This is a genomic window from Pseudomonas sp. WAC2 (assembly GCF_030403525.1).
In the GTDB taxonomy this organism is placed as follows: Bacteria; Pseudomonadota; Gammaproteobacteria; order Pseudomonadales; family Pseudomonadaceae; genus Chryseomonas; species Chryseomonas luteola.
In genome coordinates this window covers 56,233-111,495 of the sequence record NZ_JAUEPD010000005.1, presented here as the reverse complement: position 1 = coordinate 111,495, position 55,263 = coordinate 56,233, and the positions used below count along the sequence as shown (strand labels likewise).

At 56.8% G+C, this 55,263-nt stretch carries 55 protein-coding genes and 2 riboswitches (2 of these 57 cut by a window edge); of the genes, 31 read left to right on the top strand and 24 right to left on the bottom strand.

The window, feature by feature from the left end; translation table 11 throughout:
• Both QWJ10_RS12325 and hemH read left to right on the top strand, forming a co-directional pair.
• Positions 1-544 carry the 3' portion of a TIGR01777 family oxidoreductase gene (locus tag QWJ10_RS12325; RefSeq protein ID WP_289926695.1) on the top strand. Its footprint begins 365 nt before the window's first position, so 544 of the gene's 909 nt are visible here — the last part of the coding sequence; its start codon lies beyond the left edge, outside the window; its stop codon occupies positions 542-544.
• A complete protein-coding gene (gene hemH / locus QWJ10_RS12320; RefSeq protein ID WP_289926693.1) occupies positions 541-1,566 on the top strand; it encodes a ferrochelatase in 1,026 nt (341 codons plus the stop codon). Before QWJ10_RS12325 ends, hemH begins: the two co-directional genes overlap by 4 nt.
• A gap of 45 nt (positions 1,567-1,611) precedes the next feature.
• On the opposite strand, the gene QWJ10_RS12315 is transcribed toward hemH, so the two are convergent.
• Both QWJ10_RS12315 and upp read right to left on the bottom strand, forming a co-directional pair.
• The gene (locus QWJ10_RS12315; protein WP_289927226.1) at positions 1,612-2,880 is read right to left on the bottom strand and encodes a uracil-xanthine permease family protein; all 1,269 of its coding nucleotides are present in this window, start codon (positions 2,878-2,880) and stop codon (positions 1,612-1,614) included.
• Positions 2,880-3,518: a uracil phosphoribosyltransferase gene (gene upp / locus QWJ10_RS12310; RefSeq protein ID WP_010795605.1), complete on the bottom strand. Its 639-nt coding sequence runs from the start codon at positions 3,516-3,518 to the stop codon at positions 2,880-2,882. The genes QWJ10_RS12315 and upp overlap by 1 nt, the downstream gene beginning before the upstream one ends.
• Before the next feature lie 175 nt (positions 3,519-3,693).
• Here upp and QWJ10_RS12305 point away from each other — a divergent pair, with 175 nt between their 5' ends.
• From QWJ10_RS12305 to QWJ10_RS12295, 3 genes are all read left to right on the top strand, one after another.
• Positions 3,694-4,251, top strand: a complete 558-nt coding sequence (locus QWJ10_RS12305; RefSeq protein WP_010795604.1) for a hypoxanthine-guanine phosphoribosyltransferase — start codon at positions 3,694-3,696, stop codon at positions 4,249-4,251.
• A 1-nt stretch (position 4,252) separates the two neighbouring features.
• Positions 4,253-4,729 (top strand): WbuC family cupin fold metalloprotein, encoded by a 477-nt coding sequence (locus tag QWJ10_RS12300; RefSeq protein ID WP_289926691.1) that lies wholly within the window; start codon positions 4,253-4,255, stop codon positions 4,727-4,729.
• Between the two features lie 90 nt (positions 4,730-4,819).
• Positions 4,820-5,107 carry a PA4642 family protein gene (locus tag QWJ10_RS12295; RefSeq protein ID WP_010795602.1) on the top strand — a complete coding sequence of 96 codons (288 nt, stop codon included), beginning with the start codon at positions 4,820-4,822 and terminating at the stop codon, positions 5,105-5,107.
• Between the two features lie 47 nt (positions 5,108-5,154).
• Here the strand turns inward: QWJ10_RS12295 and QWJ10_RS12290 are convergent, their stop codons facing one another.
• Positions 5,155-5,592, bottom strand: coding sequence for an acetyltransferase (locus tag QWJ10_RS12290; RefSeq protein WP_289926689.1), 438 nt, complete (start codon positions 5,590-5,592; stop codon positions 5,155-5,157).
• Positions 5,593-5,745: 153 nt separating this feature from the next.
• Here QWJ10_RS12290 and QWJ10_RS12285 point away from each other — a divergent pair, with 153 nt between their 5' ends.
• Positions 5,746-6,330 carry a YajG family lipoprotein gene (locus QWJ10_RS12285; RefSeq protein ID WP_010795600.1) on the top strand — a complete coding sequence of 195 codons (585 nt, stop codon included), beginning with the start codon at positions 5,746-5,748 and terminating at the stop codon, positions 6,328-6,330.
• A 50-nt stretch (positions 6,331-6,380) separates the two neighbouring features.
• On the opposite strand, the gene QWJ10_RS12280 is transcribed toward QWJ10_RS12285, so the two are convergent.
• On the bottom strand, positions 6,381-7,547 hold the full coding sequence (locus QWJ10_RS12280; protein WP_010795599.1) for a 1-acyl-sn-glycerol-3-phosphate acyltransferase: 1,167 nt from the start codon (positions 7,545-7,547) through the stop codon (positions 6,381-6,383).
• A gap of 159 nt (positions 7,548-7,706) precedes the next feature.
• Between QWJ10_RS12280 and QWJ10_RS12275 the strand changes: the two genes are divergently transcribed.
• The 4 genes from QWJ10_RS12275 to QWJ10_RS12260 all read left to right on the top strand — a co-directional run bounded on the left by QWJ10_RS12275 (position 7,707) and on the right by QWJ10_RS12260 (position 9,773).
• Entirely contained in the window at positions 7,707-7,889 is a 183-nt protein-coding gene (locus tag QWJ10_RS12275; protein WP_010795598.1) for a CPXCG motif-containing cysteine-rich protein, read from the top strand.
• A complete protein-coding gene (locus QWJ10_RS12270; protein WP_010795597.1) occupies positions 7,889-8,149 on the top strand; it encodes a DUF2007 domain-containing protein in 261 nt (86 codons plus the stop codon). The genes QWJ10_RS12275 and QWJ10_RS12270 overlap by 1 nt, the downstream gene beginning before the upstream one ends.
• A gap of 67 nt (positions 8,150-8,216) precedes the next feature.
• Positions 8,217-8,834, top strand: coding sequence for an SOS response-associated peptidase (locus QWJ10_RS12265; protein ID WP_125887435.1), 618 nt, complete (start codon positions 8,217-8,219; stop codon positions 8,832-8,834).
• 117 nt (positions 8,835-8,951) lie between these two features.
• On the top strand, positions 8,952-9,773 hold the full coding sequence (locus QWJ10_RS12260) for a M48 family metallopeptidase (protein ID WP_019364871.1): 822 nt from the start codon (positions 8,952-8,954) through the stop codon (positions 9,771-9,773).
• A gap of 72 nt (positions 9,774-9,845) precedes the next feature.
• Here QWJ10_RS12260 and QWJ10_RS12255 read toward each other — a convergent pair whose 3' ends face one another.
• The 3 genes from QWJ10_RS12255 to QWJ10_RS12245 form a co-directional block, all read right to left on the bottom strand.
• Positions 9,846-10,430, bottom strand: coding sequence for a TMEM165/GDT1 family protein (locus tag QWJ10_RS12255; protein WP_289926681.1), 585 nt, complete (start codon positions 10,428-10,430; stop codon positions 9,846-9,848).
• 37 nt (positions 10,431-10,467) lie between these two features.
• A riboswitch (yybP-ykoY riboswitch) is annotated at positions 10,468-10,613 on the bottom strand.
• Between the two features lie 56 nt (positions 10,614-10,669).
• Positions 10,670-11,665 (bottom strand): class I SAM-dependent methyltransferase, encoded by a 996-nt coding sequence (locus QWJ10_RS12250; RefSeq protein WP_125887433.1) that lies wholly within the window; start codon positions 11,663-11,665, stop codon positions 10,670-10,672.
• A gap of 28 nt (positions 11,666-11,693) precedes the next feature.
• Positions 11,694-12,659 carry a 2-hydroxyacid dehydrogenase gene (locus QWJ10_RS12245; protein ID WP_125887432.1) on the bottom strand — a complete coding sequence of 322 codons (966 nt, stop codon included), beginning with the start codon at positions 12,657-12,659 and terminating at the stop codon, positions 11,694-11,696.
• A gap of 82 nt (positions 12,660-12,741) precedes the next feature.
• Here QWJ10_RS12245 and QWJ10_RS12240 point away from each other — a divergent pair, with 82 nt between their 5' ends.
• Both QWJ10_RS12240 and QWJ10_RS12235 read left to right on the top strand, forming a co-directional pair.
• Positions 12,742-13,326: an ACP phosphodiesterase gene (locus QWJ10_RS12240; protein WP_125887431.1), complete on the top strand. Its 585-nt coding sequence runs from the start codon at positions 12,742-12,744 to the stop codon at positions 13,324-13,326.
• Positions 13,327-13,389: 63 nt separating this feature from the next.
• Positions 13,390-14,178: an MBL fold metallo-hydrolase gene (locus QWJ10_RS12235; RefSeq protein WP_289926674.1), complete on the top strand. Its 789-nt coding sequence runs from the start codon at positions 13,390-13,392 to the stop codon at positions 14,176-14,178.
• Here QWJ10_RS12235 and QWJ10_RS12230 read toward each other — a convergent pair.
• Positions 14,160-15,089: an acyltransferase gene (locus QWJ10_RS12230; protein ID WP_010795589.1), complete on the bottom strand. Its 930-nt coding sequence runs from the start codon at positions 15,087-15,089 to the stop codon at positions 14,160-14,162. The genes QWJ10_RS12235 and QWJ10_RS12230 overlap by 19 nt on opposite strands.
• Positions 15,090-15,198: 109 nt before the next feature.
• Positions 15,199-15,456 carry a DUF3565 domain-containing protein gene (locus tag QWJ10_RS12225; RefSeq protein ID WP_233432114.1) on the bottom strand — a complete coding sequence of 86 codons (258 nt, stop codon included), beginning with the start codon at positions 15,454-15,456 and terminating at the stop codon, positions 15,199-15,201.
• Positions 15,457-15,467: 11 nt separating this feature from the next.
• Between QWJ10_RS12225 and QWJ10_RS12220 the strand changes: the two genes are divergently transcribed.
• Entirely contained in the window at positions 15,468-15,953 is a 486-nt protein-coding gene (locus tag QWJ10_RS12220) for a peptidylprolyl isomerase (RefSeq protein ID WP_010795588.1), read from the top strand.
• 126 nt (positions 15,954-16,079) lie between these two features.
• Positions 16,080-16,562 (top strand): glutathione peroxidase, encoded by a 483-nt coding sequence (locus QWJ10_RS12215; protein WP_010795587.1) that lies wholly within the window; start codon positions 16,080-16,082, stop codon positions 16,560-16,562.
• A gap of 28 nt (positions 16,563-16,590) precedes the next feature.
• Here the strand turns inward: QWJ10_RS12215 and cysZ are convergent, their stop codons facing one another.
• The gene (cysZ, locus tag QWJ10_RS12210; RefSeq protein WP_019364878.1) at positions 16,591-17,361 is read right to left on the bottom strand and encodes a sulfate transporter CysZ; all 771 of its coding nucleotides are present in this window, start codon (positions 17,359-17,361) and stop codon (positions 16,591-16,593) included.
• Positions 17,362-17,597: 236 nt separating this feature from the next.
• On the opposite strand from cysZ, the gene QWJ10_RS12205 reads away from it, so the two are divergent.
• Both QWJ10_RS12205 and trxB read left to right on the top strand, forming a co-directional pair.
• Positions 17,598-18,197, top strand: a complete 600-nt coding sequence (locus QWJ10_RS12205; protein ID WP_289926664.1) for a peroxiredoxin — start codon at positions 17,598-17,600, stop codon at positions 18,195-18,197.
• Positions 18,198-18,374: 177 nt separating this feature from the next.
• A complete protein-coding gene (gene trxB, locus QWJ10_RS12200) occupies positions 18,375-19,337 on the top strand; it encodes a thioredoxin-disulfide reductase (RefSeq protein ID WP_010795584.1) in 963 nt (320 codons plus the stop codon).
• Between the two features lie 71 nt (positions 19,338-19,408).
• Here trxB and QWJ10_RS12195 read toward each other — a convergent pair whose 3' ends face one another.
• The gene (locus QWJ10_RS12195) at positions 19,409-20,812 is read right to left on the bottom strand and encodes an adenosylmethionine--8-amino-7-oxononanoate transaminase (RefSeq protein WP_289926661.1); all 1,404 of its coding nucleotides are present in this window, start codon (positions 20,810-20,812) and stop codon (positions 19,409-19,411) included.
• A 131-nt stretch (positions 20,813-20,943) separates the two neighbouring features.
• Between QWJ10_RS12195 and QWJ10_RS12190 the strand changes: the two genes are divergently transcribed.
• The 6 genes from QWJ10_RS12190 to adeC all read left to right on the top strand — a co-directional run bounded on the left by QWJ10_RS12190 (position 20,944) and on the right by adeC (position 30,170).
• A complete protein-coding gene (locus QWJ10_RS12190) occupies positions 20,944-22,542 on the top strand; it encodes a flavin monoamine oxidase family protein (RefSeq protein ID WP_289926658.1) in 1,599 nt (532 codons plus the stop codon).
• A 197-nt stretch (positions 22,543-22,739) separates the two neighbouring features.
• Positions 22,740-23,288 (top strand): cytochrome b, encoded by a 549-nt coding sequence (locus QWJ10_RS12185; protein ID WP_289927225.1) that lies wholly within the window; start codon positions 22,740-22,742, stop codon positions 23,286-23,288.
• A 30-nt stretch (positions 23,289-23,318) separates the two neighbouring features.
• Positions 23,319-23,897: a YceI family protein gene (locus QWJ10_RS12180; RefSeq protein ID WP_026003820.1), complete on the top strand. Its 579-nt coding sequence runs from the start codon at positions 23,319-23,321 to the stop codon at positions 23,895-23,897.
• Between the two features lie 383 nt (positions 23,898-24,280).
• Positions 24,281-25,495, top strand: coding sequence for an efflux RND transporter periplasmic adaptor subunit (locus QWJ10_RS12175; RefSeq protein ID WP_289926657.1), 1,215 nt, complete (start codon positions 24,281-24,283; stop codon positions 25,493-25,495).
• A gap of 14 nt (positions 25,496-25,509) precedes the next feature.
• On the top strand, positions 25,510-28,647 hold the full coding sequence (locus tag QWJ10_RS12170) for an efflux RND transporter permease subunit (protein ID WP_125887426.1): 3,138 nt from the start codon (positions 25,510-25,512) through the stop codon (positions 28,645-28,647).
• Positions 28,648-28,649: 2 nt separating this feature from the next.
• Entirely contained in the window at positions 28,650-30,170 is a 1,521-nt protein-coding gene (gene adeC / locus QWJ10_RS12165) for an AdeC/AdeK/OprM family multidrug efflux complex outer membrane factor (protein WP_289926653.1), read from the top strand.
• 89 nt (positions 30,171-30,259) lie between these two features.
• On the opposite strand, the gene QWJ10_RS12160 is transcribed toward adeC, so the two are convergent.
• From QWJ10_RS12160 to ahcY, 3 genes are all read right to left on the bottom strand, one after another.
• Complete coding sequence (locus QWJ10_RS12160; RefSeq protein ID WP_289926650.1) at positions 30,260-32,206, bottom strand: DEAD/DEAH box helicase; 1,947 nt, start codon at positions 32,204-32,206, stop codon at positions 30,260-30,262.
• Between the two features lie 147 nt (positions 32,207-32,353).
• On the bottom strand, positions 32,354-33,202 hold the full coding sequence (gene metF, locus QWJ10_RS12155; RefSeq protein WP_289926648.1) for a methylenetetrahydrofolate reductase [NAD(P)H]: 849 nt from the start codon (positions 33,200-33,202) through the stop codon (positions 32,354-32,356).
• 117 nt (positions 33,203-33,319) lie between these two features.
• Positions 33,320-34,726 carry an adenosylhomocysteinase gene (ahcY, locus tag QWJ10_RS12150; protein ID WP_010795574.1) on the bottom strand — a complete coding sequence of 469 codons (1,407 nt, stop codon included), beginning with the start codon at positions 34,724-34,726 and terminating at the stop codon, positions 33,320-33,322.
• Between the two features lie 69 nt (positions 34,727-34,795).
• Positions 34,796-34,891, bottom strand: a riboswitch (S-adenosyl-L-homocysteine riboswitch).
• A 186-nt stretch (positions 34,892-35,077) separates the two neighbouring features.
• Here ahcY and QWJ10_RS12145 point away from each other — a divergent pair.
• The 3 genes from QWJ10_RS12145 (at position 35,078) to QWJ10_RS12135 (ending at position 38,049) form a co-directional block, all read left to right on the top strand.
• Entirely contained in the window at positions 35,078-35,482 is a 405-nt protein-coding gene (locus tag QWJ10_RS12145; RefSeq protein ID WP_010795573.1) for a hotdog domain-containing protein, read from the top strand.
• A gap of 65 nt (positions 35,483-35,547) precedes the next feature.
• Positions 35,548-36,168: a TetR/AcrR family transcriptional regulator gene (locus tag QWJ10_RS12140; protein WP_289927222.1), complete on the top strand. Its 621-nt coding sequence runs from the start codon at positions 35,548-35,550 to the stop codon at positions 36,166-36,168.
• Positions 36,169-36,558: 390 nt separating this feature from the next.
• Positions 36,559-38,049, top strand: coding sequence for an NCS1 family nucleobase:cation symporter-1 (locus QWJ10_RS12135; RefSeq protein WP_289926643.1), 1,491 nt, complete (start codon positions 36,559-36,561; stop codon positions 38,047-38,049).
• Positions 38,050-38,058: 9 nt separating this feature from the next.
• On the opposite strand, the gene QWJ10_RS12130 is transcribed toward QWJ10_RS12135, so the two are convergent.
• Together QWJ10_RS12130 and QWJ10_RS12125 are read right to left on the bottom strand one after the other, a co-directional pair.
• Positions 38,059-38,541, bottom strand: a complete 483-nt coding sequence (locus QWJ10_RS12130; RefSeq protein ID WP_289926640.1) for a metallophosphoesterase family protein — start codon at positions 38,539-38,541, stop codon at positions 38,059-38,061.
• Between the two features lie 108 nt (positions 38,542-38,649).
• Complete coding sequence (locus tag QWJ10_RS12125) at positions 38,650-40,026, bottom strand: uracil-xanthine permease family protein (protein ID WP_289926639.1); 1,377 nt, start codon at positions 40,024-40,026, stop codon at positions 38,650-38,652.
• Positions 40,027-40,343: 317 nt separating this feature from the next.
• Between QWJ10_RS12125 and QWJ10_RS12120 the strand changes: the two genes are divergently transcribed.
• The gene (locus tag QWJ10_RS12120; protein ID WP_150346722.1) at positions 40,344-40,958 is read left to right on the top strand and encodes a DedA family protein; all 615 of its coding nucleotides are present in this window, start codon (positions 40,344-40,346) and stop codon (positions 40,956-40,958) included.
• Between the two features lie 29 nt (positions 40,959-40,987).
• On the opposite strand, the gene QWJ10_RS12115 is transcribed toward QWJ10_RS12120, so the two are convergent.
• From QWJ10_RS12115 to osmE, 6 genes are all read right to left on the bottom strand, one after another.
• Positions 40,988-41,557, bottom strand: coding sequence for a hypothetical protein (locus QWJ10_RS12115; RefSeq protein ID WP_289926636.1), 570 nt, complete (start codon positions 41,555-41,557; stop codon positions 40,988-40,990).
• A gap of 86 nt (positions 41,558-41,643) precedes the next feature.
• Entirely contained in the window at positions 41,644-44,295 is a 2,652-nt protein-coding gene (locus tag QWJ10_RS12110; protein ID WP_289927219.1) for an EAL domain-containing protein, read from the bottom strand.
• 343 nt (positions 44,296-44,638) lie between these two features.
• Positions 44,639-46,477 (bottom strand): dihydroxy-acid dehydratase, encoded by a 1,839-nt coding sequence (gene ilvD, locus QWJ10_RS12105; protein WP_019364894.1) that lies wholly within the window; start codon positions 46,475-46,477, stop codon positions 44,639-44,641.
• Between the two features lie 350 nt (positions 46,478-46,827).
• Positions 46,828-48,114 carry a GDSL-type esterase/lipase family protein gene (locus QWJ10_RS12100; protein ID WP_289926631.1) on the bottom strand — a complete coding sequence of 429 codons (1,287 nt, stop codon included), beginning with the start codon at positions 48,112-48,114 and terminating at the stop codon, positions 46,828-46,830.
• A gap of 13 nt (positions 48,115-48,127) precedes the next feature.
• Positions 48,128-48,877, bottom strand: coding sequence for a Mut7-C RNAse domain-containing protein (locus QWJ10_RS12095; RefSeq protein ID WP_125887416.1), 750 nt, complete (start codon positions 48,875-48,877; stop codon positions 48,128-48,130).
• A 70-nt stretch (positions 48,878-48,947) separates the two neighbouring features.
• Positions 48,948-49,280, bottom strand: a complete 333-nt coding sequence (gene osmE, locus QWJ10_RS12090; protein ID WP_010795560.1) for an osmotically-inducible lipoprotein OsmE — start codon at positions 49,278-49,280, stop codon at positions 48,948-48,950.
• Between the two features lie 180 nt (positions 49,281-49,460).
• On the opposite strand from osmE, the gene QWJ10_RS12085 reads away from it, so the two are divergent.
• From QWJ10_RS12085 to QWJ10_RS12075, 3 genes are all read left to right on the top strand, one after another.
• Entirely contained in the window at positions 49,461-50,345 is an 885-nt protein-coding gene (locus tag QWJ10_RS12085; protein WP_289926627.1) for a triacylglycerol lipase, read from the top strand.
• A 317-nt stretch (positions 50,346-50,662) separates the two neighbouring features.
• Complete coding sequence (locus QWJ10_RS12080) at positions 50,663-51,874, top strand: N-acetylmuramoyl-L-alanine amidase (RefSeq protein ID WP_289926623.1); 1,212 nt, start codon at positions 50,663-50,665, stop codon at positions 51,872-51,874.
• Positions 51,875-51,966: 92 nt separating this feature from the next.
• A complete protein-coding gene (locus QWJ10_RS12075) occupies positions 51,967-52,233 on the top strand; it encodes a PAAR domain-containing protein (RefSeq protein ID WP_010795556.1) in 267 nt (88 codons plus the stop codon).
• A 9-nt stretch (positions 52,234-52,242) separates the two neighbouring features.
• Here the strand turns inward: QWJ10_RS12075 and QWJ10_RS12070 are convergent, their stop codons facing one another.
• On the bottom strand, positions 52,243-52,698 hold the full coding sequence (locus QWJ10_RS12070) for a GyrI-like domain-containing protein (RefSeq protein ID WP_289926620.1): 456 nt from the start codon (positions 52,696-52,698) through the stop codon (positions 52,243-52,245).
• Between the two features lie 119 nt (positions 52,699-52,817).
• Positions 52,818-54,083, bottom strand: coding sequence for an Hsp70 family protein (locus tag QWJ10_RS12065; protein WP_197872772.1), 1,266 nt, complete (start codon positions 54,081-54,083; stop codon positions 52,818-52,820).
• A gap of 129 nt (positions 54,084-54,212) precedes the next feature.
• Between QWJ10_RS12065 and QWJ10_RS12060 the strand changes: the two genes are divergently transcribed.
• Entirely contained in the window at positions 54,213-54,983 is a 771-nt protein-coding gene (locus QWJ10_RS12060; protein WP_289926619.1) for a CPBP family intramembrane glutamic endopeptidase, read from the top strand.
• 78 nt (positions 54,984-55,061) lie between these two features.
• Positions 55,062-55,263 carry the 5' portion of an AEC family transporter gene (locus tag QWJ10_RS12055; protein ID WP_019364903.1) on the top strand. It continues 704 nt past the right edge of the window, so 202 of the gene's 906 nt are visible here — the first part of the coding sequence; it begins with the start codon at positions 55,062-55,064; its stop codon lies beyond the right edge, outside the window.

The following is a 55,263-nucleotide window of genomic DNA, read 5'->3' as shown; positions in this document are numbered from 1 at the left end:
GAAGCCGCTCAAGGAGGATGATGCGGTCCCTGGTCATGACTTTGCCAGCGAGCTATGTGTAGCCTGGGAGCAGGTCGCTAATGAGGCAGAGGCTTTAGGTGTGCGTGTCGTCACGCTTCGGACAGGGCTGGTACTGGCTGCGGATGATGGCTTCATGCAGCGTCTTTTACCTATGTTTCGCCTGGGCCTGGGCGGGCGCCTGGGCAGCGGGCGTCAATGGATGCCCTGGATTCATTTGAAAGATCAAATCGGGGCCATCGATTTTCTTCTGAACCAGGAGTCGGCCAGTGGCCCTTATAATCTGTGTTCACCACAACCGGTACGTAATGCCGATTTTGCACAGGCTCTAGGACGAGCATTGCATCGTCCCGCACGAATACCTGTTCCCGCCTTTGCCTTGCGCCTGATGGGAGAGATGTCGAGTCTGCTGCTGGGTGGGCAGAGAGCCTTGCCTCAGCGATTGCTGGATGCAGGTTATACCTTTCGCTTTACCGATTTGGACGCGGCATTGAACGACCTGCTGCGCGCTAAGGACTATTCATGACTGATCACGCATTATTGCTCGTCAACCTGGGCTCCCCGGCGTCGACGTCGGTACCTGATGTACGGCGCTATCTCAACCAGTTCCTGATGGACCCCTACGTAGTAGATCTGCCATGGCCCGCGCGTCGCCTGCTGGTCTCCCTGATCCTGGCCAAGCGGCCGGCGGCCTCAGCCCATGCCTATTCGTCCATCTGGTGGGAAGAGGGCTCTCCGCTGGTTGTGCTCAGCCGTCGCCTGCAGGATGCCATGCGCGCCAAATGGACCCATGGCCTGGTGGAGTTGGCGATGCGGTACGGCGAACCCTCCATTGAGTCCGTATTGACCCGGTTGGCGAAGCAGGGCGTTTCCGAAGTTACTTTCGCGCCGCTTTATCCTCAATTTGCCGACAGCACTGTTACTACCGCGGTGGAGCTGGCTCGCAAGGTCATTCTGGAGCAGCGTCTGAAACTGAAGATGCATATACTGCCGCCGTTTTATGACCAGCCTGAGTACCTGGAGGCGCTGGTTAAGAGCACCGAATCCTATCTCCAGCAGCCGTTCGATCATATATTGATGAGTTTTCATGGTCTGCCTGAGCGGCATCTGCACAAGTCCGACCCAAGCGGTACACATTGTCTGAAGGGCGCTGACTGCTGCCAGAATGCTAAGGGAGCTGTATTGGAAAGCTGCTACCGTGCGCAATGTATTCGCACGGCGGAAGGATTTGCCCGCGAGGCAGGCCTGAGGCCGGATCAGTGGTCCTTCTCGTTCCAGTCGCGCCTTGGCCGCGCCAAGTGGATCGAGCCTTACACCGAGGCACGCCTCGATGAGCTGGCTGCCCAGGGAGTGAAGCGTCTTCTGGTAATGTGTCCTGCGTTTGTCGCGGACTGTATCGAGACGCTGGAAGAAATCGGCATGCGCGGCAAGGAGCAGTTTGAAGAAGCTGGTGGTCAGGAGTTGGTACTGGTGCCGTGTCTGAATGATCATCCTGCGTGGGCTGATGCGCTCACCACCCTGTGTGAGCGGGTGCCCCGTGCGGTGTGAGTCTGGAATCTGAATATAAAAAGCCCCGCTCTAGCGGGGCTTTTTTTACAGAAGACTATCCGGCGGCGGTGCGTCCTTACGCCAGTGATTGTGTCCCGGTAGCAGCAGGTTGAGCCCAATGGCCACAATGCCGCAAAGCGAAATGCCCTTCAGACCAACCTCGCCATTACCGATCACGATGCCGCCGATCCCAAAGACCAGGGTCACCGATACGATTACAAGGTTGCGTGCCTCGGACAGATCGACCTGATGACGAATCAGGGTATTGAGGCCGACCACGGCAATCGAACCGAACAGCAGACAAAGGATGCCGCCCATGACTGGCACCGGAATGCTCTGCAAGGCGGCGCCGAACTTACCGACGAAGGCGAGGGCAATGGCAAAGCCGGCCGCCCACAGCATGATCTTGGGGTTGTAATTCTTGGTCAGCATGACCGCGCCGGTTACTTCGGCGTAGGTCGTGTTAGGCGGTCCGCCAAACAGGCCGGCCGATGAAGTGGCGATACCATCACCCAGCAGGGTACGGTGCAGGCCGGGCTTTTTCAGATAGTTGTTGCCGGTGACGCCGCCCACGGCAATGACGCCGCCCACATGTTCGATGGCTGGCGCCAAGGCGACCGGCACCATGAACAGGATCGCTCCCCAGTGGAATTCAGGGGCGACAAAATGGGGGACGGCTAGCCAGGGGGCTGCAGCAATCGCATCGGTATGCACCAGGCCAAACAGGAACGCAAGGGTATAACCCACGATGATGCCGGCCAGGATCGGTACTAGCTTGAAAATGCCACGGCCGTAGATAGCCACAATCAGCGTGGTTATCAGCGCAGGCATGGAGACCAGCATGGCGGTGGCATAGGGGACCAGCTGCGCACTGCCATCGCCAGCCTTGCCCATGGCCATATTGGCTGCCACCGGCGACATGCCAAGACCAATGGAAATGATGACTGGTGCAATCACGACCGGGGGCAGGAGCCGGTCGATGAAGCCAATCCCCTTGAGCTTAACGGCCAGGCCCAGGAAGGTATACACGAAACCGGCCGCGACCACGCCACCCAGCACGGAAGGCAGGCCGAACTCGGCCTTGGCCCCAATGATCGGAGCGATGAACGCAAAGCTTGACGCCAGGAAGACCGGCACTTGACGGCCTGTCACAAGGTGGAACAAGAGCGTGCCCAATCCGGCAGTAAAGAGCGCAACGTTTGGATCCATGCCGGTAATGAGCGGCATCAGGACCAATGCGCCAAAGGCGACAAACAGCATTTGCGCGCCAGACAAAATCTGTCGCCATAGCGGATCGTTATGAGACTGCACTATCAGGTGTCCTTTTGCTTGGTGCCGAAGATCTTGTCACCGGCATCACCAAGTCCAGGCAGGATGTAGCCATGCTCATCCAGACGCTGATCTACGGAGGCGGTATAGATGCTGACATCGGGGTGAGCCTTTTCGACCGCAGCAATGCCTTCCGGTGCAGCTACAAGGACCAGTGCACGAATTTCTTTGGCGCCTGCTTTCTTGAGCATATCGATGGTGGCAATCATGGAGCCGCCCGTCGCCAGCATCGGATCGATGATCATGGCCAGACGGCGATCGAGTTCGCCGACAAGCTTTTCCAGATACGTATGGGCTTCGAGCGTTTCTTCATTGCGCGCCAGGCCGATCACGCTGACCTTGGCGCTGGGAATGAGGCTGAGGACGCCGTCAAGCATGCCGATGCCGGCGCGCAGGATCGGTACGACTGTTACCTTCTTGCCAGAAATCTTCTCAACCGCTACGGTGCCACACCAGCCTTCGATATCGACATTTTCGACAGGAAGATCCTTTGTAGCTTCATAGGTGAGCAGGGCGCTGACTTCTTGTGCCAATTCCCGAAAATTTTTGGTGCTAATATCGGCCCGCCGCATTAATCCAAGCTTGTGGCGGATCAGCGGATGTCGAATTTCATGGATGGGCATGGGAATGGTCTCCGGCGTACTGGCAAAATTACGCTAGATTAAATCATTAGGGTCCCTTTCGGGCAGATGTTTTGTCGCGATTGGCTTGCTCGCCGACGGTTAGCCCGGTAACTTTGCCGCCTTTTACCCAAGCCTGCCCCGCAGGCAGGTGTGTACCATGTCTGGAGAGTCCCCTATGTCCGCCGATCTCGATCATATCCGTAATGTCATGGCGGAGGCCGACTGCCTGTTCGACGAAAGCCAGGTAGAGGCAGCCATTGGCAAGGTGGCCGAGGCGATTACGGCTGATCTGGCTGACCGTAATCCTGTCATGTTCTGCGTGATGAATGGCGGTTTGATCTTTGCCGGCAAGCTGGCAACCAAACTCAATTTCCCGCTGGAGATGTCCTATCTGCATGCGACCCGCTATCGCAATCAGACGACTGGCGGTGAATTGTTCTGGAAGGCCAAGCCGGAAATTTCCTTTATTGACCGTGATGTGTTGATCGTCGATGACATTCTCGACGAAGGGCATACGCTCAATGCCATCATCGAATTCTGCAAGCATGCCGGTGCCAAGGCGGTGCATACGGCCGTACTGATCGATAAAGATCATGATCGCAAGGCCGTTCCTGGTTTGAAAGCTACTTATTCCGGGTTGTCCTGTATCGATCGTTATATTTTTGGCTACGGTATGGACTACAAGGGCTACTGGCGCAATGCACCCGGTATCTACGCGGTAAAAGGTCTCTGATATGCGGGGTCCGGCGTTCATCGATCAGGTACTGTTCGCCGGGCTTACCCAACAGGCGGCAGACAGTCCTCGCCTGCGCTACCACCATGGTTTTCATACCATGGATGAGCCCTGTCATCGCCTGTCAATCGGCATGCAGCCAGACACCTACATTGCGCCTCACCGGCATCTGGACCTGACCAAGGCCGAAACGCTGCTGGTGCTCAAGGGACGTATTGGTGTCCTGTTCTTTGATGAAGAGGGAGCGCTGACCGGACAGCGTCTGCTTGAAGCAGGTGGTGATTGTGTGGGGGTCGATTTTCCTCCAGGCCTCTATCATTCACTGGTGGTACTTGAAGCCGATACTGTTATCTTCGAATGCAAGGCAGGCCCTTTCCGCGCCTTGCAGGATAACGAGTATGGTTCTTGGGCGCCGCGTGAGGGCGAGCCGGGAACCCAGGCCTATCGAGACTGGATGGCGGCACGCTTCGAGTCCTGACCGCTCGGCTGAGCATGATTTTGGGCGTTGAGTGACGGGGTGGGGCGGAGTAATATGCGGCCCTCTCGTTTTCCGCACAGGTACTTTGCGATGCGTAAGGACAAAAAGCAGGTAATCGGCGAGGAAATCAGCGACGATAAGATCAAGCTGTTTCTCGCAGTCGAACCGGCCGATGATACGCCGCCTTCCCTGCATAAACTGGTAAAGGCATACCGTGGATTGAGAGCTGACGACTTTGAACGTTTCGTTGGTTTCTTCGTTGAAGCAGGTTATGACCTGGACGCTCGTGATGCAGAGGGTCAGGACTTCATCGATCTGATCCGTGCCCATCGCAAGGCCGAGCCGTACGTGGATGCGGTGCGCGGCGCTCACGCCTGACCACCTGCTCTGAAAAGCCCGCCTCCCTGATAAGGACGCGGGCTTTTTCATGCCTCTTGCTTGAGATGCAGAATAGGATAGGGCTTGCCGAGGCTATCTACGGCAGAGCGCCCTGTCACGGTGAATCCGTGGGCTAGGTAAAAACCTTTGGCCCCATCGTTCTGCTCGTTGACGTCTACAGCCAGCCGGCCGTACAGCCCTACGGCATGGTGCAGGAGTCGCTTCCCATGCCCTTGACCACGCCGGGCTGGATCAACAAAAAGCATGTCTACGCTGGCCTGGGTAAGACCGATGAATCCTGCAGGTTGATCGTCATCGGACAAGCTGACCCACGTTTCCAGGCTGGGCAGGTAGCTGTCACGCACCAGCGGGCGGAAAAAGTCGATGTCGTCTTCAGGTAGAAAGTAATGGGTTGCCCTGACGGCCTGCTCCCAAATCTCGGCTAGCAAGGGAATGTCTGTAGGCGTTGCGCGTCTTATGGACATGGTATGCCTTGTGTGTGCGTGATGGATTTATTTGAACACGTCGCCCTGCTGTTTGCAGCGTTTCGCTTGCGGCGGCTCATACAGTGCTGTCAGGCATTCACGGGCTGGGTATACTGCCTGCCATCAACGACCCACATGAAGATGGAGTAGAGCATGCGCAATCGCTTGTTGCTTGGTCTGATCGCTGTTGCCGGACTGGCTATTGCCGGCTGTGCCAGCAGTCCACAGCAATTGAGTCCGCAACCCAAACTGACAGCCCCAATCGCTGCGGTCGGGCACGGGCAGCCTGTTTCGGTACGTGTCGTGGACGGCCGCTCGTCATTCTCGTTGGGAACTCGGGGCGGTTTGTATCCTGAAACCAGTACCGTGTCGGTCCAGAGCAACGATGTTATTCCAAAACTTCAGGCTGAAGCGGAATCAGCGGTTCGTCTGCTGGGCTTCACGCCAACGCCTAATGCCTACAATGCTCCCCAGCTGACGCTGACCTTGGCAGAGCTGAAGTATCAGTCGCCCAAGGAGCTGTACGTCACCTCGGCCAATATTGGCGCAACCTTCAAGGTGGATGTACGTAACAGCATGCGTGGCTACAGTGGTCGCTATGGCGCCTCGCTGGAGCAGCGTTTCGGTATGGCACCCAATACGGCAACCAATACCAAGCTGGTAAGCGATGTGCTGAGCGATGCGTTGACCCGTGTCTTCAAGGACCAGACCATCGCCCAGGTTCTTAACGGGCAGTAAGCCTGTCATCTGAAAAGCCCCGTCAACGGGGCTTTTTTGATTCAACCAACTTAATCCAGTGGTCGCCCTGCCAGGAGCCGATACTTGTTCAGTACAGGCTGGGCATATTGGCGGATCATCTGCAGGCGGTATTCGGCAGGGCAATTATTGAGTCGCTCCTGCCACTTCTGCCGAGCTTCAGCCAGCTCGTCTGCTGGGAACAGGCTTTCTGCCGAGGGTACGGTCAGTGACTCGTCACGGCCGTCCCAGCGCTCATAGGCCAGGTGGTTGGCAGGGAAAAGTCGATAATTGGTCAGGATGCGGCGGTCCATTTCGGTTGCCAGCTGCTTGGCATCGCTGAATTCGCCGGTCAGCATCTCGCCAAACTCCACATGCACGCGTCCCTTGTAGCCCGTGATGCCCAAGGCAATGCTGACGTCATCCTCGCCAGGCGCCTTGGCATAGGTGCCGGTGGTTTCACGAATATAGAGTTCACGGGCCTTGGCCAGATCGCAGGGATCATACTCATAGCTGATCGACACAGGCACGATGTGCAACGCCTTTACCATATCGGCAAAGGAGTCGTCCTTGCAGCCCATGTGAAACATCTTGAGGATGGCTGAATCGGTGCGGTCGTCTCCATCCTTGGCCCGGCCTTCGGCCTGGGCAATCCAGACGGACTGGCCATCCTGGCGAATGGAGTAATTGATATAAGCCGAAAGCGTCTGATACGCCGCAAGCTTTTCACGCCGTCCGGTGATGGAGCGGTGGACGATAAAACTCTTGTTCAAGCGCATGAGGTCGCTGACGAAGGGCTTCTGCAAGAGGTTATCGCCAATGGCGATGCGCGGGGTTGGCAGCCCGGCATGATACACGGCGTAATTTACGAAAGCCGGGTCCATGACGATGTCACGGTGGTTAGCCATGAACAAGTAGGCACAGCCGCTACGTAGATTATCTAGGCCCGAATAAGTCACACCATCGGTGGCTTTCTCAATCGTACGATCGACATAAGGCTCCAGTTTGTCCTGAAGCATGCTGACGCTGGTGATACCGGACACTTCCTGCCTCAGCCGATGGCGCAGCATAGGCTTGAGCAGCCATCCAAACGGGCTGGACAGCTTGGGGAAACGGTAGCGGGTCAGGATATCGATAAACTGCTCATCATTGATGAGTCGGGCCAAGACGGCAGGGACTTCTGTATCGTTGAAGGGTCGAATGGCTTCGAACTCGCCCATATCGTTCTCTTTTTAATAACAAGTGGCGACACGTGTCGCAAAGTGGCGGCCATAGTAGAGCGCGCAGCGAGAGATGCAAGCCGAATACGGCGTTAATGTCGCCCCTGGCGATTCCAATCATCGCAAAAACACGGTGCCGGAGCCTATTAGGAGCCCATTATGCTGGAAAGCCAACCGTATGAGTGTCCTTACTGCGGAGAACCTGCCGAGGCGGTGGTAGACCTGTCGGGTGGCGATCAGTCGTACTATGAGGATTGCCCCGTCTGTTGCAGGCCTATCTTTTTTATCTTACACACAGAGGGTATGACATGGTCTCTCGAAAGTCGGCGAGAGGATGAATGATGCTCAGGATCTATGAGCCGCGTGATCTTCTGGAGGCAGAAATGCTGCTGGCCATGCTGGACAGTGAGGGTATTGACGCGCATTTGGCGGGGCGCCATTTGATAGGCGCCATTGGCGAGTTGCCTGCTATTGGGCTGCTGGGAATTGCCGTGCATGACGCAGATGCTCCGCGCGCCCGCGAGCTGATTGCCGATTACAACGCTGCTCAGCCATTGCCTTATGAGGACCCGGACAGCGGGCCAGCCGTGTTATTGTGCTGAAGCGGTAGTCGGCTTTGCCTGAAAAGGCGAACCGAATCGACCTGTTTATTTTCTTGCCTGGTTGTGTATGTCTGGACGCTACGCCTTGTTTCGCTGGCCTCCCGAGGTAACTCGGATGACCGGTTTTCCAGCGGACTATCAGCCGCGCTGGAACATCTCTCCCCATGCCCAGGTGCTATTCATGCGGCACCATGAGGGCGAGTGTCGTGTCGACAGTGGCCGTTGGGGCCTGACGCCCGCCTGGCTCACGGATCTCTCGCGCACGCCCACCCATGCCCGGGCGGAGACGGTAGCGGATCAGCCTATGTTTCGCGAAGCATTTGCCCAGCGCCGCTGCCTGTTGCTGGCCAATGGGTTTTATGAATGGCGAGGGACTTCGCGCAAGCGGGCCTTCTGGATGATCAATGGCGAGCCGCTGGCTTTCTTTGCAGGCATCTGGGAGGCCTATCCGGTCATGGGACAGGTCTATTTGAGTGTGGCCATGCTGACTCAGCCTGCCGGGGGGCTCCGCCGCCCGCTGGTGCTGGCCGAGGCCGAGCGGGATGCCTGGCTGTCACCTATGACAGAGCCGCGCGTCCTGAATGAGATCCTGCTGAAGCCCTCAATGCCGCTGCGTGAGAGAGTGCTTGCCGGTATTGTGAATGATCCCTCGGTAGACGGGCCGGAGTGCCTGACGCCGCTTTAGGCGTTGGGCTGGCAATGCCGAACTGCTAGCAGCGTCACTCGTCGCTTGGTCGGTAGGAGTTGTCGAGACTGGCGGCGCGACCTACCATCTGCGCAGTCGCGCAATCAGGAGAGTGTCATGCGTCGTGTTTTACCCATCGTCGGTCTTTCGCTTTCAGTACTGCTCAGCGCATGTCAGGCGGTGAATACCACTAGCGGAAATGCTGTTGGGGTTGAGCGTAAGCAGTATATGTTCAGCATGTTGTCGGCTGATCAGGTCAACCAGATGTACTCGCAGTCGTACCAAAAGACGGTTACCGAGGCGAAAAACGCTGGCAAGCTGGCCAACGATACGGCTCAGGGCAAGCGAGTACAGGCAATAGCCAAGCAGTTGATTGCTCATACGTCTGCGCTGCGGGCGGATGCAGCCAACTGGGATTGGCAGGTCAACGTGCTCCAGAATGATGAAGTGAATGCTAACTGCGGCCCGGGTGGAAAAATCTTTGTTTATACCGGCCTGCTTGATCAACTGAAGCCTACGGACGATGAGCTGGCCGCTGTGATCGGGCATGAGATTGCCCATGCACTGCGTGAACACAGCCGCGAGCAGATGTCCCGCGCCTATGCCATTGAGATGGGGCAGAGCATTGGCGGGGCGCTGCTGGGCATTGGTCAGGGTGGCATGCAGCTGGCGGATCAGGTCACTCAGGTTAGCCTGAGCCTGCCGTTCAGCCGCTCCAACGAGAACGAAGCTGACCTTATTGGCCTGGAACTGGCCGCGCGCTCTGGCTATAACCCCAATGCCGCCGTGACGCTCTGGCAGAAGATGGCCAAACTGAGCAATGGCAATCAATCGCCAGAGATACTCAGCACCCACCCCTCCGATGACAAGCGGATGAGCAATCTGGAAGCTGCCATTCCCAAAGTCATGCCGTTCTATGAGGCCAGCCGTAAGTCGTGACAGGTCGGCTATCGAGAACCAGAAGCCCCGGCTGCTGATAGCCGGGGCTTTTTTATGCTCAGAAAGGAATAATTAGAACACGCCGCTTAGCCGAAGCGCGTGATAAGCCGCCGCGAGAGCCAGAATGCCGAATGCTGTAGCGGCAAGTCGGCGGATCAACACCAATGGCAGTCGGTCAGCGGCAAAGTTGCCTGCGAGTACAACGGGTACGTTGGCCACAAGCATGCCCAGTGTCGTGCCCATGACGACCAGAGTGAAATGAGGGTATTGGGCCGCCAGCATCACCGTGGCGACTTGTGTCTTGTCTCCCATTTCCGCCAGGAAGAACGCCACCAGCGTTGTCAGGAAAGGTCCATAGCTCTTTTTAAGGCCTGATGCCTCATCTTCGTCCAGCTTGTCCGGGATCAGCGTCCAGAGGGCGACGGCTACAAATGAAATCGCCAGAATCCAGCTCAGGGCCGTCTCGCTGAAGAAGCGGCTGACCCAGCTGCCAACGGCGCCGGCAACAAAGTGGTTGGCCAGCGTCGAAGCCACCATTCCCATGATGATAGGCCAGGGCTTACGAAATCGGGCAGCCAGCAGCAGAGCAAGCAGCTGAGTCTTGTCGCCTATTTCTGCAAGGGCGACGACCAGCGTAGGGACTAACAGGGATTCCATCAGGCTTCCAAAAGGGGTGGGCATTAATTAGACAAATGACATGCATGCCTTCCCACCCCGGGTAAAGGCTGCATGTCATAGGTCTTGTCAAACCCGCAGGTCGCGAACGCCATGGTCGAGGACCAAGTATGTTGACGGACGCCTGGCGCTGATGGCCAGAGACTACTCCCCTAGGACGGCGCGCATTCTGCCCAAACATCCAGGCAGGTGCAATTCAAAAGAGCGATACGCTATCTCTATCAGCGGCGGAAGGCCTGGTAGATACGAAAGCCGTCACGCTCTGCTAACACCTTGCAGGGCCCCAAGTGCTGCTCGATCAGCGGGGGATACCTGAGAAAGCTGTTGGCCACAATACGCAGCTCGCCGCCTGGGCGCAGGTGATGGACAGCTTCGCGTAGCAGGGTCTCGCTGGCTTGATAATGAGTGTGTACGCCCTGGTGAAACGGCGGGTTGCTGATAATGGCGGCCAGCCCAATGGGCGCCGCAGCGATACCGTCGCCAGCCAATACGGTTCCGTTCAGCCTGTTGGCAGCCAAGGTCAGGCGGCTACTCTCTACCGCAAACGCGTCCACGTCGAGCATATGAAGGTCATTGTGGGGATAGCGCTGTTTGAGCGATGCACCTACTACACCTGCGCCACATCCGAAATCCAGCAGCGCACCAGCAGGTAGATTATCGAGGTGTTCGAGCAGAAGGGCGCTCCCCTTGTCGAGCCGCCCGTGGCTGAACACGCCTGGCAGGCTGACTATATGAAGCATTGAACCGGCAACATCCAGCTCGAAACGCTCGGCCCGCTCATGCAGCATGACGGGGGCTGCCTCGGGATGTGAGACCTTCCACAACTGACAGTGCCGAGCATTGTCCAGCTTACTGGCTGCGCCCAGCAGAGCCAGCTGTTTGGCAGCCCGCTCGATTCCACCCCGCTTTTCGCCTACCACATACAGTGCCCCTTGAGGGACCATGGCCGCCAAGACGCTGAGCAGGTAATCCGTCAGCTCTCTGGACTTGGGCAGGAACAGTACGGCGGTATCGTATGGCTGAGCAGGTATAGAGGTTCCGAAGTCGACTCTCCCGGGAAAGCGAGCCTGGAAATAGGCCTCATCGCCTGCATGCCAGGTCCAGCCATGTGCCTCCGGGAGGTGGCTCAATAGATCATCTGCAGGTAATCCTGCCAGCAAGGTTCGGCCTTGAAAATGCTCGGGCTGACGGAGCAGGACTTCGCTGCGTGGATCCATGGGCGTCCTCGGTAAAAAAGCGCGAAGCTTAGCAGACCGTGCGAGTCGGCGCGCCCGCAAAAAAAGCGGTTGCGTTATCGGTCAGCTGACCGATGATCCGCTGGCGAGCCTCCCGACTTCCCCATGCACTATGAGGCGTCACGATAAGCCTGGGAATGTCGTGGGCGAGTAGGGGATTTCCGTCTTTTGGCGGCTCCTGGGTGAGGACGTCCGTGGCGGCGCCTCCCAGATGACCGCTCCGCAGGCAGTCGGCCAATGCCTGTTCGTTCACGATGCCGCCTCGAGCCGTATTGATCAGAAAGGCGGTGGGCTTCATGGCAGCCAGTTGCGGAGCATCGATCAGGTTGCGCGTGGCGTCGGTAAGGGGGCAATGCAGGCTCAACGCGTCTACCTGGGGCAGTAGCGCTTCCAGCGGTATGTAGCCTTCGCGCACTGGCCGTCCAGGCAACTGACCCAGCAGGATACGCATGCCAAATGCTTCCGCCAGGCGAGCAACTGCACCGCCAAGCTCACCGTGACCCAGGATGCCAAGCGTCTTGCCTTCCAACTCCATGATGGGATAGTCGAGCAGGCAGAACTGCTTGGCTTCCTGCCAACGTCCAGCCTGAACATCGCGCTGATAATCCGACAGTCGCGTGGCCAGGGCCAGCAGGAGCGCGAACGTGTGCTGTGCAACGGAAGGCGTGCCGTACCCCTGACAATTGCAGACGGTTATCCCATATTGGCGTGCTGCGTCCAGATCCACATTATTGGTGCCGGTGGCGCTGACCAGTACCAGCTTGAGCGATGGGCATGCAGAAAGGCAGTCAGCGGTCAGGCTGACCTTGTTCACGATAGCCACCTCCACCGTCTGCAGGCGCTTGATAATCTCGTCAGGCGCGGTGGCCGGGTAGACATGGAATTCGCTGAAGACTGCCTTCAACGGAGCTGGATCCAGATCTCCCAGGTCCAATGAGGCATAATCCAGAAAGGCGGCACGACGGGCTAGGCTCATGGGGTGTCCTTATGATTATTGGCCGGAACTGCCAGCCTAGCAGAAGCCCCTGGCGCAGGGGCAAGGTAGTAAGCTGACAGGCATGAATTATCTCGCTCATCTTCATCTTGGCGGTTCAGATCGTGAACAGCTGCTGGGAAGTCTTTACGGTGACTTCGTCAAAGGTCCTCTCGATAATCGCTGGCCCTTGGCTATCGAACAGGCTATCCGCCTGCATCGCCGTATTGATGCCTTTACCGACAGCCATCCCTTGATCGATCGTGCCCGTGCACGCTTTCCCGAGGCGCGCCGGCGCGTCAGCGGTATCCTGGTCGATGTCTTTTTCGATCACTGCCTCAGCCGGCATTGGGCTGCTTACGCCGACCAGCCATTAGAGGCTTTTATTGCGCGGTTCTATCGTATTCTGCTGTCGGAGCCTGATTTGCCGCCACGGCTGGCGAGGATCGCGCCGCGTATGGCAGCTCAGGACTGGCTAGGCAGTTATCAGGAATTCAGGATCATCGAACAGGTCATCAATGGTATGGCGAGTCGACTGTCCCGGCCTGTACTCTTTGAGGGCGCCTTTGCGGAAGTAGAAGCGCGTTATGCGCTGCTTGAGCAGGACTTCTTTGACTTTTATCCCGAACTGCTAGCGTTCGTTCGTCAGGCGCAGCGGGATCGCTATTGATTCAGGTCAACATGCGCAACGGCTTGTGCGCATAGAGTCACCGCGCTATTACGCGAGGTCTCTATGCGCCTCGATCCAATTGAGCTGTTTGATAACGGCTCCCACAAATGTTTGTGCTTCGATAGCCTGGTTACAGGAGACGGAGTGCAATCCAACCAGTTTCTCATCATCGATCATGATGAATATCTACTATTCGATCCCGGCGGTGATCTGACCTATACGCCGCCGCTGTCGCTGGAGCTGTCCAGGTGTATTCCGCTGCAGGATCTGACCTATATCTTTGCATCGCACCAGGACCCCGACATTATCGCGGCGCTGGACAAATGGCTGCTGCATACGCGGGCTCAGGTCATCTGCTCGAAGCTGTGGGCACGCTTTCTGCCGCATTTGACGGCTGGCTATCTGTCCATTAGTCACAACCTGTCGGTCTTTGAGCGAACCATACCCTTGCCTGATCGAGGCCAGTCTTTCCGGCTGGGCCGATGCACCCTCATGGCCGTTCCCGCCCACTTTCTGCATTCAGTCGGTAATTTCCAGCTATACGATCCTGTCAGTCGAATTCTCTTTTCGGGCGATATGGGCGCCTCACTCGTGGATGACGCGGCACCGGTCGAGAATTTCGAGGCTCACATGCCCAGCATGGAGTGCTTTCATCGACGCTACATGGCCTGCAACAAGGCCTGCCGGCTATGGGCAGGCATGGTCAGGGAAATGAATGTTGCCATGATTGTGCCTCAGCACGGGCGGCCCTTTGCGTCGCCGCCCGTGATCAAGGCGTTTCTGGACTGGATCGAAACCCTGGAATGCGGGATCGACCTAATGACGCAGGAAGACTATCGCTTGCCTGCATGAAGGTAATGCTTGGGCGGATACTCCTGATGTAGCCGCTCCAGCAGTTCATCCTTGGCTGTCCAAAGCTGGTTAACCCAGGCCTGGAAGGCTGCGCGGTATTCGCTGTCCAGGTCGTAGCTCTTGCCCAGAAAGGCTGCGGGGATGGCAATCTCTTCTACACGCACGACAATGGCTGCAATCCGGCCGGAGAGCAGATCCCAAAGGCTCGGCGTTCCGTTGGGATAGTGGATGGTAACGTTGACCAGCGAATGCAGCTGCTCTCCCATCGCATCCAGCACAAAGGCGATACCGCCCGCACGCGGGCTCAACAAGTGACGATACGGCGCGCGCTGGGCGTCATGTTTGGCCTGGGTGAAACGGGTTCCTTCCAGAAAATTGAAGATTCCTACCGCCGTATCGCGAAAGCGCGCGCAGGCCCGGCGTGTAGTCTCAAGGTCCTTGCCACGCTTTTCAGGATGGCGGGCCAGATACGCTTTCGAATAGCGCTTCATGAAGGGAAAGTCGAGTGCCCACCAGCACAATCCAATGACAGGCACCCAGATAAGCTCTTGTTTGAGGAAGAACTTGAGCGGACGGATATGGCGATTCATCAGGTACTGGAGCGCAAAGATATCAACCCAGCTCTGATGGTTACTGGTCACCAGATAGGAGTGTTTGTAATCGAGGCTGGCGAGCCCGCGGACGTCCCAGTGGATGCGACCCGTCAGGCGAATCCAGAGATGATTACCACTGATCCAGGCCTCGTGGATGGCATTCATGAGGCGTCTGGACAGCCGTTGTGCAGTCGGGAAGGGCAGGCACAGCTTGAGTAGCGTTACGGCAAACAGCGGCCAGCACCAGAACAGCGTGTTGGCCGCCAGGAGCAGGCCGCCCACAAGACCACGGACCAGGCTAGGTAGATAATGAAGCATCAAGCATTCCCAACAGCAAAAAGGCGGCAAATCATAAAACAAGCCAGCGTCGGGAGACATGCTTCATAAGCGCTCACGGCAGGATTAAACCGGATTGGCCTCATGCTACTCAGCTTTTGGCGCACCAGCCGCATGGAAATGATTGCCCGATATGCTTCAAGCGCTGCGCCTCGTCGGTTACCCAGGTACGGGTTTGCCAGGGCGGGTCGTGGCGGAGGTGCTGGCTGTGCCCACAACTCAATAAAACTACCCAATGACCCTCTTCATCCTGATAAAAATCCAGAATGACACTCGTCTGCTTTGATGGCGGTGGGTCGCAATCGGGGCGATTGCCGCGTACACTTGACCTTTCATTCATCTTATTCAAAGGTTTTTACCATGCAGATTGCGGCCAACAAAGCGGTCTCCATCGACTATACCCTGACCAACGACGCCGGTGAGGTTATCGACAGTTCCGCTGGCGGCGCCCCGCTGGTATACCTGCACGGTGCAGGCAACATCATTCCGGGCCTTGAGCGTTCGCTCGAAGGCAAGCAGGCTGGCGATGAACTCAACGTTGCCGTCGAGCCTGAAGATGCTTATGGCGAGTACAGCCCTGAGCTGGTCGCTACCCTGAACCGCAGCATGTTCGAAGGTGTGGACGAGCTGGAAGTGGGTATGCAATTCCACGCTTCCGGTCCAGACGGCGGCATGCAGATCGTTACCGTGCGCGACATCGATGGCGATGACGTGACCGTTGACGGCAACCACCCGCTGGCTGGCCAGCGCCTGAACTTCAAGGTCAAGGTTGTGAACGTGCGTGATGCCTCTTCTGAAGAAGTCGCTCACGGTCACGTACATGGTGAAGGTGGTCATCAGCACTAAAACGCGACGGAAATCCTGGTGTGGCGGGAACGAACCCACACTAGAATGTCCAAGCGAGAGCGTCCGAAAGGGAACAGCCCGGTCGGACGCTTTTTTTACGCCTACTGTATTCACAAGGAGCACATCATGAGTGCGTTCCACGATCTCACCTTGCAAGGGCTGGATGGGAAGGATCTCCCCCTGGCACCTTACAAAGGCAAGGTGGTGTTGGTGGTTAATGTGGCATCCAAATGCGGATTGACCCCGCAATATGCGGGCCTGGAATCGCTGTATCAGACCTACCGCGACCGCGGGTTGGTCATCCTGGGCATTCCATGCAATCAATTCGCAGGCCAGGAGCCTGGAAGCGATGCGGATATTCAACAATTCTGCAGCACGAACTATGGCGTGTCGTTTCCCCTGTCGAGCAAGATCGAGGTAAACGGCCCGACACGTCATACCCTGTACCGGCAGTTGGCTGGTGAAGGTGCAGAGTTTCCTGGAGAGATCACCTGGAATTTCGAGAAATTCCTGGTAGGTCCCGATGGCCGGGTTCTGGCTCGTTTCAGCCCACGAACTGCGCCGGATGATCCCAATCTGGTTCAGGCCATCGAGAAAGCGCTTCCCTAGCGCAAAGGCGGCGGGGCGAGCCGCGCAGTTACCGAGGCTCCCCCGCTGCAGGCAATGCCTTTGCGCCACCCTCTCTGACCCAGAACAGCGTCGCGCCGGCCACTGCTGCAGGCATGAACAGCACGTTCACGACCGGGACCAAAAGGGCCAGGTACGTAATTCCGCCAAATCCCAGGCAGCGTGTCCGCTTGCTACGTAACCAGGCCAGCATTTCGGTAAAGCCCAGCTTGTGGTTGTCCGCCGGATAGTCAATGTACTGCACCGCCATCATCCAGACGCCAAACAGCAGCCAAAGCGGTGGAGCAATCAGATTAAGCCCTGGAATGAACGAGAGCACCAATAACCCCAGTGCACGGGGTAGGTAGTACCGCAGTTTTTTGAATTCCCGCACCATGGTTCTGGGAATCATGGCAACTAACTCTCCCGTGCTGAACGGCGGGAAGTCATCCTGGCCACGTACCACGACCTCAACCTTCTCAGAGAGAAAGCCGTTGAAAGGCGCCGCAATGATGTTAGCCACCATGGTGAACGTGAAATAGATCATGAACAGGACGAGTACGAAGAAAAAAACGTACAGCAACGGTACCAGTACATAATCCAGAAAGCTTAAGTATGAAGGAATGGAGGGCATCAGATGATGCACCCAGCCATTGAACTTGCTTAGCGCAAAGCTGATCGTTGCGATGAACAGGATGAGATTGATCGACAGGGGCAGCACGACAAAGCGACGCAGGCCAGGCCGCAGGATCAGTTTCAGGCCTTCACTGAAATACAAAAGGCCGGATAAAGGCTTGCTCATTCAAAACTCCGGTAGCGAGTAAGAGCGCAATAATGAAGCCTTATTACGGTCGAATGCCAATAGTGACCTGTAAACAGCCGTGACGTGATTCTAGGGTTGTGCGTTGTGGCGTACCATAGTGTCCGACATCAGGCGGGTCCGCATAGGTTATGCCTATGATTTGGATTGAAACTCGCCATTTTATCCAAAGCGGCAAGCCGCGTAGGCTGCTGCCTTATCGCGTTAAGGAGAGGCTAATGAGCGTTCTGGTAAACAAGCAGGCCCCGGATTTTACAGCTCCAGCTGTTCTAGCTAACGGTACTATCGTCGAGAACTTCCAGCTGTCCACTTTGCGTGGCAAATACGTTGTGCTGTTCTTCTGGCCGCTGGATTTCACCTTTGTTTGCCCGTCGGAAATCATTGCCCACAATAACCGCATCGCTAAATTCCGTGAGCTGGGCGTAGAGATCGTTGGTGTGTCCATTGACTCTACCTACACGCACTACGCCTGGCGTAATACGCCAGTAGAGAAGGGCGGCATTGGCCCGGTCGAGTTCACCATGGTGGCTGACGTCAAGCACGAAGTAGTTCGCGCTTATGGCATTGAGCATTCGGATGGCGTGGCGTTGCGAGCGTCTTTCCTGATCGACAAGGAAGGCGTCGTGCAACATCAAGTGGTCAACAACCTGCCGCTGGGCCGGGAGGTGGATGAGATGGTGCGTCTGGTTGAAGCACTGCAGTTCACCGAAGAGCATGGCGAAGTCTGCCCGGCTGGCTGGCGCAAGGGGCAGAAAGGTATGAAGGCCGACGCAGAGGGCGTCGCTAACTACCTGGCTGAAAATGCTCATAATCTGTAACTATTGGGCAGGCAGGTCCTACACGGGCCTGCCATCTAGACAAGGTTCTGGACAATAAGCGGGAAATCCCGCACGGTTCGCGGGCTGTCGACTTTGTAAGCCTTCCCCTGGTGCTTCGACAGCCCTTTTTATTATTAGCACGTGTGCCGGCGCCCTATGCGCGGCATGGAGACAAACATGTCTGAAGTTCGTCATGCTCGAGTCATCATTCTCGGTTCCGGCCCTGCCGGTTACACCGCGGCAGTCTATGCTGCACGCGCCAACCTCAAGCCGTTACTGATTACTGGCATGCAGATGGGCGGACAGCTGACTACCACGACTGAGGTAGACAACTGGCCGGGCGACCCCCACGATCTGACAGGGCCTGCGCTGATGGAGCGGATGCGTGAGCATGCCCAGCGCTTTGAAACCGAGATCGTGTTCGACCATATCAACGGTGTGGATTTGGCCAACAAGCCTTTCACCCTCACGGGTGACAGTGGCACCTATACCTGTGATGCACTGATCATCGCAACCGGCGCCAGTGCCCGTTACCTGGGCCTGACCAGCGAAGAGAGCTTCATGGGCAAGGGCGTATCGGCCTGCGCCACCTGTGACGGTTTCTTCTACCGTAATCGTGAAGTGGCTGTGGTGGGCGGTGGTAACACTGCGGTGGAAGAAGCGCTTTACCTGGCCAACATTGCTAGCAAAGTCACGCTGATCCACCGCCGTGATACGTTCCGCGCTGAAAAGATTCTGCAGGACAAGCTGAAGTCCCGTGTGGCCGAAGGCAAGATCGAGCTGAAGCTCAACGCAGCTGTAGACGAAGTGCTGGGCGACAATATGGGCGTTACTGGTGTTCGCCTGAAGAACAACGATGGCAGCATGGATGAAATCCAGGTTGCCGGCCTGTTCGTTGCGATTGGCCACACGCCAAACTCCTCGCTGTTCGAAGGTCAGCTTGAGCTGAAGGATGGCTATGTAGTGGTCAAGGGCGGCCGTGAGTCCAATGCTACGGCAACCAGCATCGAGGGTGTGTTTGCTGCTGGTGATATCGCCGACCACACCTACCGCCAAGCGATTACCTCGGCGGGCGCTGGCTGTATGGCTGCGCTGGATGTCGAGCGTTACCTCGATGGCTTGGGCGATAACCTCTGGTAAGCCAGTCTCTGGTAAACCCTGTGGTTTCATGAGAAAGCCCCGCTTGTGCGGGGCTTTTTTGTTTGGCTGAATCAACCCGGGTCGCGATGATTCGGATGAAAGCCGCTCACTGGAGCCTGTACGGTTTTACGGGTGGCTATGTCGATTCCTTCACTGGCGACCTCGGCCAGGAAATCAATCTCTTCTGGCGTGATGATGTAGGGCGGCAAGAAGTAGACCACGTTACCCAGCGGACGAAGCAGGGCGCCCCGGGTAAGTCCATGCTGGAATACCTTGAGGCCACGTCGTTCCTGCCAGGGGAATGGTGTCTTGGTGGCTTTGTCCTGAACCATCTCGATGGCGAGCGCCATTCCGGTCTGGCGCACTTCGGCGACATTGGGATGATCCACCAGATGCCGGGTGGCCTGTTGCATCCTTGCAGCCAGTGCCTGATTGGCCTCTATTACCTTGTCTTCTGCAAAGATATCCAACGTTGCCAGGGCTGCGGCGCAGGCCAGCGGGTTGCCTGTGTAGCTGTGGGAATGCAGGAACGCACGCAGGGTATCGTATTCATCATAGAACGCCTGGTAGACGTCATCTGTAGTCAGGCAGGCTGCAAGAGGAAGATAGCCGCCTGTCAGGGCCTTGGATAGGCACAGGAAGTCCGGGCGGATACCGGCCTGCTCGCACGCAAACATCGTTCCGGTACGACCAAAGCCGACGGCGATCTCGTCGTGGATGAGGTGCACGCCATAGCGGTCACAGGCCTCACGCAGTAGCTTCAGGTAAACCGGATGGTACATGCGCATACCGCCAGCGCCCTGGATCAGCGGCTCGACGATGACAGCGGCTACTTCCTGATGATGCTCCGCCAGAGTCTGCTCCATATGGGCAAACATGGCGCGGGAATGCGTTTCCCAATCCATGCCTTCCGGGCGCAGATAACAGTCGGGGCTGGGAACCTTGAAGGTATTAAGCAAGAGCGATTTATAGGTCTCGGTGAAAAGCGCAACATCGCCTACCGACATGGCCGCTACCGTTTCGCCATGGTAGCTGTTGGTCAAGGTGACAAACTTGTTCTTTTCCGGCTTCCCGCTGTTGAGCCAATAGTGATAGCTCATTTTCAACGCCACTTCGATGCAGGACGATCCGTTATCGGCATAAAAGACGCGATCAAGGCCTGCTGGGGTCAGCTGTACCAGTCGTTCGGACAGCTCGATCACAGGCTGGTGGCTAAAGCCGGCCAGGATCACATGCTCCAGTTGGTCAACCTGATCCTTGATCCGCTGGTTGATACGTGGGTTGGCATGACCAAATACATTGACCCACCACGAGCTGACCGCATCAAGATAGCGGTTGCCCTCAAAGTCTTCCAGCCATACACCACGACCAGATTTGATTGGGATGACTGGCAAGCGCTCATGATCTTTCATCTGGGTGCAGGGATGCCACAATACATCCAGGTCACGCTGCATCCACTCGGCATTCAGGCCCATAAAGGTCATCCTCCAAACACATTTGACTGGCAAGCCTATGCAATGCTCCGAACGGTAGCAAGGCGCGTCTAGTGGATGCCGCTTCGCTGGCGTATGCTGCGCACCGCCGTTGGGGCTGAGGAGTCTGAAAGATGTCGGTACGTGTAGCGCGTCTCGGAGCGCTTGCTGTTTATGGGTTGTTCAGCGTATCTGCGCTGGCTGCAGACAAGGTGGATAAGCATGCCCAAGGGCATACGGGAAAGCATGCTGAAAAACATGCGGAGAAACCGGCAGCAAAGGAAGCGGAGCAGCCTGTTGCCAAAGGTAATGGCCGGTCGGCCATCGTAATCGGCGCCGGCATGGCCGGTCTGGCCTCGGCCTATGAACTGCAGAAAGCGGGTTGGCAGGTGACGCTGCTTGAAGCCAAGCCCAGTGTTGGCGGACGCTCGGCGCTGGCGACCAGTGAATGGATCGGTAATGCCAAGGCTCAGCCGGCCCTCAATAGCTATCTGGATACCTTCAAGATCAAGACAGTCGATGCACCTAGCTATGTGCGCACGCCGGGTTATCTAATCGATGGGCAGTATTATTCGCCAGAAGATCTTGCCCAAAAAATGCCGGACGTGAGCGCTGCACTCAAGCGCGTCGACAAGGCGCTGGATGAGCTTGCGGCATCAATCAGCGATCCGCTCAAGCCGACCGCTGGAAAAGGCCTGTTCGCACTGGATCAGACGAACGTGGCCAGCTGGCTGGATAAGCAGAACCTACCGCCATTGGCGCGCAAACTTATCAATCAGCGTATCCGTAGCCGCTATGATGAGCCATCGCGCCTGTCGCTGTTGTATCTGGCTCAGCAGACCCGTGCCTACCGGGACATCAGTGACACCGATTTGCGTGCGGCCCGTCTGCCGGGTGGTAGTACCGTGCTGGCCCAGGCATTTGTCAAGCAGATCAAGACGCTCAAGCCCAACTCCAAGGTGTCGGCTATCACGCAGGACAAGGATGGCGTGACCGTCAAGGTAGGGCCTACGGGGTACCATGCCGATTATGTGGTCATGGCAGTGCCCCTGCGTGCCTTAAGCTCGATCCAAATGACGCCGGAACTGGCCGAGGCACAGCGGGCTGCGCTCAAAGGCACGAACTACGGATGGAGAGACCAGATTCTTCTGAAGTTCAAGACGCCGGTCTGGGACAGCAAATCTCGTCTGTCTGGCGAAATCTATAGTGATCAGGGGCTGGGCATGCTGTGGATCGAGCCGGCCGTGAAAGGTGGCGCTAACGTGCTGATCAACCTGTCCGGTGATAATGCCCGTGTGATGCAGGCGTTCGGAGATCGCCAGTTGGCAGATCAGGTCCTGATCCGGCTGAATGCCTTTTATCCGAAAGCTCGTGGTGCATTTTCCGGCTATGAAGTACGTCGCTACAGCACCGATCCGGGTGTAGGTGGTTCCTATCTGGCCTATGGGCCAGGACAGGTCAGCCGTTATTGGCGTGTATGGGAGCAGCCTCAGGGACGCGTCGTCTTTGCTGGCGAGCATACCGATGCGCTGCATCCGGGGACGTTGGAAGGCGCCTTGGCTAGTGGTCAGCGGGCCGCTCGGCAGGTTGAAGATCTCGCTGCAGGCAAGTCCGCTGTACCTGAGACCAAGCCTGCCGATACCAAACCTGCCAGCCTTGCGCCTGACGCAGCACCCAAGGCCACTGACGAGAAAAAGGGCCTCTTTTCTCGTATGTTCTCCTGGATGCATTGATTTACGATATGTTTCACCGCCTGGCGTCCTGCCGGGCGGTCTTCTAGCTTTACCCCTCTTAGCACCTGCGTTTTCCGTTCAGCCAGAGCGGTTGTCTTGTTGTATCTAATAAAGCGATCGATTAAAGCAACTTTTTCCGCTTCATTTCGATACGTTTATCGCTAGGCTTGCTAGCAGCATGAACAAGGAGATTCATGATGAATTGGCGTAACGATCCGCATCGCTATGGGCTTGTCAGCGTAACCCTGCATTGGGTGATGGCGATCGCCATCGTTGCCCTCTTTTGGCTTGGACTGTGGATGCGGGGGCTTGATTACTACAGTCCCTGGTATCACCGAGCACCCGAGATTCACAAGGGCATCGGCATTCTTCTGCTAATCGCTCTGCTCATGCGTATCGTCTGGCGTTTCGTCAGCCGGCCGCCTGCCGTCGAAGGAAGCCGAACGACTCAATTGGCTGCCACGTTTGGCCATCTGGCGCTGTATGCGCTCATGCTGGGCGTTATGGTCGCCGGTTATTTCATCTCGACGGCTGAAGGCCAACCGATCAACGTATTTGGCTGGTTCAATGTGCCGGCTACCGTCAGTGGGTTGCGTGATCAGGCTGATTGGGCTGGGGCGATTCATCTCTGGTTGGCCTGGACGTTGATCATTCTGAGCGGGCTGCATGTACTTGCCGCGCTCAAGCACCACTTTATCGACCGCGATGCCACATTGTTACGCATGTTCGGCCGACGCCGGGCATGACGTGACCTATTTCAGAAGGGAGACATCATGATGTTGAAGAAAAGCTTCGCTGCTCTGGCATTGGGAACTGCACTGTTGACCGCCGGCCACGCCATGGCCGCCGATTACAAGATCGACAAGGAAGGGCAGCATGCCTTTATTCAGTTCCGTATTCAGCACCTGGGCTACAGCTGGCTCTATGGAACATTCAAGGATTTTGATGGCAATTTCACCTATGACGAAAAAAATCCGTCTGCAGACAAGGTGAAGGTTACGATCAAGACCGATAGCGTCGACACCAACCATGCCGAACGTGACAAGCATTTACGCAGCGCCGACTTCCTGAACGTATCAGCGCATCCGACGGCAACCTTCGAGTCCACCAAGGTGACGCCGACAGGTGATAATGCAGCTGACATCGAAGGCAATCTGACGCTCAACGGCGTGACCAAGCCTGTCGTGATCAAGGCCAAGCTGATGGGGCAGGGCAATGACCCGTGGGGTGGCTACCGCGCCGGATTTGAAGGCTCGACCAAGCTCAAGCTCAAGGATTTCAACATCCAACGTGACCTGGGTCCGGCTTCGCAAGAGGTTGAGTTGACCCTGTCACTGGAAGGTGTACGCCAGTAACTAAATATTTCGATACACAAAGCGCAGTTCCGCAAGGGCTGCGCTTTTTTTATGGGCCTAGTCTGACAAACGTGATAATAGCCTTTAAATCTTCATAACTTCTGCACACTGTCTAGGCTAAATAACCAAGTTCAGCAGTGCTCTAGCCTGTTAACCATGAAACGCATCACATCGAATGCGGGTCTGTTGAAAGCTCAGGAGCAAGATGCCAAATGGTTTTTTCAATCGCTTGGATAAGTCCCCGCAGGCGACTTGTTCCTGTTTACAAACAACCATGTACGTAAGTATATTGGGCGATCACAAGAATCTGCCAAGAATGATGCGGCCGCATAGCGTCGCGTTGCCTAGCACCCTATTCAAAGGTTTTGTTCAAGGACTCCGATATGCACATCAAGTCGGCGCATGCTTATTTTGTCCCGGTTTTATTGCTGGCGACGCTGACGCTCAATGGATGCGGTAAGCAGGATCAGGCTCAGCAGGCTCAGCAACAACAGCCTCAAGCGGTTGAAGTGGGCGTGGTTACGCTCAAGGAACAGCCTGTTACTCTGACCACTGAATTACCTGGCCGAACCTCGGCATTCCGTGTAGCGGAAGTCAGACCTCAGGTCGGTGGTATTCTCCAGAAGCGTTACTTCAAGGAAGGTTCTGAGGTCAAGGCCGGCCAGCAGCTCTATCAGATCGACCCCCGTACCTATCAGGCCAACCTGAATGCAGCCAAGGCCACTTTGGCACAGGCGCAGGCGACCATGGCGTCCAACCGGCTCAAGGCCCAGCGCTATGCTGCCTTGGTAAAGGACGAAGCGATCAGCCGCCAGGAAGCGGATGACGCCCAGGCGACTCTCAAGCAGAACGAAGCCCAGGTAGAGACTGCCAAGGCTGATCTGCGTACTGCAGAGATCAATTTAGCCTATACCAAGGTGACGGCGCCGATTTCGGGACAGATCAGTCGTTCACTGGTGACAGAAGGTGCGCTGGTTACCGCTGATCAGGCGACTGCCTTGGCCATCATCAACCAGCTTGATCCCATTTATGTGGACGTGACGCAGTCCAGTACCGAGATGCTGCGTCTGCGACGTGAGCTGGACAGCGGTCTGATCAAGCGGGCGGGTGAAGATGCCGCCCAGGTGAAGCTGATGCTGGAAGACGGTTCCGAATACAAGCATCTGGGCAAGCTGCAGTTCTCTGAGGTGTCAGTGGATCAGGGAACCGGCTCGGTTACCATTCGTGCAGAGTTCCCCAACCCTGACCGTTTGTTGCTGCCAGGCATGTTCGTGCGTGCGCAACTGCAGGAAGGAGTCCGTCAGACGGCTATCCTGGCGCCACAGCAGGGCATCTCGCGCGACCTGAGAGGTAATGCCGTAGCGATGGTCGTTACGCCGGACAACAAGGTTGAGCAGCGTACCGTGAAGACCGAGCGTACGATCGGCACCAATTGGCTGATCTCCGATGGCCTGAAGGCGGGCGATCAACTGATTACGGAAAACCTGCAGCGTATTCGCCCGGGTGCTTCGGTTACGACCAAGCCAGCTACCAACGTAGCCATGCCTGGCGATTCGGCACAACCTGCTCAGCAGGGTAGTGCCGACAAGCAGCAATAAGGGAGCCGCTGTCGATGTCAAGATTCTTTATTGACCGCCCCATTTTCGCCTGGGTACTTGCCCTGGTGATCATGCTGGCGGGCGGTCTCGCCATTCTTAACCTACCGATCAACCAGTACCCGAACATCGCGGCACCGGCTGTTTCGATCCAGGTGAGCTATCCCGGCGCGTCGGCACAGACCGTTCAGGATACAGTCGTCCAGGTCATCGAGCAGCAGATGAACGGGATCGACAACCTGCGTTATCTCTCCTCGGAGTCCAACTCCGATGGCAGCATGACCATTATCGTGACCTTTAACCAAGGCACGGACCCGGACATTGCGCAGGTTCAGGTACAGAACAAGCTGCAGCTGGCGACACCGCTTCTGCCTCAGGAGGTGCAGCAGCAGGGCCTTCGGGTGGCCAAGTATCAGCGTAACTTCATGCTGGTAGTGGGTCTGGTGTCAAACAACGACTCCCTGACTCGTGAGGATCTGTCCAACTACATCGTATCCAACATGCGTGACCCCATCGCGCGGACCCCGGGTGTAGGTGATTTCCAGGTCTTCGGCTCGCAGTACGCCATGCGTATTTGGCTGGATCCGGCCAAACTGAATAAATATCAGTTAATTCCCGGAGATGTTTCCAATGCCATTCAGAGCCAGAATGTCCAGTTGGCTTCGGGCTCGCTGGGCGGTTTGCCTGCTGTTAAAAACCAGCAACTCACCGCTACGATCATTGGCCGTACCCGTCTGGAAACCCCAGAGCAGTTCGGTAACATTTTTCTAAAGGTCAATCCCGATGGTTCCCAGGTGCGGCTGCGTGACGTCGCACGTATCGAGCTGGGCGGTGAAAATTATTCGATCGACGCTCAGTTCAACGGTAAGCCTGCGTCGGGTATGGCGCTGCGTCTGGCAACAGGGGCTAACCTGCTAGATACCTCTAAGGCGGTACGTGCAACCATCGATCGGCTCAAGCCGTTCATGCCTGAAGGCATGGAAGTGGTGTATCCGTACGACACTACGCCTGTTGTAACTGCTTCCATTCATGAAGTGGTCAAGACTTTAGGCGAAGCGATTCTGCTCGTATTCCTCGTGATGTATCTGTTCCTGCAGAACTTCCGAGCTACTTTGATCCCGACCATTGCAGTTCCGGTCGTCTTGCTGGGTACGTTCGGTATCCTGTTTGCCTCTGGCTTTACCATTAACATTCTGACCATGTTCGGAATGGTACTGGCGATTGGTTTGCTCGTAGACGATGCTATCGTCGTGGTGGAAAACGTCGAACGGGTCATGGCGGAAGAGGGGCTGAGTCCCAAGGAAGCGACCCGCAAGTCCATGGATCAGATCCAGGGCGCGCTGGTGGGTATCGCTCTGGTGCTGTCAGCGGTATTCGTGCCGATGGCTTTCTTTGGCGGCTCGACCGGGGTGATCTATCGGCAGTTCTCGATCACCATTGTTTCCGCTATGGCCCTGTCGGTGCTGGTTGCTTTGATCCTAACGCCAGCGCTGTGTGCCACGATCCTCAAGCCGGTCGACAAGAATCATCACGAGAAGCGTGGCTTCTTTGGCTGGTTCAACCGCAAGTTCGACAGTGGCGTGAACCGTTATGAGCGCAGTGTCGCTACTGTTATCCGTCATAAGGTTCCGTTCCTGCTGGTGTACGTCGTGATCTTGGCTGGCATGGTATTCATGTTTACTCGCATTGCATCATCCTTCCTGCCTGAGGAGGACCAAGGTGTAATTTTCGTGCAGGTGACCACGCCGACCGGCTCGTCTGCGGCCCGTACTCAGGTTGCGCTGGATCAGATGCGCGAAATGATGATGAAAAACGAGCCGTCGGCAGTCAGCTCCATGTTTACGGTCAACGGCTTCAGCTTTGCCGGCCGTGGTCAGAGCTCCGGCCTTGCATTCGTTCAGCTCAAGCCATGGGAGGAACGTCCGGATGCCAAGGATCGCGCCAGTGCTGTAGCCGGACGCGCCATGGGTTATCTGTCGCAGATCAAGGATGCCATGATCTTCGCCATCGTTCCGCCAGCGGTACTTGAGCTGGGTAACGCCACCGGTTTCGACTTCTATCTTCAGGACAACTCCGGCCTTGGCCATGAAAAGTTGATGGAGGCGCGGAATCAATTGCTGGGCATGGCGGCACAGAATCCGAAGCTGACTCAGACTCGCCCCAATGGTTTGAATGACGAAGCGCAGTACAAGCTGATCATCGACGATGAAAAGGCCCGTGCGCTGGGTCTGTCCCAGACCGATATCAACCAGACCTTGTCAATTGCCTGGGCCTCCAGTTACGTCAATGACTTCATCGACAGAGGCCGCGTAAAGCGTGTGTATGTACAGGGCGAAGCCGATTCACGGATGAACCCGGAAGATCTGAGTAAGTGGTACGTACGTAACAGCAATGGTGAGATGGTGCCGGTATCGGCCTTTGCCCATGGCGAGTGGGTCTACGGTTCACCCAAGCTTGAGCGTTATAACGGTATCTCGTCTGTCGAGATCCAGGGCTCTCCTGCGCCTGGTTACAGTACGGGCGATGCCATGACCGAAATCGAGAACATGGCCAAGGAGCTACCGCAGGGCGTTGGTATTGCCTGGACCGGCATGTCGTACGAAGAGCGACTTTCAGGTTCGCAGGCGCCTGCCTTGTATGCCTTGTCCCTGGTAGTGGTCTTCCTCTGCCTGGCAGCACTGTATGAGAGCTGGTCGATCCCGATTGCGGTCATTCTGGTAGTACCGCTGGGCGTGATCGGTGCGCTCCTGGCTACCTACTTCCGAGGTTTGGCAAACGACGTGTTCTTCCAGGTGGGTCTGCTAACCACCATTGGTTTGTCAGCCAAGAACGCGATTCTGATCGTGGAGTTTGCCAAGGAGTTGCACGAGGGCGGCAAGAACATTGTCGATGCCGCCGTAGAAGCCGCACGGATGCGTCTACGCCCGATTATCATGACGTCCATGGCCTTTATCTTGGGTGTGGTTCCGCTGGCCATCTCCAATGGTGCCAGCTCCGGTAGTCAGCATGCGGTTGGTACGGGCGTGATTGGCGGGATGGTAACCGCAACCGTTTTGGCGATCTTCTGGATTCCCATGTTCTACGTCGTGGTCAGCAGTCTGTTCAAGGACAAGGCTTCACGTGAGCAGGAATCAGGCGCCGAGGGAAGACATTGAGTATGAAGAAGTCTCTTTTATCCATCGCAATAGGGGCAGTGCTGCTTTCGGGCTGCACCCTGATTCCCGACTACGAGCGGCCTGCATCGCCTGTGGAAAACGCTTGGCCCCAAGGCGAGGCGTACAAAGGCAATCCAACCAGCAGTGGTTCGGAATACACGGCCGACATTGGCTGGCGTGAGTTTTACAGCGATCCGCAATTGCAGCGTCTGATTCAAGTCGCTCTGGATAACAACCGTGATCTGCGGCAGGCGGCTCTGAATGTTCGCCTGTATCAGGCGCAGTATCGCATCCAGCGTGCAGAGCTGTTCCCGACCATTGGCGTCAATGCCAATGGTTCGCGGACGCGTACGCCAGCAGACATGAGCTCGGCAGCGGCGATCCAGGAGTTGCTGCAAAGCACTGGTCAGGCTGGCGCAGGAAGCTCTCGTAGCGGCTCGATCAACAGCCAATACACGGTAACGCTTGGCATGTCGGCCTATGAGCTGGATCTGTTTGGTCGGCTGCGCAGTCTGAATGAGCAGGCCTTGCAAAGTTATTTTGCAACCGTTGAGGCGCGGCGCAGTACGCAGATCAGCCTGATTTCCGAAGTGGCCAACGCCTACTTCACCTGGAAAACCGATCAGAAACTGCTCCAGCTTACCCGCGATACACTGGACGCTTATCAGCGCTCATTCGATCTGACCAAGCGTCTGTTGGATAATGGGGTAGGTAGCGGTCTGGATCTACGTCAGTCCCGTACGGCGCTGGAAGGCGCTCGGGCGAGTCTTGCGCAGTACACTCGTCAGGAGGCGCAGGATCGCAATGCGCTGGGGTTGCTGTTGGGCGCACCCTTGCCGACCGATCTACCAGCCGGCAAGAGCCTGGATGACAATGACCTACTGGCTAAGCTGCCAGCTGGCTTGCCGTCGCAGTTATTGCAGCGCCGTCCGGATGTTTTGCAGGCCGAGCTTAACCTCAAGGCAGCCAATGCCAATATCGGTGCGGCCCGTGCTGCGTTCTTCCCAAGTATCAGCCTGACGGCGCAGGGCGGAACAGGCAGTAGTGAGCTATCTGGTTTGTTTGATGCTCATTCGGGGTACTGGACGTTTGCGCCCAGCATCAATATCCCAATCTTTACCGCAGGCAGTCTGAAGGCAAGCCTGGATGCGGCCAAGATCCAGAAGGACATCAATATTGCTGCGTATGAGAAAGCTATCCAGACAGCCTTCCAGGAAGTGTCTGATTCTCTTGCAGCGCAGGGAACCTATGATGATCAGCTTCAGGCCCAGCGTGATCTGGTGAAGGCGAGTCAGGAGTATTACGATCTGGCTGAGAAGCGTTACCGTCAGGGCATCGATAACTACCTGACTGTGCTTGATGCGCAGCGATCCTTGTATTCGGCTCAGGAGCAGCTGCTCGCAGACCGCCTTAATCAGCTCAACAGCAGTGTGACGCTGTACAAGGCGTTAGGCGGTGGTTGGTTGGAGCGTACGACGGATAACAACGTCAGTGCGACGCCCGCAATCACATCAAAGCGCTAGTAAGGCGGACATAAAAAAGCCGACTCGATTGAGTCGGCTTTTTTTTTATGCCTATTTTTCCCTCCAGCCTGCGCTGGAGGGAAAACGCATCAAGCGTCAGCGTCAGCCGAGCGATTACGTGTCAGCAAGGCAGGCTTTTCAGCCTTTGGACGAACCTGGAGCGAATCCAGCTGCTCAGGCGTCAGCATGCGGTCTGCACGAGAAGGCTTGTGCAGAATGCGGGGTTGCGGCTTGCTGGGTGCACGCTCCTCTGTCATAGCGGGACGCGGCTCACGGGGTTCGCGTGGCTGGTAAGGACGATTCTCCTGACGGGGACGTTGTCCGGCCGGCTTGTTGCGACGCTTGTTCTGAGCTGGGCCACGACTGTCGGTTACAGGCGCGTTGCTAGCATTGGCCGCACCTTGTCTAGGACGGGGCGGGCGTGCTTGAGCCGCAGCGCCTGAAGTCGCTGCTGCGCCTTGGCTATGGGTACGCGGCGGTTGCCCTTGACCTGGACGGCGCGGGCCACCATTACGGCGATTCTTGCCTTGGTAAGGACTGACATAATCAACCCGGTTACCAAAGTTATCGAAATCGTCATCCAGAAATTCTTCCGGATCGCGGTTCTGGGGGCTCTGAGTTGTCTGCTGGGGCTGGCGCTCGCCGCTGCGCTCCTGACGTGGCTTGTTTCTACCGGCGCGTGCCTGGTCCTGACTCTGACTCTGGTTCTGCTGGCGGCCACGACGTGGCTGGCGTGCCTGCCGCTCCTCCTGCTGCGATGCTGCGTGTTCAGCAGAAGCTTCACCTTCCGCTGCTCTTGCAGGCTGCTCTTTGCGGGGTGCACGTGGCTGTCGTGCCTGGCGACGGGGCTCGCGTGGCTCACGCGCTTCCACTTTCTCAACCGGTGCGCTGGCAGGATCAAAGCCCTGCATGTCGCCGTCAGGGATATTCTGCTTGGTCAGGCGCTCGATGGCGCGCAGCAGTTTCTCCTCGTCGGGAGACACAAGGGAGATGGCTTCGCCGCTACGACCGGCACGACCTGTACGGCCGATGCGGTGTACGTAATCTTCCTCCACGTTCGGCAACTCGAAGTTGACGACATGGGGAAGCTGGTCGATGTCCAGACCGCGAGCGGCAATATCGGTTGCCACGAGCACGCGAATGGCATTGTCCTTGAAATCGGCCAGCGCTTTGGTGCGTGCGTTCTGGCTCTTGTTTCCATGGATCGGCGCAGCAGGAAGGCCGTTCTTATTCAGGTACTCAGCCAGGCGGTTGGCACCATGCTTGGTTCGTGTGAAAACCAGCACTTGTTCCCAAGCACCAACGGTAATCAGGTGAGCCAGCAAGGCGCGTTTCTGGGCGGCGGCAATACGGAAGATACGCTGCTCGATACGCTCGACCGTGGTGTTTGGCGGCGTGACCTGGATGCGCTCGGGATTACGCAGGAGCTTGTCGGCCAAGTCGGTAATGTCCTTGGAGAACGTTGCCGAAAACAACAGGTTCTGCCGTTCTTTGGGAAGCAGGGCGAGAACCTTCTTCACGTCGTGAATGAAGCCCATGTCGAGCATGCGGTCAGCTTCGTCCAGCACGAGAATCTCGATGGCTGACAGATCGACGTTATTCTGACCGGCAAGGTCCAGCAGGCGGCCAGGGCACGCTACCAGGACGTCAAGGCCCTTGGAGAGCGCAGTAACCTGAGGCTTCATGCCAACACCCCCAAAGATGCAGGTGCTACGCATGGGGAGGTCGCGTGCATAGATCTTGAAACTATCATGCACTTGGGCGGCCAGCTCCCGGGTAGGCGTCAATACCAGCACACGGGCTTGGCGCGGACCGGCTTTTTTGCCGTCAGGTTGTCCGTTCGGAAAGAGCCGCTCGAGAACGGGGAGGGCGAATCCACCCGTCTTGCCAGTACCGGTCTGGGCGGCAACCATCAGGTCACGGCCTTGCAGTACAGCGGGAATGGCCCGTTGTTGAACGGGAGTCGGGTTGACATAACCCGCGTCGTTTACTGCGCGGGATAGGGCCTCGGAGAGACCGAGGGAAGTGAAGGACATGCGGGGTTCCTGTCTACTAAGTCGGCGTCCCGCCGACGTTGGGGCGCGGTTTCGCCTGAAACTGACGACAATAATGTGTTCGTCTTCTCCACACGCTACCGCCCTGCGCTGGGTGGAAGGCTGGAAAATGGCTCCAGGCGATGATGTTCAGCTTTTAAAGCCAAGGTTATTCCAAATAGCCAGACTGGGTTCAGCCTGATTCAATGTGTAGAAGTGCAGGGCAGGCGCTCCGCCAGCCAACAAGCGTTCACACATATCTGTCACGATTTCCTGGCCAAACGCCTGAATGCTTTTGACATCGTCAGCATACGCTTCCAACTGCTTGCGAATCCAGCGTGGGATTTCGGCGCCACAGGCTTCGGAAAAGCGAGCCAGGCTGCTGTAGTTGGTAATCGGCATGATGCCAGGAATGATGGGTACGTCTACGCCTAGCTTGCACGCTCTGTCGACAAAATGAAAGTAGCTGTCGGCATTAAAAAAGTATTGTGTGATCGCGCCGTTGGCTCCAGCCTTGATTTTGCGAACAAAATTGGCGAGATCGGCTTCGAAGTTGCGTGCCTGGGGATGAACTTCCGGATAAGCGGCAACTTCGATGTGAAAATGATCACCGGTTTCTTCGCGGATAAAGCTGACCAACTCGTTGGCGTAACGCAGTTCGCCGCCGGAAATCCCCATGCCGGAAGGAAGATCACCGCGTAGTGCCACAATACGCGTGATGCCCGCTTCACGGTAGCGAATCAGCAGGTCCCGTAATTCGGCCTTGGAGTCGCCTACGCAGGAGAGGTGAGGCGCTGTGGGAATCCGAATCTCGCTGTCGAGCTGAAGAACGGTATTGAGGGTACGGTCCCGGGTGGAACCGCCAGCACCATAGGTGCAGGAGAAGAATTCTGGGGAGTAGCCGGCCAGCTGGCGAGCAGTATTGAGCAATTTTTCGTGGCCGGCTTCGGTCTTCGTCGGGAAGAACTCGAAACTGACGTTGGGTGTGGTACGAGTCATGGGTAATCCCTGGAGCGCATTGGCGCTTCCTCAAGAAACACCGCCGCTTGGGCGGTGTTGTCCTGAACTGCCGAGGAGAAGGGGAAAACCTTCTCCGTGTCGATTGTTGCCTACCGCTTAGTAGCGATAGGTTTCCGGCTTGAACGGGCCGTCCTGCTCAACGCCGATGTAGTCCGCCTGTTCTTTGGTCAGACGTGTCACGACACCGCCGAAGCCCTTGACCATTTCCAGCGCCACTTCTTCGTCCAGCTTCTTGGGCAAAACCATGACCGTGACGTTCTTGGTCTTTTCGACTACAGGAAGGTCGGCAAACTTCTCGTTGAACAGGTGCATCTGCGCCAGAACCTGGTTGGCAAAGGAGCCGTCCATGATGCGGCTTGGGTGGCCGGTCGCGTTGCCCAGGTTGACCAGGCGACCTTCAGCCAGCAGGATCAAATAATCATCGTTGGCCGGATCGATGTCCTTACCGGTGCGGTGAATCTTGTGAACCTGCGGCTTCACTTCTTCCCAGCCCCAGTTCTTGCGCATGAAGGCTGTATCGATTTCATTGTCGAAATGGCCGATGTTGCACACCACGGCGCGCTTCTTCAGCTTTTTCAGCATGTTGGCGTCGCAGACGTTGGCGTTGCCGGTTGTGGTGACGATCAGGTCGATCTTGCCCAGCAGATCGGCATCAACGCAGGCTTCGGTGCCATCGTTCTGGCCATTCTTGTAGGGCGAAACGACTTCATAGCCGTCCATGCAGGCCTGCATGGCACAGATCGGGTCGACTTCGGACACTTTCACGATCATGCCTTCCTGGCGTAGGGAGGCAGCAGAACCCTTGCCTACGTCGCCATAGCCGACAACCAGCGCCTGCTTGCCGGAGAGCAGGTGGTCGGTAGCGCGCTTGATGGCGTCGTTCAGGCTGTGGCGGCAGCCGTACTTGTTGTCGTTCTTGCTCTTGGTAACGGAGTCATTGACGTTGATCGCCGGGATCTTCAGGGTGCCTTTCTTCAGCATGTCCTGCAGGCGATGTACACCAGTGGTGGTTTCTTCAGTAACGCCGTGAATCTTTTCCAGGGCCTGCGGATACTTGTCATGTAGGATCTGGGTCAGGTCGCCACCATCGTCCAGGACCATGTTGGCATCCCAGGGCTGGCCATCTTTCAGGATGGTCTGCTCGATGCACCACTCATATTCTTCTTCGGTTTCACCTTTCCAGGCAAAGACCGGAATACCGGCAGCAGCAATGGCGGCAGCGGCCTGATCCTGGGTAGAGAAGATGTTGCAGGAGGACCAACGCACTTCAGCGCCCAGCGCGACCAGTGTTTCGATCAGCACGGCAGTCTGGATGGTCATGTGGATGCAGCCCAGAATCTTGGCACCCTTGAGCGGTTGCTCACCGGCGTACTTGCGACGCAAGGCCATCAGGGCTGGCATTTCGGACTCGGCGATGATGATTTCGCGGCGGCCCCAGTCAGCCAGGGAAATGTCGGCAACCTTGTAGTCGTTGAAACCGGCAGGCGTGATAACAGCGCTCATTAAGCTCTCCATTCGTTCGAAGTTGTTGGCTGCCCCGGCGATAACGTGCCGCTGCAGGACAGCTGTAAATGCGAATGGGCGCCGTTGATGCGTGTGCAGGCCAGGCCTGCGGCTACGCTCCCCCGAGCCTGACAGGGAAACCCTGCTGCAGCGCCCCTCGGTAGGATGGCGGGTAGCGATTTGAGAATCGCCATGGGCTCGAAGTATAGCGGGCAATCCTCAGGCTTTGTAGGTGTACCGGATTCATGATGATCAGTAATTGACTGCATAGAGAGGAACGACCGCTTCGATGGCTTCTCTAACCGGCGGAAGGGTTTAAGCTTGTGGACCGCTATTACTCAAGGAGACGACATGAATTTCCATACACGCAAGTGGGTAAAGCCCGAGGATCTGAACGCCAACAACACTCTGTTTGGCGGCAGCCTGCTGAAGTGGATAGACGAAGAGGCTGCGATTTATGCCATCGTTCAGTTGGGCAACCAGCGGGTCGTCACCAAATATATTTCCGAGATCAATTTTGTTAGCGCATCGCGTATCGGTGACATCATCGAGCTAGGGATCACGGCTACTGAATTTGGCCGCAGCTCCATTACCCTGCGCTGTGAAGTCCGCAACAAGATTACCCGCAAGAGCATCCTGACCATCGATAAGATCGTCTTCGTCAACCTGGACGAGGAGGGTAATCCGACTCCCCATGGCAAGACGAAGATCACGTACATCGAAGATCAGTTCAAGGATGAAGAAAAGGGCGCCTGAGTCGGTCTAGGTTCGCGACAGACCTTGGAGTAGCCTTGGCGTTTACTGCTCGTATCGGAAATGCCATGGCTAATCACAAGATCGAGATCCGCCGCAGGAATACGCAGAAGATATTGCTGGCTGCCGAAAAGGTATTTGCCGAGAAAGGGTTTGGTGCTGCTTCCATGGGCGATATTGCCCAGGAAGCAGAGCTGCCGCGGTCGAACCTGCATTATTACTTCTCGACCAAGGATGACCTGTACCGTGAGGTGGTGCTCGGATTACTGGAACTCTGGAAACAGGATGCCATCTGTTTCGAGCAGTTCGATGACCCCCGGGTAGTGCTGACGAGCTATATCCGCGCCAAGATGAGCCACTCCCGTACGCGTCCCTATGGCTCTAAGATCTGGGCCAACGAAATCATGCATGGTGCACCGTTGCTAGGGGCCGCTCTGGATGAACACCTGATGGAGTGGGCCAGACTCAAGCAGGCCAAGATCAAGCAGTGGGTGGATGACAAGCGTATCCTGCCGGTAGAGCCGGCTTATCTACTCTACATGATCTGGGCCTCGACTCAGCACTATGCAGATTTCAATTATCAGATCGACCTAATCAACGGTCATACGCCCTTGAGCGACCGCCAGTTCGAGCAGGCTGTACAGACGGTGACGGCGGTTGTCCTGCGTGGGATTGGCCTGGAACCTTGAACACTCCTAACGCAGCTGTCAGGAATAAAGGGTATCCGGCGCTGCCTTGGTGATCGCCGCTCACCAAATTGTTGCACAGGCTATGGCTTGGCTTTTCTGAACTTAATCAATGAGTTGGTTGCTTTTGCAACGCTTGCAAGCGATCACACTGCTTTTTTCTGCACCAGTTTGATTCCTGACAATGCTGTTAGGACGCTTCGCTTCGGTGATCAGCTGTCATTTCCTTGCTAGGCAAACCAATATTCCAGATGCGATATCAAGGACTTAGCGCAAGGCCCGCACCCCTGACTGCTTTCGATCACGGTTCCGGCACGCTTATTGAGAGAAAGGGCGATCAGCCTGCTAGCAGGACCTACTCACCCCTATGAGAGAAAACAGGGAGAGCATGCCATGCCATACAACAGATCCGAAGTGATTGTGCGCGATGGTCTTCATGAGCTTCATGCCGGCCCGGATGTTCTGGACAGCCCACGTTATAACCACGACATGGCGCCTACTCAGGTAGCGGAGCGTTCCTGGAATAAGTGGCATATCGCAGCGCTGTGGGTGGGCATGGCCATCTGCGTACCCACGTACACCCTGGGTGGCGTACTGACGGCTTACTTTGGATTATCAGTGGGCGAGGCGCTGGCTACCATTCTGCTGGCCAACCTGATCGTGCTAATTCCCCTGACATTAAATGCATTTCCAGGCACCAAGTACGGGATTCCTTTTCCGGTCCTTCTGCGCAGCTCCTTTGGCATTCTGGGCTCGAACGTACCCTGCCTGATTCGAGCAGTCGTGGCCTGCGGCTGGTTTGGCATCCAGACGATGTTTGGCGGTTTGGCGATTCACCTGTTTCTCGGGTCACTTTTCGAGGGCTGGAAGGCCTTGGGCAGTACGGGTGAGGTCATTGGCTTCATGGTGTTCTGGACGGCCAATCTATGGGTGGTCATTCGAGGCGCCGAGTCGATCAAGTGGCTGGAGACCTTGTCTGCACCACTCCTGTTACTTGTCGGGGTCGGTCTTCTGATGTGGGCGATGCCCCATGTGTCGATGACGGAACTCCTGTCCCAGCCAGCCAAACGACCGGAAGGCGAGGGGGGGACCAAATATTTTCTGGCAGGTCTGACTGCCATGGTGGGTTTCTGGGCGACTCTCTCGTTAAACATTCCAGACTTCAGTCGCTATGCCAGAAGCCAGAAGGATCAGATCATAGGACAAGTGATTGGCCTGCCGGTCACCATGTTCCTGTTTGCCTCTTTGGGCGTGGTAATGACGGCCGCTTCGGCGGCCCTGGTGGGCGAGACGGTGTCTGATCCGGTTTCGCTTATCGGTCATATCCAGAGCCCTGTTTGGGTCGCCTTGGCCATGGCCTTGATCGTAGTTGCGACGCTGTCGACCAATACAGCTGCCAATATCGTTTCGCCCACGAATGATTTCCAGAATCTTGCGCCCCGGCTCATCAATCGGACCCGAGCCGTATTGATAACTGGGTTGGTGGGCCTGGCGCTGATGGCCCATGAACTGCTCAAGAAACTAGGCTGGATCGTCTCGGATGTCAGCTTGGAGAGCGTGTATTCGAACTGGCTGCTGGGGTACTCCAGTCTTCTGGGACCCATCGCCGGCATCATGGTGGTGGACTACTTCATCGTGAAAAAGCAGCAGCTTGATCTGGCCGGGTTATACCGTGACGACTATTACCCAGCCTACAACGTGGCAGGCTTCGTCGCGTTCGGCATTCCTGTCGTGCTGACGCTCATGGCGTTGACAACGGGTGTCATGACCTGGTTTTACGATTACGGCTGGTTTACCGGTTCGGCACTTGGTGGGGTGATCTACTTTGCCTGCGCCGGGCAGCATCATCGCAGCCCGGCGCCGCTGGCCAGGCCTTCGCTGTGAAGGCCCTGACTAGACTTCCAGGGTAATGAGTTCGGCGTTTACCTCAGTACCCTGTATGGTCAGGCGTCCCAGAGAGACAGGCAGCTTGAAGCGGCGAGGGCCAGGGCTGCCTGGGTTGAAGTAGAGTACGCCCTCGCGCTCCTCCCGTTTTGGCTTATGTGAATGCCCGCAGATTACGACGCGAATACCTTCGGCCGCCGGATCAATCACTAGATCCTGGAGGATGTGGATCACGTAGAGGTCGACCTCGCCAAAACGAAGCGTAGCTGTTTCAGGTAGGGTCTGGGCCCAGTCGTCCGTGTCGTTATTGCCGCGGACGACGGTAAGGGGAGCTATTTCCCGAAGTCGCTCAAGAATTTCGGGCTTGCCGATATCACCGGCATGGATGATATGGTCGCTCCCTTCAAGTGCGCTCAATGCGCCGGGACGCAGAAGATTGTGCGTATCGGCGATAACGCCAATGCGAAAAATCGGATGGTTGGAGACAGGCATGGTTCTCCCGTACACAGGCTGGGTCTGTATAACCTTTGACCGATAAAGTGTGTAAGGGTTGAATGAGTGTGATCGACGCCCAGTGCAGGCGTCGATCACAAGCGCCCTTTATTCCTGTGCTATGTCTGTGGTGCTGTCTGGCAGGAACCAGTTCATGATCAGAGCGCAAAGCCCTCCTGTGGCCACACCTGAATTCAGCACATCACGTAGCGCTGCTGGCATGTGGGCGAGAAACTCAGGGACCTGGGACACACCCAGACCCAGTGCCAGGGAAACGGCAATAATCAACAGGGCACGGCGGTCCAACTGAATGCCGGCCAGAATGTTGATCCCCGAAGCTGCAACGGCGCCAAACATCACCAGTGCGGCGCCACCCAATACTGGCTCTGGTACGGCCTGAATAATGCCAGCAACGGCTGGAAACAGGCCGAGCAGAACGAGAAAGACGGCAATCCACAGCCCGACGTGGCGGCTGGCGATACCCGTCAGTTGGATCACGCCGTTGTTTTGCGCAAAGATTGAGCTGGGAAAGCTGTTGAATAGTCCGGCCAACAAGGAATTGGCTCCATTGACCAGTACACCGCCCTTGATCCGAGCCATCCAGAGCGGACCTTCTACTGGCTGGCGGGACACTTTACTGGTTGCGGTCACGTCACCGATGGCTTCCAGGGAGGTGACGAGATAGATCACCAGCATGGGAACGAACAGTGCCCAGGAAAAACCCAGCCCAAAATGCAGGGGAACCGGCACCTGGAACAGAGGAGCTTCATGCATGCCGGTAAAGTCCAGACGTCCCAGATAGGCCGCCAGGCCGTAGCCGACCAGGAGCGCAATGACGATGGCCGCGCTACGCACCCATACCACGCGAACGCGGTTGAGCACGACGATGATTGCCAGCACCACACCGGACAGCAGTAGATTCTCGCCGTTGGCAAAGGTGCCCTGGCTCATGGCTGAGAAGCCGCCGCCCATACTGATGAGTCCGACCTTGATCAAGGTAAGACCGATCATCAGCACCACGATGCCGGTTACCAGCGGAGTAATCAGGCGCTTAACGAAAGGCAATATCCGGGAGATACCCATCTCGACGAAAGAGCCTGCCATGACCACGCCAAAAATGGCAGCCATTACGGCTTCGACCGGCGTGCCTTGCTTGACCATCAGCGCGCCGCCAGCGATCAAGGGGCCGACAAAGTTGAAGCTGGTACCCTGAACGATTAGTAGCCCTGCCCCGAACGGGCCGAAACGGCGACACTGGATGAACGTGGCAATGCCTGAAATCACCAGGGACATGGACACGATCAGGTTGGTATCCCGTGGTGAGACACCCAGTGCCTGGCAAATTAGAAGGCCTGGAGTGACGATAGGCACGATGATCGCCAGCAGATGCTGCAACGCAGCGAGCAGGGCGATAGGCAGGCGAGGCCGATCGTCGAGGCCGTAGACCAGTTCATGGCGGGAGGGAGAGGCGTCCGGCTGGCTCATGTAGCGGTTCCGCAAAAGGCGGCAAGTGTACTGTTCCGGTGATGCGCCGCACAGTCTTCATCTCATAAAAGAGACGGGCGATAGGACAGGCTGCTGCCATGCGCCTTGGGCATGGCGTTAACGTTCAGTAATAAAGACGAAAGTCCCACGGCCTAACTTTACCAGTATCCAGGGTCTTAGGCCTTGTTCTGATGGCAGGCGCTTGGCATTCACTACTCCAATCCCGCCGGGCTTCATGGCAAGCACTTCAGCAGTCATGCCATGCAGATCCAGCAGCCAGGTTGCCCATACCTTCTTCTTTTACCGAGGGCTTTTGCGTGTTTGACGCGATCACAGGGTTAATTCAACAGGGGGGTTACCTGGGCATTCTTTTGCTCATGTTTCTGGAAAACGTGTTTCCGCCTATTCCATCGGAGGTCATTATGCCGCTGGCAGGGTTTCTAGCGGCGAGAGGGGAGCTGAATTTCATCGGCGTGGTGCTGGCGGGAACGTTGGGGTCCTTTCTGGGCGCGCTACCGTGGTATTACGCTGGTGCGGTATGGGGAGAGGCGCGCATGCGCAAGCTGGCGCAGCGTTACGGGCGCTGGCTGACTCTTTCGGCCAAGGACGTCAGTGAGGCCTCTCTCTGGTTCAGGTCGCATGGCAGTAAGGCTGTCTTCTTTGGCCGCCTGGTACCGGCAATCCGTACCCTGATTTCTGTACCGGCCGGTATTGCCCATATGCCGTTTCGTCGCTTCGCCGGGTATACCCTGGCGGGTTCTTTGATCTGGACAACGGTGCTGACACTGGCGGGTTACCTGCTGAATGCCGAATACGAGCGTGTCGCGACGCTTTTGGATCCGGCCTCCAAAATAGTTCTGGCAGTGATTGTGCTCGTTTACCTGTATCGCCTGTTTAAAACCAACAGCCGGGAAGACTGCCGGGAAGGCTAGACGGGTTGGAATAGCGCCAGGGATGAGTCCTAGCGCTGATCCAGCAGACGCCTGCGCTCGGCTTTCTGTGCTTCTACCTGCGCCTTTTTCTGCTCGATCGCGGCGCGTCCACGCTCTGTTACGCTGGGGCGCGGTGCGGGCTCGGGGGCTGGCTGGGGCGTTGGTGGGGTTGGCCTGGGATAATGATGCCAGGGCGGACGGTGTCCACCATAATCGTAATAGGGCTCTGGATAGGGATAGTAGCGGTCCTGCCGGATCGGTGGCGGGACATCATAGTCATCATCGTCGAGATCGTAATAACGATCAGCGTCTGACGGTGTACGAGTGCTTGACCGAGACGTCTCGTCCCGAGGCTTAATGCTGGGCTTTTCCACTACCGGTGGTGGCGTCGGGTCGGCCATACGGGTGACCGGGCCACTGCCTCTTGGCGGAGGGTTATCAACTTCGATACGGTCGGCCAGGGATTGATCAGATGGGCAATGGCCTTGTGTAAACGTGATCTGGCCTGTCTTGTCGACGCATTTGAGTATGGTATCTGCCTGGGCATGGGTAACGCCGCTCAGGCTTGAGACCGCAACCGCCAGAATTGCCCACTTCATAGCAATCCCCTCTAACGTACCTGCATGCCACTCTAGCACCTTGCCGATCAGGTCATCTAAACGGTTACTGAAGAAAACCGTGAAGGTCAGGCCAGGGAGTGCCGCGCTGCTGACAGAAAATCGAACAAGCCTTCCAGAGGCAATGGCTCGGCCAGAAAATACCCCTGCGCCTCGTCGCAACGCGCGCGCTTGAGCAGTTCGAGCGTCTCTTCGTCTTCCACACCTTCCGCCACGACAACAAGGTTCAAGGCATGGGCCATGTCGGTAATGGCCTTGATGAACACGTAGCGGTCCAACCCTTCGGCGGGATGGGTAATAAGCGTGCGGTCGAGTTTGACGGTATCAATAGGAAAACGCCTAAGATAGGACAGGCCGGAGTAGCGAGTTCCCAGGTCGTCTACTGCCAGTTTGACACCCAACGTTTTCAGCGCTCCGAGCGCCTGATTGGAGGCGTCCATGTCTTCAATGAAAGCCCCCTCGGTCAACTCGAGTTCCAGGTGACAAGGTCTCAGTTTGGTTGTGTGCAGAATCGCTTCTATCCTGTCCTTCAAATGTGGTGACTTGAGCTGGAGGGGTGAAAGGTTCACGGACAGTTCCAGCGACTGCCCAAGTCGACTGGACAGGTCATGAATTTCCTGACAGGCCTTTTGCAGAACCCACAGTCCCAGCTCGTCTATCATCCCAATCTCTTCGGCAATCGGAATGAAATCCACAGGCGAAATCCAACCCCGCTCCGGGTGATGCCAGCGAATCAAGACCTCAACGCCCTGGGGGGTGCCCTCAGGCAGCCGAATGCGCGGCTGGTAGTAAAGCGAAAACTGATTCTGCTCCAAGGCGTGGTACAACGCTGTTTCCAGCACCATGCGGTTTTTGGCTTCGACACTCATTTCTTCTGAGAAGATGCGGCAACAATGGCCCCCTGCCGCCTTGGCACGATACATCGCAATATCTGCATGCTGGACCAGTTGTTCCTTGGTATGGCCATGCTCAGGGTAGAGTCCTACCCCTACCGACGCACCGGAAAAAACACGGCTGCCATTGATTTCTATCGGAGCCGCAACCGCTCGGATGATGGCGTCAGCCACCGCTTGAACGGAGATTTCACCTTCCGGGGCGTGGGCCACCACGACAAACTCATCGCCACCCAGGCGCGCCACCAGATCACCCTGAGGTACCGCTGCCCTCAATCGCTGCGCCACTTCGCGCAGCATTGTGTCGCCTGCATCATGTCCCATCGAGTCGTTGACCTGCTTGAAGCGGTCCAGGTCGATCAGCATGATGGCAAGGCAGCTGTTAAGCGGCGTGAAATTGATCAGAGCCTGCAAATGCTCGTTCAGGTACGCCCGATTGGGCAGCCCTGTCAGCATGTCATGGTTGGCCAGCTGGTGCAGGCGACTTTCGGCCAGCTTCTGCTCGGTGACATCCGTATAGCTGCCTGCCCATTCGATAAGCTGACCTTCCGTATCAAGAATGGGAACGGCATAACCACTGACATGGCGATATTGACCATCGGCCCGGCGCAGCCGGTACTGGGCATATACCGGCTGGCGGTCCTGCAGCATTTTGGCTCCCAGCGCAGCGGTGGGCTCCTGATCGTCCGGGTGAACCACGTTTATCCAGCCAAACCCCTGCATTTCCTCCTGAGTCTGGCCGGTAAAGGCACACCAGTCCGGCTGAGGAGAAACAATTTCCAGGGTAGGCGAAGCCGTCCAAACGATGGCACCTGTAGCATTTACCAGTGAGCGAAAGCGCTGCTCGCTGGCTTGAAGCGCCAACTCTGCCGCTTTGCGTTCCGTGGTTTCCCGGTCGCGCTCGATAACCAGCGCCGCAGTATTGACCAGCAGGCGCATGGACTCCTGCTCCGAACCGCTCGGCTCGCGCGCGTCCCTGCAATAATAGGCCAGGGTTCCCAATACTCTTCCAGAGGATGACAGGATCGGGTGAGACCAGCAGGCGCGGAAACCATAACCGAGCACCACAGGCTTGGCTTCAACCCAGCGCGGATCTTTCTCAATATCGCTGACGATAGTCGTGGCGCCGGTATACGCGGCAGCCCCACAGGAGCCAGCGAGGGGGCCAATGAGTATACGTTCTAAGGCCTGATTGAACGATTGGGGGAGCGAGGGGGCCGAGCCAAAGCGCAGGTGCAGGCCATCGGTATCCATGAGCATGACCGATGCCCAGATGTTGCCACCTGCCTGCTCTTCCGCAGAGCGGGCCAGGGTATCGAGAATCTGCTTGAGCGGGGCTCCCGCGACGGCCTGTGCCAGCGCCTGCTGCTGACCGTTGGCCAGGGCCTCGGTGCGTTTCAGATCACTGATATCTGACGCAATGCCCCGTAGCCGAAGGCTGTCAGCGTCGCTCAGCACCTTACCTTTGACGCTAATCCAGCGAGTGCGGCCGTCTGATAGCAGCAACCTGCAGTCGAAATGCCAATGCTCGGCACGTTTCGCTGCCGTTTCGATGACGCGGCGTACACGCCTCTGGTCATCCGTGTGGATACGCTCGAAAAACTCCTCGAGCGCCCATGTGTCCGGCTGTATGGACGTACCGAAATCTGGCCCGTTTCTCAGCAGGCAGGTCAGCGTTCCGCTAGCGACGTCCAGTTCCCATTCACCCAGATCCGCTACATCGAGCGCGAACTGCAGGCGTGCCTCAAGTTCAGCAGCGGAGGAGGAAGGCGAGGGGGCGGCGTTGACATCCTTTTTTACCCTGGGCTCGGCATTGGTGTCCGGCATATCGTTCACTCGAAGTTTCCAACTATCGATTGATCTGCCATGTCTTGCGGGCGCGGCACGGCAGCGGTGCGTCTAAAACAGGACTCTATAGAAAGCGTAGTCGTTCTGGGCAATGGCTCAATTCATAATCATCCATGAAATACGAGGGTAACGATTTACCATGCTGTCGGAGGGCTATCATCGAGCAGAAAGGGAGACGTTCTACAGGCGACGCCATCTTGCCTGAAACAGGCTTTTTGCCAAGAGTAAGAGAGTCCCAACCAGACCAGTGGAGAGGCTGCGCTTTTTGCGGAACAGGCACAAAAACGCCGCCCGAAGGCGGCGTGCTCAACACGATCCCAGATCAGTCTTCCAGCATCGCCTTGTTACGGACGGCACCCTTGTCGGCACTGGTGGCCAAGAGGGCATACGCCTTGAGCGCTGTGCTCACGCGGCGCGCACGTGGCGTGGCAGGCTTCCAACCCTTTTTGTCCTGTTCGATGCGGCGGTGAGACAACTCCTCATCGCTAACCAGTAGGTTGATGCTGCGATTGGGAATATCGATCAGAACCTTGTCGCCGTCTTTCACCAAGCCGATCGCACCACCAGCCGCCGCTTCTGGCGAAGCATGGCCGATGGAAAGTCCTGACGTGCCGCCCGAGAAACGGCCGTCGGTGAGCAGGGCGCACTGCTTGCCCAGTCCCTTGGACTTCAGGTAGCTGGTGGGGTAGAGCATTTCCTGCATGCCCGGGCCGCCCTTGGGACCTTCGTAGCGGATGATAACGATATCGCCAGCTTTCACTTCGTCGTTCAGGATGCCCTTCACCGCGGCATCCTGACTTTCGAAAATCTTTGCCGAGCCTTCGAAAACATGGATGGATTCATCCACGCCCGCCGTTTTCACCACGCAACCGTCCAGCGCGATATTGCCATACAGCACGGCAAGACCGCCTTCCTGAGAGTAGGCATGCTCGACGCTACGGATGCAGCCTTCGGCGCGGTCGTCATCCAGGGTGCCCCAGCGAGTCGCCTGACTGAAGGCTTCCTGCGTGGGGATACCGGCCGGACCTGCTCGGAAAAAGGTCTTGACCGCTTCGTCCTGAGTAAGCGTGATGTCCCACTTCTCGATGGCTTCGCCCAGGGTTCTGCTGTGCACGGTCGGCAGATCCGTATTGAGCAGACCGCCGCGAGCCAGTGCACCCAAAATGCTCATGATTCCGCCTGCACGGTGAACATCTTCCATATGGTATTTCTGGATGTTCGGCGCCACCTTGCACAGCTGGGGTACCTTACGGGACAGGGCGTCAATGGCGCGCAGGTCAAAGTCGACCTCGGCCTCCTGAGCCGCCGCCAGGAGGTGGAGGATGGTATTGGTGGAGCCCCCCATCGCGATATCCAGCGTCATTGCATTTTCAAAGGCCTTGTAAGACGCAATGTTTCGCGGCAGTACGGAGGTATCGTTCTCCTGATAGTAGCGCTTGCATAGCTCGACCACCGTACGGCCGGCTTGCAGGAATAGCTCCTTGCGGTCGGCATGGGTTGCCAGCAGCGAGCCATTACCCGGCAGTGCCAGGCCCAGGGCCTCGGTCAGACAGTTCATGGAGTTGGCCGTAAACATGCCGGAGCAAGAGCCGCAGGTTGGGCAAGCGCTGCGCTCATACTCGGCTACTTTTTCATCAGAGGCGGTGCTATCCGCGGCGATGACCATAGCGTCGACCAAGTCCAGGCCGTGGCTGGCCAGCTTGGTCTTGCCGGCTTCCATGGGGCCGCCGGAGACGAATACGACCGGAATGTTCAGGCGCAGGGCCGCCATCAGCATGCCGGGGGTGATCTTGTCGCAGTTGGAAATGCATACCAGCGCGTCGGCGCAGTGAGCATTGACCATGTACTCCACGGCATCAGCGATGATCTCACGGGACGGCAGGGAATAGAGCATGCCATCGTGACCCATGGCGATGCCGTCATCCACAGCGATAGTGTTGAATTCCTTTGCAACGCCACCGGCTTTTTCTATCTCGCGGGCGACCAGCTGGCCCAGGTCCTTTAGGTGAACATGACCTGGCACGAACTGGGTAAAGGAGTTGGCTATCGCAATGATCGGCTTCTTGAAGTCTTCGTCCTTCATGCCGGTGGCACGCCAAAGTGCGCGGGCACCAGCCATATTGCGGCCGTGGGTGGAGGTTTTCGAGCGGTAATCAGGCATGGAGGCTGCTCTCCGGGGCGGCTTTGCTTATCACGGTAATCTGTTCAAACACTGCGGCGTATCCACCGTATAGCTGTAAAGGTAGCAGTGGAGGCTTAGGGTACGCGAGCATTGAATAGGCTCAGGGCTATCGTGAGCGCGGATGGAGCGCAAAGCAAACGGAAGTGGACCGAGTGCCGTGCTCTGGGCCGGTCGGATAGCGCGGGATCTCCGCGTGACTGGCTTGGGCTCACAGACCCGCCGGGGATAATGGCGAGGAAATTTCCCGATTCTACTCCGCATTTGCTCAAAGAGGAAAGCGCACGACAAAGGGTATACCTTGGCTTACGCTTTCTCGGCTCAAGAAACCGTCATTTGTTTGCGTGCAGGCCAAAGATCTTTGGATCAATAGCATTTGCCATCGCCACATAACCTGCCCGGTTGGGATGCAGTCCATCGCCAGGGCCGCCTTCGCTGCTGGGAATGAACTCTGCACGCAGGCCGCCCGTAGCGGGATCGAGCGTGGCCGCATCAAAGTCAATGATCGAGTCAAACAGACCGCTTTCCTTTATGAAGCGATTAAGTGCCATACGTTTCTGATCCTGCTCCTGAAAGGCCGGGTCTGCAGGATTGGCCGCCAGGCTGCTGGTCAGGGTCGCGCCGTGAAGACGTACACCGGGCAACGCTTTGCGCATACGTTCAATCGCATTGCGCATGGCTGTCTCGACGACCTTGACGGACGCACCAGTACCCGGTGAAAAATCATTGATACCTTCCATCCAGATAACGTCTGTTACACCAGAAAGGCTTAATACATCCCGTTCCAGACGATCCATGATGGATGGACCGCCGCCATAGCCTTGCCGGATGCTTTCATCCAGAGGGCCTGCGACCTCGTTGCCAGAAATGCCGGCATTCACTACCGAGTACTGTCCCGGTGCCAACTGGGCGAGGCGACGATTCAAGATGTCTGGCCAGCTGTCATATCCATTAGGAGTTGAGCCGGTACCGTCGGTAATGGAATCGCCCAAGGCCACGATGACTCGCGCAACGTCTGGTGCCTGGACATCAACCGCGTCGAGCAGGAACGTTGAGGTCGTAGTAAAGGGCCAGGCGCATTCCTGCTCCTCGGTGGCGTGGTCAGTGCCGCGAACACTGAAATAGGAGGTTGCGAGCGCTGCAGCATGCCAGCTCAGCGGGCCGCTGTTCCCAGCGAGATGAAAGCTTACCGCCAGGGTGTGGGAAGGTGCTTTGGGTAGCGGGATCGGATCCGTCCAGCGAGTCTCACCAGGTTGAAGCTGAATTTCGCTCTGGCCGTCAAAGCTGACCGGGCGATTACTGCCCGGTACCAGAGCTGCACCCCCTAAAGGTTGCCCGATATAGACACTGCGCAAGGTAATGGGCCTGTTACCAAAGGTATTTGAGAATCGCAGGCGCGCCTGGCTTCCCCATACACTAGGTCGAATGATCAGCCGGATACTTTGATCCTGAGCCCCACTAGCCGAAATAATACCTTCCAGCTTTGGCTGGGCGATGGGCGAACCGTTGGGGTAGGCTGCCTGCACGGGGGCTGTCCAGGCTGTTTTCCAATCATCGGCATGTCCGGGCTTGGACGCGAGTGCAAACAGGCCGGCAGCCAGAAGGGTTAACAGGCGCATGAGGATTCCTTGATCAGGTATCGGACGTTGGATTAAGCAGGCTTTTCAGCTGGGCTTGCAGGTTCTCCCAGTGGGTGCCTTCCCAATAGACACGATCACAGCCCGAGCATTTCAAAAAATAATCATGACGTTCCCGCACGAGTGGCGGCAGGCTATCGAGGACGACACTCTTATCGACGGAATGAAGGGTATCGTTACAGACCAGGCACCGGCTGAAGGGCGCAGCATGGTCAGCCAGGTTGTAGCGCTCGAATACTTCGCGCAGCTGTGCCTCAGGCTTGTTTGAGCGGACGTAGCAGCCGTAGACAATCTGGCTTCGCTTGAGCAGTTCGCGGTCCCGGGTCAGGACAATATAAGGTTCTCGCGCACAGTAATTGGCAATTTCATTGTCATGAATGGCCGGATAATACAGCGTATCGAATCCTGCCAGTCGTAGCAGCCGCGCTAGCGCGCCCATATGGGCATCGGCAATGAAGCGAAACTCCGTTAGCCGATCGCGCAAGGGGACAGCATCCTCCAGTTCCAGACGATAAAAGGGTGGGTAGACCGCTATCCGATCATCCTGTTGTATCAGGTAGTCAAATCCTACGGATTTACCATTCACCAGAATGAATTCGACTTCTGGATGCGGAACGCCCAGAGCCTCGATCATGTGCTTGACGGTAGAGTTCGGGTTGCAGCTGAGCGTAAAGCTGCGCTGGCGGCGAGCCGGAGGTAAAAAGTTATTGAGGCGTGCGTAGAAACGAAATGTCGCGTTGTTCATACGCGCCATCCGGTCGTATCAGACATGACACGACCGGAATCGGTCGTTACCGAAAGCGTAGAGCGGCTAATCAGTAATGATCGGCCGATTCGCATGTTTCGAAACCTTTGCTGTCGACGCGACCCGCGCTGTCAAAGCCTACCGAAAACACCTGCTCCTTGCCGTCTCTGTTGAGCACGTAGTTATTGCAGGAGCCTGGTTTGACCTTGCGTGTGTATTGGGTGGATGGGGTACCACCAATCTGCAGCACCTGCTCTTTAGTCATGCCTGTCTTCACGTCGCGAACCAGTGGTTGTTCACGGTATTCAATACGATCCTTAGCCGTATCGACGTTTTCCTTGACGGAGCTACAACCAGCGGCCACGGCAGCGAGAGCAACAACGGCGAGTGTCTTCTTGTACATATGATTCTCCAAGGTCGTTGATGACCGGTCATTTCTTTGAGCATGCCGTTGCCCAGAAATTCACTGAATTCGTGATGTTCAACGAAACGGTCTCAAATAAAGAGGCGTACCCTAGAAAGAAATAACCGTGATCGTTGAAGTCCAACGGTTGACTGGTTAGAGGGCAAACCTGGGAGTGGTATGAGCGAGCATCAAAACCTGACCCGCTATCCGCTAGTGTTGGTCCATGGTCTGCTGGGGTTTATGGAAATTGCAGGCTATCCATACTGGTATGGCATCGTTTCGGCGTTGGAGTCCATGGGGGGCAAAGTCTATCCGGTACGGCTTTCCGGTGCTCATAGCAACGAGGTGCGGGGGGAGCAGCTGCTTGCGCTTATCGAGGATATCGTGCGCGACAGCAAGGCCGAGCGGGTCAATCTGATCGGTCACAGTCAAGGGGCCCTGACCGCGCGCTACGCAGCCGCCATTCGTCCTGAGCGGGTTGCGTCAGTCACCTCTGTAGCAGGTCCCAATCATGGGTCGGAGCTGGCCGATATGCTCCAGCTCTCCATGCGTACCAGTAGTCTGAAGGCGCATCTGGCCGCTGAGTATGTTCAATGCATGGCCAAGTTCATGGCCTTTCTGGATCGCAGTAATGGTTATCCCCAGAGCGCGATTGCCAGTCATGAGTCACTTACTACCGAAGGCGTGGCAGCATTCAACGATAAATACCCGCAAGGACTTCCCGCTACCTGGGGCGGTGAAGGTGCTCCTGTCGTCAATGACGTCCGTTATTACTCCTGGTCCGGCATTCTGGTGCCGGAGCTGACGGACCGGGGAGCCAATCGGCTCGACCCTACCCATAGCATGTGTGTACGACTGTCTCGTTGCTTCGAGCTGGAAGCAGATCAAAACGATGGATTCGTTGGGCGATTCAGTTCACATTTGGGGAAAGTCATCCGCTCCGATTATCCGCTTGATCACCTGGATATCATCAATCAACTGGCCGGTGCGATAGGGCATGGCGTCAATCCGGTAGCGCTCTACACCGACCATGCGCTTCGCCTGAAAGCCGACGGACTTTGACAGCGCACGGCCAAATGTCGTGCAGACTCAACAGCTTGCCGATCTGAGCTCGTTATTCAATCTGGCACTCGAAATGCCGGTTGGTCAGCACACTGATTCCTCCTACTGCTCAAGAAGAGTCTGTCTGCCGTTTACGCGCTGAAATGACCCCTTGTCGGCTTGTTGGTCTATCTATAGATGACATTAAAAAAAGTGCCTATCCTTCCGATTTAAAAGGAAGAAATACTGATTTGGACGTCGTGCGCGCTATCTAAACATGCGCCGCATTGGTATCGTTATAATATTTCAAAATATTACTTGCTACGTCAGAGGGTCGCATGAATCGCCGCCGCTTGCTCAACCTGCTCCTGGCCAGCCTGACACTACCCGCTGCTTTTCCAGTGCTGGCGCTTCCTCAGCGTCTGACCAGCGCACGCGCCTGGTTGGATTCGGATAAATTTCGCCTGGTTTTCGATCTGAGCGGCCCTGTCCGATTCAAGACGTTCAGACTCAGTGCGCCTGACCGGATCATCCTGGATCTAGCCAATACGCAACAGGTAGCCGCACTCAACAATGTGCCGCTCAAGAATACCCCGGTGCGCTCCATTCGAAGTGCCCCGTTCGGCTCGTCCGATACCCGTGTCGTCCTCGAACTTTCCCAGCCGGTTACCCTGGATAGCTTCCTGCTCGGGCCTGCCGAGAATGCAGGGCATCGTCTGGTGCTGGATCTCAAGCCTGCCCAGGTACCTAGCATCCCTGTACCGGAGCCTGAGGCAATGCTCGCATCAGCCCCCGTCGTAACAAGGGCTGGCAAAGGCCGCGACATTATTGTGGTCGTCGATGCCGGTCACGGTGGCAAGGACCCAGGCGCGCTGAGCCAACGTGGGGACCGCGAGAAGGATGTCGCCTTGATCATTGCGCAAAATCTTGCGCGCATGATCAATCAGCAGAAGGGCTACAAGGCCAAGCTGGTACGTAACGATGACTTCTTCGTTCCGCTGCGCAAGCGTGTGGATGTTGCGCGCAAGTACAACGCAGACATGTTCATCTCCGTGCATGCCGATGCTGCGCCGCGCCGCACGGCTTCAGGAGCTTCGGTATATGCCCTGTCCGAACATGGGGCGACCTCGACAACGGCACGCTGGCTGGCCAACAAGGAAAACGATGTCGACCTGATTGGTGCCAATGAGATCCTGAAAAACAAGGATCCGGTCCTGGCGGGCGTACTGCTGGATATGTCCATGAATGCCACGATCTCGTCGAGTCTCGATCTGGGAGACCGTGTCCTGAACAGCCTATCCAATGTCACAGGTCTGCATCTGAAACGCGTTGAGCAAGCCGGTTTTGCGGTGCTCAAGTCGCCTGATATTCCATCCATTCTGGTGGAAACCGGCTTCATGTCGAATGATCGGGACAGCCAAAAGCTATTGGACCCGCGTCACCAGAAAGCATTGGCCCAATCCATTTTTGGCGGTATCCATCATTATTTCAGTGAGCGTCCGCCGACAGGAACCTACCTGTCCAGTATCAAGGAACAGGCCACCGGCTAAGAAAAAGACGCTTGGGTTTCTGTGCACGGGCACGGTATTTTTTCTTGAACCGCGGTAAAGTGTGCGCTTTCATGTCCACAAGGAAAGCGCACATGGCCAATCCCGCTGCTCGTCTCTCCGATGTCAACGCCTGCCCCATGACGGGCCACGGCCCTAACCCGACCGTGACTGGCTCCCCCGACGTTCTGATCAACTCCCTACCTGCCTTGCGTGTCGGTGACTCCAGCGCTTGCGGTGATACTGTGGCGGTAGGAAGTGCTACCGTTTTCGTCAACGGCCAGCCGCTGGCTTATCTGGGCAGCGCCACCGCCCATGGTGGCGTGATCATCACAGGCTCTGGTGATGTCCTGACAGGCTGATCGGAAGGCCTAGTAGATCGGGATGTACAGGTTTACTTCAGAGGCTGGGTTATCCGGCCCCTTGAAGTGCTCGTCGTACCGCTCGAAGCTGACAGCTTTCTTCGGTTCCAGGCCACGTTCAGGCAGGACGCGGGCATACAGATACTCGTAGGTATCTGGGAGCGTGTCTGTCGTTCCGATGTGAGTGAACTGCAGATATTTCTGCGCAGGCACCGTGTAACGGAGCATGCCTTCCGGTACGGGTGTGTTCTCGTCGACCTTTATACCGGCCAGATAGCGCAGCACACCGGGGGGCGGACTGAGTGTCAGACCGAACCACTGTTGCGGGGCGCTAGGCAATTGCAGCTCGGCTAGCCGATGTGTAATGTCATGCCAGAGCTGTGCAATGCTGCCGCCCTGGCCATCGCCCGTGTACTCCAGGCCCATGACGGTAAACGCTGGAAGCTCGGTGATACTGAGCGGCATGGTGGTCTCCTTGTAGATAGAGGCGTCTCGCCCGGACAGGCCCATGAGGAATATTTCCAGTTGAGCCTGTTTCGATTGGTCGAGTTCAACTGCCTTGATAGGTCAGGTTGCTGTATAGCCTAGCCGTAGCGCTTGAAGGCCTCGATGGCAAGACCGCTACCAATGCTGCCGAACTGATCGCCTTCTGCCTTGCGCGCCTGGGGCAGCAATTGGTCAATGCTGTGGCGCAGCGCCGGAATACCGCTTGAGCCGCCGGTATAAAAGACCGTATTGATCTGCTCATGGGAAACGCCTGCCGAGGCCAGTAGTTGGTTGACGCTTGACTGAATACGCGCCAGTAGCTGAGCGATCGACTCCTCGAACAATGGGCGGGTCAGTTCAGCAGACAAGTCCTTCTCGATATGCGACAGGTCCAGGTTCAACCGATCGGCATGGGTCAGTTCTATCTTGCTGTTTTCTACCTGAATCGCGAGCCAATGCCCGGCGCGCTGCTCGATCAGCTTGAACAGGCGATCCATCCCGGCCGTGTCCTGAGCGTCGTAGCGCATGTCCTTGAGGGCAAGCTGTGCCTTCTGACTGTATACGGTATTGATAGTGTGCCAGGTCGCCAGGTTGATAAAGTGGCTGGTGGGCATCAGTGCCTGGCTTTTCATCAGGCTGCCATAGCCGAAAAGCGGCATGACGCCCTGCAGGCTAAGCTGCTTGTCAAAGTCGGTACCACCAATGTGTACCCCGCCGGTGGCGAGAATATCCGATTGGCGATCCGCCAGCTGCCGGCGCTCGGGTGACAGACGTACCAGGGAAAAGTCGGACGTACCGCCGCCAATGTCGACGATCAGCACCAGCTCTTCCTGATTCAGTGTTCGCTCGTAGTCGAATGCTGCCGCGATAGGCTCGAATTGAAAGGAAATGTCCTTGAAGCCTAGCTTTTGCGCTACGGCAACCAATGTGTCCTGGGCTTCGCGGTCGGCGGTTTCATCATCATCCACAAAGTAGACAGGGCGGCCCAACACGACACTGTCGAATTCGCGTCCGGCCGTGGCTTCGGCGCGGCTTTTCAGCGTTCCGAGAAACAGGCCAAGCAGGTCCTTGAAAGGCAGGGCACTGCCTAGAATGCTGGTTTCGCTTTTGAGCAGCTTGGAGCCGAGCAGGCTCTTGAGCGAGCGCATGAGGCGGCCTTCATAGCCTTCCAGGTATTCATGAAGCGCCAGACGGCCGTAGACGGGACGGCGCTCTTCCACATTGAAGAAAATGACCGAGGGAAGCGTCACCTTGCCGTCTTCTAAAGGTATGAGGATATCCGAGTCGGGCCGCAGCCAGCCGACGGTGGAGTTCGACGTGCCAAAGTCGATACCGCAGGCACGTGCGGGTAAAGCGATAGTCATGGTGCTGGTCCATCCAGAAGCAGCCGCACAGTTTATCGTGACTTGCCGGACCTGTCCGCTCGGTCAGGCAAAAGGCTCGGTTAGCATGCTGCACGATGTTACGTTGTCATCTTCTGTTTGGGAGTAGCCATGCCGTTTCATCTACAAATGTTGCTTCCCGGACTTTTGCTGGCGCTGGGCTATGGGCTGGGCGATATTGACGAAGCGGGGTTGTTGACCGGAGCACTTTATGTCGGCTGGGTGCTGAGCGAGGAGCGGTTGCCGTCCTGGCTATGGTGGTTTGGAGCATTGGCGTCCAGTGTTGCGCTCGCCATTCATGTCGCGCCGGGATTCTCTCCTCATGTGCTCGGCGGGCCGCTGCAATACAGCCCGGACGCCGGGCCAGTGTGGCTAAGGTTAAGCTGGGATAAGGCACTGGTGGGAGTGACGCTACTGGCCTGGTGGCTTGGCAAAGCGGTTCCGTACGATACGCGGCGTATGCTGCAGGTCAGGCCATGCGTGCTGATTGCTGTCGGTACCCTTGCCGTAGTGCCTGCCCTAGCGTTAGGAATGGGATTAGTGGCCTTCCAGCCCAAATGGCCAGCACTGTTCTGGACCTGGTTTTCTCTTAATCTGGGCGTTGCGGTACTGGCGGAGGAGCTGCTGTTTCGAGCCCTGCTGCAGCGCGGGTTGATTGATCGGTTTGGGTTCTGGGCAGGTCTGTTGGTAACGGCAGTCTTGTTTGGCGTGGCGTACTGGCCATTCAGTGCCGGTTTTGCCTTGGTCGCTGCCGTGGCGGCTCTGGGGTACGGCGCGATATTCGAGCGGAGTGGACGGCGACTGAGTATGGCCGTGGCCTTGCATTTGGCTGTCAATGTGCTGCATGTTTTGCTGCTCAGCTATCCGCTGCGATTGTCCTAGCTTGCATCGGTAGGCATGTTCATGGCGTCTGAATCCTCAGTCCGGCGTCCCGATGGTTAAGGCAAGGAGTAGACGTACATGGTGGTTGTCCTCGCAATCATGCCCGTATTCGGACTGATTGTGCTGGGTTATGTATTAGGGTGGCGGCAGTGGTTGACGCCAGAGTCTATGGGTGGGCTGACCCAACTGGCGTTCAAGGTGTTCATGCCGGCTGTGCTGTTCACGGGAATTGCCAAGGCAGACTTGCGCCATGGTTTGTCACCTTTACTGCTGCTCGGAT

Excerpts from the sequence above, each read along its gene's own strand:
- QWJ10_RS12215 (WP_010795587.1), top strand. The coding sequence starts at position 16,080 with ATGAGTGCGTTCCACGATCTCACCTTGCAAGGGCTGGATGGGAAGGAT.
- QWJ10_RS12290 (WP_289926689.1), bottom strand. The coding sequence starts at position 5,592 with ATGTCCATAAGACGCGCAACGCCTACAGACATTCCCTTGCTAGCCGAG.
- QWJ10_RS12125 (WP_289926639.1), bottom strand. The coding sequence starts at position 40,026 with ATGAGCCAGCCGGACGCCTCTCCCTCCCGCCATGAACTGGTCTACGGC.
- QWJ10_RS12110 (WP_289927219.1), bottom strand. The coding sequence starts at position 44,295 with ATGCCGGACACCAATGCCGAGCCCAGGGTAAAAAAGGATGTCAACGCC.
- QWJ10_RS12305 (WP_010795604.1), top strand. The coding sequence starts at position 3,694 with ATGTCCGCCGATCTCGATCATATCCGTAATGTCATGGCGGAGGCCGAC.
- QWJ10_RS12180 (WP_026003820.1), top strand. The coding sequence starts at position 23,319 with ATGTTGAAGAAAAGCTTCGCTGCTCTGGCATTGGGAACTGCACTGTTG.
- QWJ10_RS12095 (WP_125887416.1), bottom strand. The coding sequence starts at position 48,877 with ATGAACAACGCGACATTTCGTTTCTACGCACGCCTCAATAACTTTTTA.
- QWJ10_RS12275 (WP_010795598.1), top strand. The coding sequence starts at position 7,707 with ATGCTGGAAAGCCAACCGTATGAGTGTCCTTACTGCGGAGAACCTGCC.
- QWJ10_RS12240 (WP_125887431.1), top strand. The coding sequence starts at position 12,742 with ATGAATTATCTCGCTCATCTTCATCTTGGCGGTTCAGATCGTGAACAG.
- ahcY (WP_010795574.1), bottom strand. The coding sequence starts at position 34,726 with ATGAGCGCTGTTATCACGCCTGCCGGTTTCAACGACTACAAGGTTGCC.
- QWJ10_RS12230 (WP_010795589.1), bottom strand. The coding sequence starts at position 15,089 with ATGCTTCATTATCTACCTAGCCTGGTCCGTGGTCTTGTGGGCGGCCTG.
- QWJ10_RS12285 (WP_010795600.1), top strand. The coding sequence starts at position 5,746 with ATGCGCAATCGCTTGTTGCTTGGTCTGATCGCTGTTGCCGGACTGGCT.
- QWJ10_RS12220 (WP_010795588.1), top strand. The coding sequence starts at position 15,468 with ATGCAGATTGCGGCCAACAAAGCGGTCTCCATCGACTATACCCTGACC.
- QWJ10_RS12300 (WP_289926691.1), top strand. The coding sequence starts at position 4,253 with ATGCGGGGTCCGGCGTTCATCGATCAGGTACTGTTCGCCGGGCTTACC.
- QWJ10_RS12270 (WP_010795597.1), top strand. The coding sequence starts at position 7,889 with ATGCTCAGGATCTATGAGCCGCGTGATCTTCTGGAGGCAGAAATGCTG.
- QWJ10_RS12065 (WP_197872772.1), bottom strand. The coding sequence starts at position 54,083 with ATGACTATCGCTTTACCCGCACGTGCCTGCGGTATCGACTTTGGCACG.
- upp (WP_010795605.1), bottom strand. The coding sequence starts at position 3,518 with ATGCCCATCCATGAAATTCGACATCCGCTGATCCGCCACAAGCTTGGA.
- QWJ10_RS12255 (WP_289926681.1), bottom strand. The coding sequence starts at position 10,430 with ATGGAATCCCTGTTAGTCCCTACGCTGGTCGTCGCCCTTGCAGAAATA.
- metF (WP_289926648.1), bottom strand. The coding sequence starts at position 33,202 with ATGACTCGTACCACACCCAACGTCAGTTTCGAGTTCTTCCCGACGAAG.
- cysZ (WP_019364878.1), bottom strand. The coding sequence starts at position 17,361 with ATGAGCAAGCCTTTATCCGGCCTTTTGTATTTCAGTGAAGGCCTGAAA.
- QWJ10_RS12160 (WP_289926650.1), bottom strand. The coding sequence starts at position 32,206 with ATGTCCTTCACTTCCCTCGGTCTCTCCGAGGCCCTATCCCGCGCAGTA.
- QWJ10_RS12115 (WP_289926636.1), bottom strand. The coding sequence starts at position 41,557 with ATGAAGTGGGCAATTCTGGCGGTTGCGGTCTCAAGCCTGAGCGGCGTT.
- QWJ10_RS12080 (WP_289926623.1), top strand. The coding sequence starts at position 50,663 with ATGAATCGCCGCCGCTTGCTCAACCTGCTCCTGGCCAGCCTGACACTA.
- QWJ10_RS12100 (WP_289926631.1), bottom strand. The coding sequence starts at position 48,114 with ATGCGCCTGTTAACCCTTCTGGCTGCCGGCCTGTTTGCACTCGCGTCC.
- ilvD (WP_019364894.1), bottom strand. The coding sequence starts at position 46,477 with ATGCCTGATTACCGCTCGAAAACCTCCACCCACGGCCGCAATATGGCT.
- QWJ10_RS12170 (WP_125887426.1), top strand. The coding sequence starts at position 25,510 with ATGTCAAGATTCTTTATTGACCGCCCCATTTTCGCCTGGGTACTTGCC.
- QWJ10_RS12135 (WP_289926643.1), top strand. The coding sequence starts at position 36,559 with ATGCCATACAACAGATCCGAAGTGATTGTGCGCGATGGTCTTCATGAG.
- QWJ10_RS12265 (WP_125887435.1), top strand. The coding sequence starts at position 8,217 with ATGTCTGGACGCTACGCCTTGTTTCGCTGGCCTCCCGAGGTAACTCGG.
- QWJ10_RS12195 (WP_289926661.1), bottom strand. The coding sequence starts at position 20,812 with ATGGGCCTGAATGCCGAGTGGATGCAGCGTGACCTGGATGTATTGTGG.
- QWJ10_RS12070 (WP_289926620.1), bottom strand. The coding sequence starts at position 52,698 with ATGCCGCTCAGTATCACCGAGCTTCCAGCGTTTACCGTCATGGGCCTG.
- QWJ10_RS12185 (WP_289927225.1), top strand. The coding sequence starts at position 22,740 with ATGAATTGGCGTAACGATCCGCATCGCTATGGGCTTGTCAGCGTAACC.
- QWJ10_RS12075 (WP_010795556.1), top strand. The coding sequence starts at position 51,967 with ATGGCCAATCCCGCTGCTCGTCTCTCCGATGTCAACGCCTGCCCCATG.
- trxB (WP_010795584.1), top strand. The coding sequence starts at position 18,375 with ATGTCTGAAGTTCGTCATGCTCGAGTCATCATTCTCGGTTCCGGCCCT.
- QWJ10_RS12280 (WP_010795599.1), bottom strand. The coding sequence starts at position 7,547 with ATGGGCGAGTTCGAAGCCATTCGACCCTTCAACGATACAGAAGTCCCT.
- adeC (WP_289926653.1), top strand. The coding sequence starts at position 28,650 with ATGAAGAAGTCTCTTTTATCCATCGCAATAGGGGCAGTGCTGCTTTCG.
- hemH (WP_289926693.1), top strand. The coding sequence starts at position 541 with ATGACTGATCACGCATTATTGCTCGTCAACCTGGGCTCCCCGGCGTCG.
- QWJ10_RS12205 (WP_289926664.1), top strand. The coding sequence starts at position 17,598 with ATGAGCGTTCTGGTAAACAAGCAGGCCCCGGATTTTACAGCTCCAGCT.
- QWJ10_RS12130 (WP_289926640.1), bottom strand. The coding sequence starts at position 38,541 with ATGCCTGTCTCCAACCATCCGATTTTTCGCATTGGCGTTATCGCCGAT.
- QWJ10_RS12295 (WP_010795602.1), top strand. The coding sequence starts at position 4,820 with ATGCGTAAGGACAAAAAGCAGGTAATCGGCGAGGAAATCAGCGACGAT.
- QWJ10_RS12145 (WP_010795573.1), top strand. The coding sequence starts at position 35,078 with ATGAATTTCCATACACGCAAGTGGGTAAAGCCCGAGGATCTGAACGCC.
- QWJ10_RS12245 (WP_125887432.1), bottom strand. The coding sequence starts at position 12,659 with ATGAGCCTAGCCCGTCGTGCCGCCTTTCTGGATTATGCCTCATTGGAC.
- QWJ10_RS12140 (WP_289927222.1), top strand. The coding sequence starts at position 35,548 with ATGGCTAATCACAAGATCGAGATCCGCCGCAGGAATACGCAGAAGATA.
- QWJ10_RS12250 (WP_125887433.1), bottom strand. The coding sequence starts at position 11,665 with ATGGATCCACGCAGCGAAGTCCTGCTCCGTCAGCCCGAGCATTTTCAA.
- QWJ10_RS12175 (WP_289926657.1), top strand. The coding sequence starts at position 24,281 with ATGCACATCAAGTCGGCGCATGCTTATTTTGTCCCGGTTTTATTGCTG.
- QWJ10_RS12085 (WP_289926627.1), top strand. The coding sequence starts at position 49,461 with ATGAGCGAGCATCAAAACCTGACCCGCTATCCGCTAGTGTTGGTCCAT.
- QWJ10_RS12260 (WP_019364871.1), top strand. The coding sequence starts at position 8,952 with ATGCGTCGTGTTTTACCCATCGTCGGTCTTTCGCTTTCAGTACTGCTC.
- QWJ10_RS12235 (WP_289926674.1), top strand. The coding sequence starts at position 13,390 with ATGCGCCTCGATCCAATTGAGCTGTTTGATAACGGCTCCCACAAATGT.
- osmE (WP_010795560.1), bottom strand. The coding sequence starts at position 49,280 with ATGTACAAGAAGACACTCGCCGTTGTTGCTCTCGCTGCCGTGGCCGCT.
- QWJ10_RS12190 (WP_289926658.1), top strand. The coding sequence starts at position 20,944 with ATGTCGGTACGTGTAGCGCGTCTCGGAGCGCTTGCTGTTTATGGGTTG.
- QWJ10_RS12060 (WP_289926619.1), top strand. The coding sequence starts at position 54,213 with ATGCCGTTTCATCTACAAATGTTGCTTCCCGGACTTTTGCTGGCGCTG.